This is a genomic window from Archangium sp., from assembly GCF_057119385.1.
Map to the genome: position 1 here is coordinate 1 of NZ_DBNGVP010000067.1, position 57671 is coordinate 57671.

At 68.6% G+C, this 57671-nt stretch carries 43 protein-coding genes (1 of these 43 running past the window's edge); 31 read left to right on the top strand and 12 right to left on the bottom strand.

Going from position 1 to position 57671, the window contains the following annotated elements:
* Together AC16DP_RS15480 and AC16DP_RS15485 are read right to left on the bottom strand one after the other, a co-directional pair.
* On the bottom strand, positions 1 to 575 hold a 575-nt coding region (locus AC16DP_RS15480), incomplete at its 3' end, for a hypothetical protein (protein WP_483956735.1).
* 121 nt (positions 576 to 696) lie between these two features.
* A complete protein-coding gene (locus AC16DP_RS15485; RefSeq protein WP_329734742.1) occupies positions 697 to 2595 on the bottom strand; it encodes a pyridoxal phosphate-dependent decarboxylase family protein in 1899 nt (632 codons plus the stop codon).
* A gap of 304 nt (positions 2596 to 2899) precedes the next feature.
* Between AC16DP_RS15485 and AC16DP_RS15490 the strand changes: the two genes are divergently transcribed.
* The 8 genes from AC16DP_RS15490 to AC16DP_RS15525 are packed head-to-tail and all read left to right on the top strand — an operon-like array spanning position 2900 to position 11753.
* Positions 2900 to 3733, top strand: coding sequence for a cytochrome c (locus AC16DP_RS15490; RefSeq protein ID WP_329734743.1), 834 nt, complete (start codon positions 2900 to 2902; stop codon positions 3731 to 3733).
* A 16-nt stretch (positions 3734 to 3749) separates the two neighbouring features.
* Positions 3750 to 4388 carry a respiratory nitrate reductase subunit gamma gene (locus AC16DP_RS15495; protein ID WP_329734744.1) on the top strand — a complete coding sequence of 213 codons (639 nt, stop codon included), beginning with the start codon at positions 3750 to 3752 and terminating at the stop codon, positions 4386 to 4388.
* A gap of 13 nt (positions 4389 to 4401) precedes the next feature.
* A complete protein-coding gene (locus AC16DP_RS15500; protein WP_329734745.1) occupies positions 4402 to 5028 on the top strand; it encodes a cytochrome c3 family protein in 627 nt (208 codons plus the stop codon).
* 12 nt (positions 5029 to 5040) lie between these two features.
* Positions 5041 to 8019, top strand: coding sequence for a TAT-variant-translocated molybdopterin oxidoreductase (locus AC16DP_RS15505; RefSeq protein ID WP_329734746.1), 2979 nt, complete (start codon positions 5041 to 5043; stop codon positions 8017 to 8019).
* Positions 8016 to 9506 carry an NrfD/PsrC family molybdoenzyme membrane anchor subunit gene (nrfD, locus tag AC16DP_RS15510; protein WP_329734747.1) on the top strand — a complete coding sequence of 497 codons (1491 nt, stop codon included), beginning with the start codon at positions 8016 to 8018 and terminating at the stop codon, positions 9504 to 9506. The genes AC16DP_RS15505 and nrfD overlap by 4 nt, the downstream gene beginning before the upstream one ends.
* On the top strand, positions 9503 to 10021 hold the full coding sequence (locus AC16DP_RS15515; RefSeq protein WP_329734748.1) for a DUF3341 domain-containing protein: 519 nt from the start codon (positions 9503 to 9505) through the stop codon (positions 10019 to 10021). The genes nrfD and AC16DP_RS15515 overlap by 4 nt, the downstream gene beginning before the upstream one ends.
* On the top strand, positions 10018 to 10590 hold the full coding sequence (locus AC16DP_RS15520; RefSeq protein ID WP_329734749.1) for a c-type cytochrome: 573 nt from the start codon (positions 10018 to 10020) through the stop codon (positions 10588 to 10590). Before AC16DP_RS15515 ends, AC16DP_RS15520 begins: the two co-directional genes overlap by 4 nt.
* A complete protein-coding gene (locus AC16DP_RS15525; RefSeq protein WP_329734750.1) occupies positions 10587 to 11753 on the top strand; it encodes a hypothetical protein in 1167 nt (388 codons plus the stop codon). Before AC16DP_RS15520 ends, AC16DP_RS15525 begins: the two co-directional genes overlap by 4 nt.
* Positions 11754 to 11795: 42 nt before the next feature.
* Here the strand turns inward: AC16DP_RS15525 and AC16DP_RS15530 are convergent, their stop codons facing one another.
* Complete coding sequence (locus tag AC16DP_RS15530) at positions 11796 to 12896, bottom strand: sterol desaturase family protein (protein WP_329734751.1); 1101 nt, start codon at positions 12894 to 12896, stop codon at positions 11796 to 11798.
* A gap of 92 nt (positions 12897 to 12988) precedes the next feature.
* Positions 12989 to 13606 carry a TIGR02265 family protein gene (locus AC16DP_RS15535; RefSeq protein ID WP_329734752.1) on the bottom strand — a complete coding sequence of 206 codons (618 nt, stop codon included), beginning with the start codon at positions 13604 to 13606 and terminating at the stop codon, positions 12989 to 12991.
* A 317-nt stretch (positions 13607 to 13923) separates the two neighbouring features.
* Here AC16DP_RS15535 and AC16DP_RS15540 point away from each other — a divergent pair, with 317 nt between their 5' ends.
* Together AC16DP_RS15540 and AC16DP_RS15545 are read left to right on the top strand one after the other, a co-directional pair.
* Positions 13924 to 16587 carry an FG-GAP-like repeat-containing protein gene (locus tag AC16DP_RS15540; RefSeq protein ID WP_329734753.1) on the top strand — a complete coding sequence of 888 codons (2664 nt, stop codon included), beginning with the start codon at positions 13924 to 13926 and terminating at the stop codon, positions 16585 to 16587.
* Positions 16588 to 16755: 168 nt separating this feature from the next.
* Positions 16756 to 19065, top strand: a complete 2310-nt coding sequence (locus tag AC16DP_RS15545; protein ID WP_329734754.1) for a hypothetical protein — start codon at positions 16756 to 16758, stop codon at positions 19063 to 19065.
* 30 nt (positions 19066 to 19095) lie between these two features.
* Here the strand turns inward: AC16DP_RS15545 and AC16DP_RS15550 are convergent, their stop codons facing one another.
* Entirely contained in the window at positions 19096 to 20754 is a 1659-nt protein-coding gene (locus AC16DP_RS15550; RefSeq protein ID WP_329734755.1) for a serine/threonine protein kinase, read from the bottom strand.
* Positions 20755 to 21029: 275 nt separating this feature from the next.
* Here AC16DP_RS15550 and AC16DP_RS15555 point away from each other — a divergent pair, with 275 nt between their 5' ends.
* Positions 21030 to 21512, top strand: a complete 483-nt coding sequence (locus tag AC16DP_RS15555; RefSeq protein ID WP_483956736.1) for a hypothetical protein — start codon at positions 21030 to 21032, stop codon at positions 21510 to 21512.
* Between the two features lie 56 nt (positions 21513 to 21568).
* Here the strand turns inward: AC16DP_RS15555 and AC16DP_RS15560 are convergent, their stop codons facing one another.
* The 4 genes from AC16DP_RS15560 to AC16DP_RS15575 all read right to left on the bottom strand — a co-directional run bounded on the left by AC16DP_RS15560 (position 21569) and on the right by AC16DP_RS15575 (position 26272).
* Positions 21569 to 22045, bottom strand: coding sequence for an SMI1/KNR4 family protein (locus tag AC16DP_RS15560; RefSeq protein WP_329734757.1), 477 nt, complete (start codon positions 22043 to 22045; stop codon positions 21569 to 21571).
* Positions 22046 to 22061: 16 nt separating this feature from the next.
* Positions 22062 to 22718, bottom strand: coding sequence for a hypothetical protein (locus AC16DP_RS15565; RefSeq protein WP_329734758.1), 657 nt, complete (start codon positions 22716 to 22718; stop codon positions 22062 to 22064).
* Between the two features lie 91 nt (positions 22719 to 22809).
* Positions 22810 to 25431 carry a DEAD/DEAH box helicase family protein gene (locus AC16DP_RS15570; protein WP_329734759.1) on the bottom strand — a complete coding sequence of 874 codons (2622 nt, stop codon included), beginning with the start codon at positions 25429 to 25431 and terminating at the stop codon, positions 22810 to 22812.
* Between the two features lie 151 nt (positions 25432 to 25582).
* Positions 25583 to 26272, bottom strand: coding sequence for a sulfite exporter TauE/SafE family protein (locus AC16DP_RS15575; protein WP_329734760.1), 690 nt, complete (start codon positions 26270 to 26272; stop codon positions 25583 to 25585).
* Positions 26273 to 26320: 48 nt separating this feature from the next.
* Between AC16DP_RS15575 and AC16DP_RS15580 the strand changes: the two genes are divergently transcribed.
* The 9 genes from AC16DP_RS15580 to AC16DP_RS15620 all read left to right on the top strand — a co-directional run bounded on the left by AC16DP_RS15580 (position 26321) and on the right by AC16DP_RS15620 (position 39426).
* Entirely contained in the window at positions 26321 to 28735 is a 2415-nt protein-coding gene (locus tag AC16DP_RS15580) for a heavy metal translocating P-type ATPase (RefSeq protein ID WP_329734761.1), read from the top strand.
* Entirely contained in the window at positions 28732 to 28911 is a 180-nt protein-coding gene (locus AC16DP_RS15585; RefSeq protein WP_329734762.1) for a cytochrome oxidase, read from the top strand. The genes AC16DP_RS15580 and AC16DP_RS15585 overlap by 4 nt, the downstream gene beginning before the upstream one ends.
* A gap of 18 nt (positions 28912 to 28929) precedes the next feature.
* Complete coding sequence (gene ccoN, locus AC16DP_RS15590; protein WP_329734763.1) at positions 28930 to 31278, top strand: cytochrome-c oxidase, cbb3-type subunit I; 2349 nt, start codon at positions 28930 to 28932, stop codon at positions 31276 to 31278.
* Positions 31278 to 31490 (top strand): cbb3-type cytochrome c oxidase subunit 3, encoded by a 213-nt coding sequence (locus AC16DP_RS15595; RefSeq protein ID WP_329734764.1) that lies wholly within the window; start codon positions 31278 to 31280, stop codon positions 31488 to 31490. Before ccoN ends, AC16DP_RS15595 begins: the two co-directional genes overlap by 1 nt.
* A complete protein-coding gene (locus tag AC16DP_RS15600) occupies positions 31477 to 32025 on the top strand; it encodes a cbb3-type cytochrome c oxidase N-terminal domain-containing protein (RefSeq protein ID WP_329734765.1) in 549 nt (182 codons plus the stop codon). The genes AC16DP_RS15595 and AC16DP_RS15600 overlap by 14 nt, the downstream gene beginning before the upstream one ends.
* A 14-nt stretch (positions 32026 to 32039) precedes the next feature.
* Complete coding sequence (gene ccoG, locus AC16DP_RS15605) at positions 32040 to 33455, top strand: cytochrome c oxidase accessory protein CcoG (RefSeq protein WP_329734766.1); 1416 nt, start codon at positions 32040 to 32042, stop codon at positions 33453 to 33455.
* Between the two features lie 132 nt (positions 33456 to 33587).
* Positions 33588 to 37508 (top strand): G8 domain-containing protein, encoded by a 3921-nt coding sequence (locus tag AC16DP_RS15610; RefSeq protein WP_329734767.1) that lies wholly within the window; start codon positions 33588 to 33590, stop codon positions 37506 to 37508.
* 152 nt (positions 37509 to 37660) lie between these two features.
* Complete coding sequence (locus tag AC16DP_RS15615) at positions 37661 to 38320, top strand: SRPBCC family protein (protein ID WP_329734768.1); 660 nt, start codon at positions 37661 to 37663, stop codon at positions 38318 to 38320.
* A gap of 50 nt (positions 38321 to 38370) precedes the next feature.
* The gene (locus tag AC16DP_RS15620; RefSeq protein ID WP_329734769.1) at positions 38371 to 39426 is read left to right on the top strand and encodes a hypothetical protein; all 1056 of its coding nucleotides are present in this window, start codon (positions 38371 to 38373) and stop codon (positions 39424 to 39426) included.
* A gap of 41 nt (positions 39427 to 39467) precedes the next feature.
* Here AC16DP_RS15620 and AC16DP_RS15625 read toward each other — a convergent pair whose 3' ends face one another.
* A complete protein-coding gene (locus AC16DP_RS15625; protein ID WP_329734770.1) occupies positions 39468 to 40199 on the bottom strand; it encodes a hypothetical protein in 732 nt (243 codons plus the stop codon).
* Positions 40200 to 40324: 125 nt separating this feature from the next.
* Between AC16DP_RS15625 and AC16DP_RS15630 the strand changes: the two genes are divergently transcribed.
* From AC16DP_RS15630 to AC16DP_RS15680, 11 genes are all read left to right on the top strand, one after another.
* On the top strand, positions 40325 to 40939 hold the full coding sequence (locus tag AC16DP_RS15630; protein ID WP_329734771.1) for a hypothetical protein: 615 nt from the start codon (positions 40325 to 40327) through the stop codon (positions 40937 to 40939).
* A gap of 148 nt (positions 40940 to 41087) precedes the next feature.
* Complete coding sequence (locus AC16DP_RS15635; protein WP_329734772.1) at positions 41088 to 42359, top strand: PQQ-dependent sugar dehydrogenase; 1272 nt, start codon at positions 41088 to 41090, stop codon at positions 42357 to 42359.
* Between the two features lie 277 nt (positions 42360 to 42636).
* Positions 42637 to 43044 (top strand): response regulator, encoded by a 408-nt coding sequence (locus AC16DP_RS15640; protein WP_329734773.1) that lies wholly within the window; start codon positions 42637 to 42639, stop codon positions 43042 to 43044.
* 3 nt (positions 43045 to 43047) lie between these two features.
* Positions 43048 to 44469 (top strand): RAD55 family ATPase, encoded by a 1422-nt coding sequence (locus tag AC16DP_RS15645; RefSeq protein WP_329734774.1) that lies wholly within the window; start codon positions 43048 to 43050, stop codon positions 44467 to 44469.
* Positions 44466 to 46778 (top strand): PAS domain S-box protein, encoded by a 2313-nt coding sequence (locus tag AC16DP_RS15650; protein WP_329734775.1) that lies wholly within the window; start codon positions 44466 to 44468, stop codon positions 46776 to 46778. Before AC16DP_RS15645 ends, AC16DP_RS15650 begins: the two co-directional genes overlap by 4 nt.
* Before the next feature lie 229 nt (positions 46779 to 47007).
* Positions 47008 to 48378: an oxygen-independent coproporphyrinogen III oxidase gene (hemN, locus tag AC16DP_RS15655; RefSeq protein ID WP_329734776.1), complete on the top strand. Its 1371-nt coding sequence runs from the start codon at positions 47008 to 47010 to the stop codon at positions 48376 to 48378.
* 2 nt (positions 48379 to 48380) lie between these two features.
* Positions 48381 to 48560 (top strand): hypothetical protein, encoded by a 180-nt coding sequence (locus AC16DP_RS15660; RefSeq protein ID WP_329734777.1) that lies wholly within the window; start codon positions 48381 to 48383, stop codon positions 48558 to 48560.
* A complete protein-coding gene (locus AC16DP_RS15665; protein ID WP_329734778.1) occupies positions 48557 to 48937 on the top strand; it encodes a response regulator in 381 nt (126 codons plus the stop codon). Before AC16DP_RS15660 ends, AC16DP_RS15665 begins: the two co-directional genes overlap by 4 nt.
* A 126-nt stretch (positions 48938 to 49063) precedes the next feature.
* On the top strand, positions 49064 to 50527 hold the full coding sequence (locus AC16DP_RS15670; protein WP_329734779.1) for a LamG-like jellyroll fold domain-containing protein: 1464 nt from the start codon (positions 49064 to 49066) through the stop codon (positions 50525 to 50527).
* Positions 50528 to 50688: 161 nt separating this feature from the next.
* A complete protein-coding gene (locus tag AC16DP_RS15675) occupies positions 50689 to 53637 on the top strand; it encodes a DEAD/DEAH box helicase (protein ID WP_329734780.1) in 2949 nt (982 codons plus the stop codon).
* 99 nt (positions 53638 to 53736) lie between these two features.
* The gene (locus AC16DP_RS15680; RefSeq protein WP_047856301.1) at positions 53737 to 54189 is read left to right on the top strand and encodes a class I SAM-dependent methyltransferase; all 453 of its coding nucleotides are present in this window, start codon (positions 53737 to 53739) and stop codon (positions 54187 to 54189) included.
* Here the strand turns inward: AC16DP_RS15680 and AC16DP_RS15685 are convergent.
* Both AC16DP_RS15685 and AC16DP_RS15690 read right to left on the bottom strand, forming a co-directional pair.
* Entirely contained in the window at positions 54178 to 55332 is a 1155-nt protein-coding gene (locus AC16DP_RS15685) for an oxygenase MpaB family protein (protein ID WP_329734812.1), read from the bottom strand. The two genes, AC16DP_RS15680 and AC16DP_RS15685, sit on opposite strands and share 12 nt — an antisense overlap.
* Before the next feature lie 10 nt (positions 55333 to 55342).
* Positions 55343 to 57671, bottom strand: the 3' end of a protein-coding gene (locus tag AC16DP_RS15690) for a hypothetical protein (RefSeq protein WP_329734781.1). It continues 2561 nt past the right edge of the window; only the last 2329 of its 4890 coding nucleotides appear in the window; its start codon lies beyond the right edge, outside the window — the gene reads right to left on this strand; the stop codon is at positions 55343 to 55345.

Genomic DNA, 57671 nt, shown 5'->3' on the forward strand with positions numbered 1-57671 from the left:
GACGCGCCTCCTGCCGTTTGGTGGTGGTTGTCTGAACAACACCCCTCTACCACTCGGGAGGTCAGGCGCGTCACCCTTCTTTTCCGGTCACCCTCCAGCCCTTCTGGTGAATAAGGCGGGGTGAGGAAGAGCAGTTCGCAGAGAGTTGATTCCATCCAGGGAACAACTTTTTCGTAGCCTGCGACCCACTGCAGGGAGTTTGCTGTCGACTCCAGTAATTCAAGGCGTTTCGCTCTTCCCCCAACTACGCATGTACCAAGGAGCACTCCCTTGGGGTTGGGGCCAACATCAAGTTGTGGGCCGGGTTTTCTGGGGATTGCGCTAGAGAATGCTTGGGTGAGATTGATATTGCTTGTCAGTCCAGAGAGGCGGTTTCCGCTAGTATGCCCAGCAATGTAGCAGATCCAGGGATTGCTTTTTGCTGACCAGAATTCACTAAGCCAATGCACAAGATCGTCACGGCCATGGTAGCTGCGAAATCCTACTCTGACGTCGAGCGATGCTGCCCAACCCTCAAGGAAGGGGCGGACACTGGTCGAGTCTGCAAGATCGTCCGACCAGATGTTTTCCAACACGAGTACAGCCGGCCTTGTTCTGACGCCTTCGTTGCTTGTCAATTCTATCAAGTCCTTTTTGAGTTTTGCGAATTTAGTGAGTGGCCTCTTTTATCTGATTGTAGAAGCAGTTTCGACAGATTTATTGGCGCCGGGCGGCCTCCAGCTCCGCGCGCATCACCTCTCCGAGCGTCTGGATGAAGCCGCGGATGTAGTCCACCTTGCCGCGGCGCGAGGCCAGGAAGGGGTCCATCACCGTGCAGCGCAGCACGGCCACCCCTCCGGCCCGGTCGTAGTCCGCGTGGGTGAATCCGAGCCGCTCCACCGTGGGCAGGGCCGCGCGTCCGTATTCATGGGCGCGCAGCTCCGTCTTCGTCACGTAGTAGTCCGGCCGCTTCAGCGTGTCCGGGCCCACGCTCAGCGCCCGGTAGATGCGGTCCACGAAGTCATTGGTCCGCTCCAGCGTCTCCAGGGCCGGGTGCCCCACCGCGAAGCAGACGATGTTCAGGTCCGACGGCGGCAGCAGCACCAGCTTGAACGGTGCCCAGTCCCCGCCCGCGATGCGCCGGTGGAGCGCCATGGCCCCCTTCGCCGTCTCGCCCACCAGCCGCCCGTAACCGCTGGCGTTCAGCGGCAGCACCTGGTGGCTCATCCACACGCCGGCCGCCGCCGCGCCGGGCTTCGAGCCCTCGAAGATGGAGCGGCCCAGGTAGGCGCTCTCGTGGCCTCCGGTGTGGAAGAGGTACGGCGCCTCCACCGACACCAGGTCTCGCACCCGCTTGTCCCGGAACGTGATGCTGCCCGCCGGGTACGGCATGTATCCCAGCTTGTGCGGATCAATCGTGACCGAGTCCGTCCGCTCCAGCGCGCACAGGGACCGGTACACGCCCTCCGTGGGCCAGGCCTCCGGCGCGTAGTCCGCGAGCGTCTCCTCGTAGGTGCGGCGCTCGCCATCCGCTCCCCGCGTGATGGAGGCCGCGTAGCCGCCCCAGGCCGCGTCCGCGTGCAGGTGGAACGCCATGCCCAGCTCCCGGCCCAGCCGCTCCCGCATGTCCGCGAGCAGATCCAACCGGTCCACCGCGCTCTCCTCCGTGGAGCCCATGACGGCCACGCAGGCGATGACCGGCTGCCGGCGCACCGCCAGCGTGCGCAGCGTGTCCTCCAGCGCCGAGGGCGACATGCGGAAGTTCGTGTCCACCGGCACGTGGATGAGCTGCCGCGCGCCGATGCCCAGCGCCCGGCACGTCTTGTCCCACGAGTAGTGCGCCGTGGAGGGCACCAGCACCACGCCGGGAGGCAGCGCGTCCTTGAACTCGGAGGCCAGCCGGAGGCCGAACTCCTGGTAGCCCAGCCCCGCCAATGAATGGCGTGTCACCAGCTCCAGCGCACGGCCCGCGTCTCCCATCAGCGCACGGAAGCGCTCCAGCGCGTCCAGCGCGGCCTCGGGCGTCACATTGAGGAGCTGCCACAGGCTCAGCTCGCTCAGGCGCGTCTCCCGGCCGTCCGGCAGCCGCACCTCCAGCTTCTTCACGCCGGCCTCCTCCGCGGCGTGCCGCAGCGCCACCGGGAGGTACTTCACGTTGCGCGCGACCCACAGCGCCTCGAAGTTGGCCACCGTGCCGCCCGAGGTGAGGTGTCCCCAGTACCGCTCCGGCGCGTAGCCCACCATCCGCGCCAGCTGACCGGCCACCTCCAGCTCCAACCGCGTCGTCACTGGCGAGGCCTCCGCCGACACGTTGTTGGGGTTGTAGAGCATCGTGGCGAAGTAGCCGATGAGGCTCGCCATCGTGAGGTCCGAGCACATGTGCCCGATGTAGCGGGGACTGAAGGAGGGCACGCCACCCTTGAGCTGGCCCAGCAGCCCCAGCAGCTCCTGCGAGAGCCTGGAGACGGAGTCCTCGTAGCCCGGTGCGCGCTTCTCCGCTTCTTGAATCAAGAAGCCGTCTTCGGGGTGGAGGTTGCGGCGCCAGAAGACGTGGTCGCGGAAGGCCTCGAGCAACAGGCGCTCGAAGGTATCGGCGTTCTCTCCTTTGGGTCCCAAGAAGAGGGAGCCGAGATCAAGACGTGCGGGGGACGGGTCCGGGCGGTGGTGCGTGCTCATGGAAGTGCTCCGGAGCACTGCAAGCGATACGCCTCGGGCTCGCGGAAGAGACGGCGCCGGGAGCACGCGCGGCAAATGCTGCGCGCGGCAAATGCGCGGACGCAAATGCTGCGCACCTGACACTTCGCGTGGACGCACGTGCCCTCTCGGGGTGAGGCCCGCCCGGCCGCTGGCCTTGCGGTTGCAAAGCGGCGCGATGAGCCGGGCGAGGTGTCCGGACTCTCATGAGGAGGGGCACTCCGCGATGGATACACACGTCCTGAGCCGACGCCGAGGGCGGGCACTGGCCGTCGCCGCCTTGCCGATGCTGGCGCTGCTCGCCGCGCTGCCCGCGGCGGCGCAGGGAGTCCCCGAGGGGGCCCAGCTCTTCAACCAGCGCTGCGCGAGCTGTCACTCGGTGGGGCAGGGAGACCGGGTGGGCCCGGACCTGATGGGCGTGCTGACACGCCGCGAGGAGTCCTGGGTCACCACCTTCCTGAAGAGCCCGGGGGCGATGATCGACGGGGGGGACCCGATCGCCAACGAGCTGCTCAAGAAGTTCAACGGCGTCCGGATGCCGGACCAGCAGCTCACCGACGACGAGCGCAAGGGCCTGTTCGCGTTCTTCCGGGACTGCGCCGAGAAGGGCAGCTGCCAGCCGGGGGACACCGGGCCGAAGCTGGCCTCGGACGCCACGCCCGAGCAGATCGAGCACGGCCGTCAGCTCTTCGAGGGCCGGGCGGCGCTGGCCAACGGGGGCCCGCCGTGCATCGGCTGCCACAACGTGCGTGACATTGGCGTGGTGGGCGGCGGCACGCTGTCGCGCGACCTGACCTTCTCCTTCGCGCGGCTGGGCGAGCGCAAGATGACGCCCGCGCTCAAGGACATGGACTTCCCGTTGATGAAGGAGCTCTACGGGAAGGCACCGCTGACGGACGCGGAGCAGTACGAGGTGAAGGCATACCTGGCGAGCGTCTCGCGCGACGGCACGCCGCCCCGGAAGGACCGGGACTTCTTCTACCTGGGCTTCGTGGGCATGGGCGTCGCGTTGGGATTCATCGGCATCGTCCTGGGCGGCCGTGGCCGCGCGAAGGACTGAGAGAGCGAGGCGATCCGTGAGCAACACGTTCCTCTACGATTCCCTGCCGTACCTGGTGCTGGTGCTCGCCGTGGGCGTTCCCACCTGGCTGCGCCACCGTGAGCGGCTCTCCGCCTGGGTGATGCGCCTGGTGGAGCGCGAGGGCACCGGCTCGGCGGCGGTGTCCCTGGTGGTGGGCGCCACCATCATGCTGCTGTGGCACGCGGCCTGTTTCCTCCTGCCGCAACCGGTGCAGCTCTTCATCCGCTCGCCCATGCGCCTCTTCCTGCTGGAGGTGGTGGGGCTCATCGGCGGGATGATGTTGGCCTGGGGCCTGGTGGCGAGCATCACCCGCAGGCTGTCGAGCCGTGACGCGGGTGCCCGCGCGTGGCTGCCCTTCCAGGTGCTGCTGCTGGCCGAGGTGCTCAATGGCCTCGTCATCGCCGTGGCGTACCGCTGGGCCTCGGCCTGGTACGTGAGCGTGGTGGTGCCGTACCTGCGCTCGCTGGTGACGCTGCAGCCGGACGCGACGCTCATCGCCCAGTTGCCGCTGACGGTGCGGTTGCACCTCTTCGGGGTGCTCGCGCTGCTGCTCGCCTGGCCCCTCACGCGCTGGCTGGCCTCGGAATCCTCCGCGCCCGGCCTCGTGTCCGCCCGGGAGGAGACCGCCGGTTAGGCGGAGACATCCCATGATCGACCCGACCCGAGCCACGCTGCTCTCCGGAGTGCTGGCCGCCCTCGCGATGGGCGGCTGTGACACCACGCCGGTGAACAACAACCAGAACTACATGCCCGAGCAGCCCATCGCGTTCTCCCACGCGGTGCACGCCGGCCATTACGAGATCGACTGCCAGTACTGCCACGTGGGCGCGGAGAAGAGCCGGCACGCCGGCATCCCGCACGCCGGGGTGTGCATGAACTGCCATACCCAGGTGAAGACGGACTCGCCGGAGATCCAGAAGCTCACCCAGGCGGTGAAGCTGAACAAGCCCATCGAGTGGGTGAGGGTGCACCGGCTGCCGGACCACGCGTACTTCAACCACGCCAACCACGTGACCGCCGGGCTGGAGTGCCAGAAGTGCCACGGCCCGGTGCAGGAGATGGTGCGGCTGGAGCAGGCGGAGCCCATGACCATGGGCTGGTGCCTGGACTGCCACCGCCAGACGCAGGAGTCGCAGGCGAAGGCGCCGGTGCCGCCGTTGGCATCCGGTGTGCTTATGGCCTCCGCGTCCGGGGTGCCCACGGTGAAGGCTCCCACCACCCCCGCGTCCCGCACCCTGAATCCTCCCACCGACTGCTCCGGCTGCCACCGCTGAGGAACGCGCACCATGTCCGAGACGACCCCCAAATACTGGCAGAGCCTGGCCGCGCGGGCCGGAGACCCGGCCGTGCTCGAGCGCTCGCGCAACGAGTTCGCCGAGGAGCTGCCCGTGGGCGTGGCGGCCCAGCCTCCGGACGCGAGCTCGCGCCGGGACTTCTTCAAGGTGATGGGCTTGAGCGCCGCGGCGGCCATGGTGGCCTGCCAGCGCGCCCCCGTGCAGAAGGCGGTGCCCTTCCTCACGAAGCCGGACGAGCTCACCCCCGGCCTGTCCCTCTGGTACGCGTCCACGTGCGGCGCGTGCAGCGCCCAGTGCGGCGTGCTGCTGAAGACGCGCGATGGCCGCCCCATCAAGGTGGAGGGCAACGCGGAGCACCCGGTGTCTCGCGGTGGCGTGTGCGCCGTGGGCCAGGCGTCCGTGCTGTCCCTCTATGACGCCAACCGCTCGCGCTGGCCGTCCGTGGGGGGCACGAAGTCCACGTGGGCGAGCCTGGACCAGGCCGTCACGGAGGGGCTGCGCAAGGTGGCGGAGGAGGGGAGGGCCATCCGGCTCGTCCTCCCGTGGGTGATGGGGCCCACCGCCGAGGCCGCCGTGGCGCGTTTCCTCGCCGCGTTCCCCATGGCGCGCACGGTGCGCTACGACGCCACCGGTGAGCTGGAGGCCATCGCCGAGGCGCACCGCCTCACGCACGGTGTGCGCGTGGTGCCGGACTACCGCTTCGATCAGGCGAAGCTCATCGCCAGCTTCGGCGCGGACTTCCTCGGCACCTGGGTGTCGCCGGTGGCCTTCACCCGCCAGTACAGCGCGGCGCGCGACGCGGCTGGCTCGCGGGAGATGTCTCGGCACTGGCAGCTCGAGCCGCTGATGACGCTGACGGGTGCGAGTGCCGACAAGCGCGTGCCAGTGGCCGCGTCGGACCTGGTGCCCGCGCTGGCGGGGCTGGTGAAGCGGTTGGCCCAGAAGGCCGGGCGTGTGGTGGATGGCCTGTCGGGCGTGCCCGCGCCGCGCGTGGACGCCGCCGTGCTGGACACGCTGGCCGACGAGCTGTGGTCCGCGAAGGAGAAGGCCCTGGTGGTGTGCGGCGGTGACGAGCCCGCCGCGCAGGTGCTGGCCAACCAGGCCAACGAGCTGCTCGGCAATGCCGGCACCACGGTCTCCGTCTCCGGCGGCATCACCCTGGACACGGGGGCGATGACCCTGGGCGAGCTGCTCGCGGAGCTGGAGGCGAAGCAGGTGGGCGGCGTCCTCTTCCACGGCGTCAACCCGGCCTATACGCACCCCCGGGGCGAGTCGCTGGTGGCGCTGCTGAAGGACGTGGCGGTGACGGTGGCCACGAGTGACCGGCTCGACGAGACGGCCTCGCTGGTGCGCTTCCACGCGCCGGACCACACGCCGCTGGAGTCCTGGGGCGATGCCGAGCCCCGGCGTGGGGTGCTGAGCCTGCGCCAGCCGGTGGTGTCGCCGCTGCACGAGACGCGCGGCACGGTGGAGTCCCTGCTGAAGTGGGCCGGGGTGGAGCAGTCGCACCACGACTTCCTGCGCGCCCGCTGGGAGGCGGAGATCTTCCCGCGCGCGAACGTGGCCACGGGCTTCCAGGCCTTCTGGGACGAGGCGGTGCGCCAGGGCGTGGCGGTGGTGCTGCCGCAGCCGGCCACCACCGAGAGCCCCGCGTTCCGCCCCGAGAGCGTGGCGGAGGCGCTGGCGGGCACGGCGGCGGCGGACGAGGGGCTCGAACTGGTTCTGTATCAAAAGGTGGGCTTGAGGGACGGCGCGCTGGCCAACAACGGCTGGCTGCAGGAGATGCCGGATCCGATTTCCAAGGCCACCTGGGGCAACTACCTCTGTGTGGCGCCCGCCACGGCCGCGAAGCTGGGCATCAGCGACGGCCAGGTGGTGCGGGTGAGCACGGGAGGGAAGACGCTCGCGGTACCGGCGCTGGTGCAGCCGGGCACGCATCCGCGGGCGCTGGGCCTCGCCATGGGTTACGGCCGGACGAAGGTGGGACGTATCGGGAACGCAGTGGGGGAAAACGCCTTCGTCCTGGCCTCTTTTACGAACGGGAAGGTGCGCCGCGCGGCGCTCGGGGTGAAGTTGGAGGTGACGCCCGAGAAGAAGCCGCTCGCCCTCTCACAGACGCATGCCTCGATGGAGGGGCGCGGGCTGGTGCGCGAGGCGGAGCTGGCGGAGTTCCTCGCCAACCCGCGCGCGGGCAACGAGGAGGAGGGGGGGCACGGCGGTGGCCACCCGCTCTCCATCTGGTCCGGCCACGAGTACAAGGGCCACAAGTGGGCGCTGGCGGTGGACCTGAGCGCGTGCACGGGCTGCTCGGCGTGCGTGGTGTCCTGCCAGGCGGAGAACAACATCCCCATCGTGGGTGAGGACGAGGCGCTCCGGCAGCGCGAGATGCACTGGATGCGCATCGACCGGTACTACGAGGGCGAGCCGGATGCGCCCCGCGTGGTGCACCAGCCGATGATGTGCCAGCACTGCGAGAACGCTCCGTGCGAGACGGTGTGCCCGGTGCTCGCCACGGTGCACTCGACGGAGGGGCTCAACCAGCAGGTCTACAACCGCTGCGTGGGTACCCGCTACTGCGCCAACAACTGCCCCACGAAGGTCCGCCGCTTCAACTGGTTCGACTACAAGCACGACGAGCCGCTGGAGCGCCTGGTGCTCAACCCGGACGTGGTGGTGCGCACGCGTGGCGTGATGGAGAAGTGCTCCATGTGCGTGCAGCGCATCCAGGAGGGCAAGGCCGAGGCGAAGCGCGAGGGCCGCGAGCTGCGGGGCGGAGACATCCGCACCGCGTGCCAGCAGAGCTGCCCGGCGCGGGCCATCCACTTCGGCGACATCAACGACCCGGACAGCGACGTGGCGAAGCTGGCGAAGAGCGGGCGCGCCTACCGGCTGCTGGAGGAGATCAACATCGGGCCGGCCGTGACGTACCTCACGAAGATTCGCAACACCGGAAACGGGAGCGCGGAATGAGCAACCAGCACACTTCCACCCTCCGGGTGCCGCTCGTCAGTGAGGAGCGCACCCTCGGCCAGCTCACCGAGGAGATCTGCGCCCCCATGGAGCGCAAGCCCTCCCGTATGTGGTGGGTGGCCTTCGCCCTGGCGGTGGCCACGCTCGCGGTGGGCGTGGGCATGGTCACCTACGAGGTCTCCACCGGTATCGGTGTGTGGGGCCTGAACAAGACCATCGGCTGGGCCTTCGACATCACCAACTTCGTGTTCTGGGTGGGCATCGGCCACGCGGGCACGCTCATCTCCGCCATCCTCTTCCTCTTCCGGCAGAAGTGGCGCACGAGCATCAACCGCGCCGCCGAGGCCATGACGCTCTTCGCCGTCATGTGCGCGGCCATCTTCCCGGTCATCCACATGGGCCGGCCGTGGAACGCCTTCTGGGTGCTGCCGTACCCCAACAGCCGCGGCTCCCTGTGGGTGAACTTCCGCTCGCCCCTGTTGTGGGACGTGTTCGCCATCAGCACGTACTTCACCATCTCGGCGGTGTTCTGGTACTTCGGCCTCATCCCCGACCTGGCCACGGTGCGAGACAGGGTGAAGGGCGGGCTGAAGAAGGCCGTCTTCAAGGTGCTGTCGTTCGGGTGGAACGGCTCGTCGCGCACGTGGCACCGCTACGAGACGGTGTACCTGCTGCTGGCCGGCCTGGCGACGCCGCTGGTGATCAGCGTGCACACCATCGTGTCGTTCGACTTCGCCACCTCGGTCATCCCCGGCTGGCACACCACCATCTTCCCGCCGTACTTCGTGGCCGGCGCGGTGTTCAGCGGCTTCGCCATGGTGCTGACGCTGATGATCATCACCCGCGTGGTGCTGGGCTTCGAGCACCTCATCACCCTCCGCCACCTGGAGAACATGACGAAGGTCATCATCGTCACGGGTGGCATCGTGTCGCTGGCCTACGGGACGGAGTTCTTCATCGCCTGGTACTCGGGCAACCCGTACGAGAAGTTCACGTTCATGAACCGCGCTTTCGGTCCGTACGCGTGGGCGTACTGGACGATGGTGACGTGCAACGTGGTGTCGCCGCACCTGTTCTGGTTCAAGAAGGTGCGCACGTCGCCCGCGGCCATCTTCGTGCTGTCGCTGGTCATCAACGTGGGCATGTGGTTCGAGCGCTTCGTCATCATCGTGACGTCGCTGCACCGGGACTTCCTGCCCTCGAGCTGGTCCATGTACACGCCCACGGTGGTGGAGGTGGGCACCTTCGTGGGCACGTTCGGCCTCTTCTTCACGCTGTTCCTGCTGTTCACCCAGGTGCTGCCCATCATCTCCATTGGCGAGGTGAAGAGCGTGGCGGCCTTCGCCCGGGGCTCGCACGCCCCGGAGCATGCTTCCCACCCGGCCCACGGCTCCGAGACTCCGCACGAGCACCCGGCCGAGGCGCCGGAGCCCCTGCCCACCCCGGCCCTGGCGGCCGTGGCGGTGCGAAAGGACATGCCGGTATGAGCCCGTCCCAGTCCGTCCTGCTCAGCTACTTCGACAGCGAGGAGCACGTCCTCGAGGCCACCCGGGCCGCCCGCGAGGCCGGGTACGCGGTGCATGATGTCTACACGCCCTACGCCATCCACGGCATGGACGAGGCCATGGGGCTGAAGTCCTCGCGCCTCACCTGGGTGTGCTTCGGGGCGGGGCTGCTGGGCGCCACGTCCGCGCTGTCGCTCCAGTACTACACGTCGGTGGTGAGCTGGCCGCTCAACGTGGGTGGCAAGCCATTCAACTCATTCCCGGCGTTCATCCCCGTGACGTTCGAGCTCACCGTGCTGTTCGCGGGCCTCTTCACCGTGGCGGCCTTCCTGCTGCGCTCGAAGTCCTTCCCCGGCAGCAAGCGGGAGGCGCTGCCCCGGGTGACGGATGACCGCTTCGTGCTGGCCCTGCGCGCGGACGAGTCGGACGCGAAGGTGAAGGCCCTCCTCGAGCGCCACGGAGCGCTGGAGGTGGAGCAGATGGAGGTGGCGTCGTGAAGCGGCTTCTCATTGGTACCGGCGTGCTCGCCGCGGCCCTGCAGGTGGGCTGCGAGCGGGACGTCTCCCAGCCCAACCTCGAGTACGCGCCGGACATGTACAGCTCCGTGCCGTACGACAGCTACGCGCCCAACCCCAACACGCGCGATGGCAAGACGTTGATGGCGCCCGCGCCGGGCAGCATTCCCCGGGGTTTCTCGCCGCTGCACTACGGCCCGGGCCCCCAGGAGGCCACCCGCGCCGCCACGGACCTGAAGAATCCCTTCGAGTCCTCGGAGCCAGTGCTGGCGCGCGGCAAGGTGGCCTTCAACCGTTACTGCTCGCACTGCCACGGCTCGGGCGGGCTCGGGGACGGCCTGGTGGCCGCGCGCTTCCCCCGGCCTCCGTCGCTGCTGGCCGAGCACGCCCGCGGCCTCGCCGACGGGCAGATCTTCCACATCATCACCCAGGGACAGGGGCTGATGCCGGCCCATGGCTCCCAGGTGTCGCCGGAGGATCGCTGGAAGATCGTCCACTACCTGCGCTCGCTGCAGTCTCCGGCGCGGACCGCGCGGAAGGACACGCCATGAGCTCCTCGGGAATCGTCGTCGGCCCCAACGTCCGCAGGGTGTGCATGGGTGTGGCGGCGCTCGGCCTGTCCGCACTGGGCGCGGGCCTGGCCCTCTCGCCCACCCGTGGCTTCTCCAGCCTGTTGATCAACGGCTTCTTCTTCCTCACGCTCGCGCTGGGCGGCGCGGTGTTCCTCGCGCTCAACTCCGTGGCCAACGCGGGCTGGTACACCGTCTTCAAGCGCATCCCCGAGGCCTTCGCCTCCTACGTGCCCGTGGGTGGGGCGAGCCTGCTGGTGGTGCTCGCGGGGCTGCCCTCGCTGTACCTGTGGGCCCGCCCTGGCGTCATGGAGACGGACCACCTGCTGCACCAGAAGGCCGCCTTCCTCAACGCGCCGGGCTTCGCCATCCGCATGGCCGTCATGCTGGCCATCTGGGCCTTCTTCACCTGGCGGCTGCGGCGCAACTCCCTGGCCCAGGACTCCGAGGCCTCACCCAGGCCCACGCGGCGGAACGTGGCCACCTCGGCGGTGTTCCTGGTGGTGTTCGCCATCACCTTCTGCCTGGCCAGCTTCGACTGGCTGATGAGCCTGGAGCCGCACTGGTTCAGCACCATCTACGGGCTCTACAACATCGCCGGCATGCTGGAGTCGAGCGTGGCGGCGATCACCCTGGCCGTGGTGCTGATGAAGAGCTCGGGGCTGATGAAGGAGATCAACACCAGCCACCTGCACGACCTGGGCAAGCTGATGTTCGGCTTCGCCACCCTGTGGGCCTACCTCTGGTTCTCGCAATTCCTGCTCATCTGGTACTCGAACATCCCGGAGGAGACCGTCTACTTCATCCACCGGATGCACGGGGGCTGGGGGCCGCTGTTCTACCTGAACCTGGCGCTCAACTGGGCGCTGCCCTTCGTGCTGCTGTTGCCGAAGCCCGCCAAGCGCAACCCGATACACCTGTGCTTCGTCGCCGGCATCATGCTGGCGGGCCGGTGGTTGGATCTGCACCTGATGATCTCCCCCGCCAACATGCCCGAGTCCGCGGGTGTCGGCGTGTGGGACGCGGCGGGGCTGCTGGGGCTCGGGGCGCTGTTCGTGTTGACGGTGACGCGGACGATGGGCTCGGTGCCGCTCATCGCGCGCCATGATCCGTACCTCGTGGAGAGTCTGCATCATCACACGTAGGCCCTCGTCACTGCTCCTCCAGTGGACTCGGCCGTTGTTTTTTCAGAGCACGGCCACCACGAGCGGTGCCGCCGCGAGCCGCACCGCCTCGACCACCGGGCCCCAGCGCTTGCCCTCCAGCACTCCGCCCAGCCCTCCCAGCGACGCGAGGAACCAGGCCGCGAAGGCGAGCCGCTCCGGCTGGGACAGCGAACGGCTCCGGACGAGGAACAGCACCGTGACGGCCAGCGTCAGCACGCCCACCACGCCCACGTAGATCGCCACCTTGCGTGAGGTGCTCACCTCGAACCGGGGCCGGCCCGCAACGGACTCCGCGGCCGGAGCCTCCACTCCTGGCGGAGTCCACTCGGGCGGCATGAACCACACCTTGAGCTTGTCCAGCGCACGCGGGGCCTTCCTGGCGCGGGCCACGAGCTCACCGAAGGGCTCCAGGGCGGCCACCAGCGGGTTGAACGTGCGGACCGGCTTCACCGTGCCGTAGGTGGTCCGCTCCTCCTCGCGCTCGAAGGTGCCGAACAGCCGGTCCCAGAGGATGAGGATGCCGCCATGGTTCTTGTCCAGGTAGCGGCCGTTGCAGGCATGGTGCACGCGGTGGTGCGAGGGCGTGACGAGCACCCACTCGAGCGGCCCGAGCCTGCCGATCAGCTCCGTGTGCACCCAGAACTGGTAGAGCGTGTTGAGCGCCGCCGCCGTGGCGAACATGGCCGGGGGAAAGCCGATCCACGCGAGCGGCAGATAGAAGAAGCGCGAGACGAGCGGCTGGAATGGCCCCTGCCGCAGCGCCACGGCCAGATTGTAGTCCTCGCTCTGGTGGTGCGGAGCGTGGGCCGCCCAGGCCAGGTTCATCCGGTGCGAGGCGCGGTGGAACCAGTAGTAGGCGAAGTCGACGCCCAACATCAGGACGAACCACGCCAGCGCCGAGGACGCGGAGATGTCGAGGAGCCGGTGCTGGTAGACGGCCAGGTACGCCCCCGCCAGCAGGCCCACCGCCACCGTGGTGAAGACCGTCTGCGCGGACCCCAGCGAGAGGTTCGCGAACACATCCGGCCCCCGGAACACGCGCCGGCCCTGGAGGCGTCCGCACAACCACTCGACGCCCATCAACAGGAAGAAGAGGGGGATGGACAGGGTGATGAGATTCATGGCGAGCGCTCCTCGGGGCGAGTCTCGCACGACTCGCCCGGGAGCGCTCCAGCCGCCACCGTCCGCACTGCTTCAGCGGGTACCGCCGGGACTCAGTCCCAGGTGAAGGTGACCTCGCTGTCGAGCCGCCCCACCTGCCGGCTCCTCACCGCCACCCGCGTCGCGCCTCCGAGCTCGAGCAGCATCTCCACGATGCCCGCGGAGTACGCATGCGGCATCAGCTCGCGCTTGAGGATGACGCGGCCCTGCTTCGGGCCGATCCACTCCACCACCTGCGTCCCGAAGCTCACGGACGCCTTGTGCGCCGAGGGCAGGCTCTCCACCAGCCGCTTCGGCTCCTTCCCCGACAGCGTCAGCAGCATCCGGCCCGCCGTGGTCCCCAGGAAGTCCATGACCGCATCTCGGCCCAGCTTCCGCATCGCCTGCTCGTGGCTCGCGCTCCGGGCGAGCAGCGCGGGCATCGCGATGGACAGGAACTGCAGCTGCAGCGTGGCGGGGTAGTTGAAGACGTCCACGAGCTGCTCGTGCCCGCTGGCCTCCAGGCACTGCTTGGCCACGGCGTCCCCGGCCAGCGCGCGGATGGACTTCAGCATTCCATTGAGGAACAGCCCGCGAGCGGTGTCCTGCGGCGTGCAGTGCGACATCCGCATTCCGCAGTCGTGCTGCCAGTCGATCGGAGCCTGGTTCCACGAGACTTGCGCGCTTTGCATATCTCCCTCCCATGGATGGGTGACAACGGCGCACATTCGGCTTCCCGGTGTGTCCCGGGTCCCCCCACCGTGCCCATCACGTCCTCATTTCTAGGAGGCCTCGGCGCGTGAGGCTGTGAATCGGCTCACAGGTTTCGAGAAATCTTCGGGCCGCCGAGAGCGCGTGTGGGTGTCCAGGCACACAAAGACATCCATGGGATCACGTCTAGTTTTCGGGTTTTGACGTGGAAAGGGACGTGTCTCTTCTTACATGCTTGCGCCCGGCCTTCCTGCGTGTGGAGCGCAGACCCCTGGCCGATCGAGAAAGAGGGACGTACATGAAGATGAGGACCCCCGGCTGGACGTGGAGATCCGCTGGCGCCCGATGCGCGCTGATGGGCTCGGCGGTACTGGCGTTGTCGGCGTGCAGTGGCGTGCTCGACGAGCAACAGTCAGGACAGGCACCCACGGGCCAGCAGCTCGCCCAGGCGGCACCGCCCGAGGCGCTGCCGTCGTCCACCCCCAGCACCACCACCGGCACCGTCACCGGGATTCCCTCGGACGGTGTCACCCCCAGCACCCCCGCCCCGGCCAGCACTCCCAGCGCCGCCAGCCTCGCGGCGGAGCTGCAGTTCGAGTGGAAGGGCAGCACGGTGCTCCCGGCGCACAAGCAGGTGATGATGACGCCCGTGGTGGTGGACGTGAACGGCGACCGCGTCCCGGACATCGTCTTCAGCACCTTCGACGGCGACTACTACAACCGGACCAACGAGAACGGCGGCAACGGCAACAGCAATGGCGTGCTCCGGGCCATCAGTGGCAAGGATGGGCGCGAGCTGTGGACCGCGGTGGATGCCTCCGCCCGCGTGAAGCCCGCCGCCAGCATCGCCGCTGGTGACATCGACGCCGATGGCAAGGTGGAGATCTGCGGCATCCCCGAGAACGGCCGCGGCATCATCTGCTTCGAGAACGACGGTACCTTCAAGTTCCGCTCGGCTCCGGACGCCTACGACTACAACGAGTGGGGTGGCCCCTCGCTCGCGGACCTCGAGGGCGACGGCACCGTGGAGATCCTCGACGGCAACCGCGTCTACAGCCACACGGGCGCGCTGAAGTGGGTGGGCTCGGATGGCATGGGCGGCGCGCTGTACACCGGCCCCGTCTCCTTCGCGGCGGACATCGACCAGGATGGCATCCAGGAGGTCATCAACGGCCGCGCCGTCTACCGCGCCGATGGCCGCCTCAAGTGCGCCAACACGGAGATTCCCCAGGGCTTCGCCGGTGTGGCCAACTTCGACGAGGATCCGGCGGCGGAGATCGCCGTGGCGGGCTACGGCAAGGTGAGCCTGCTCGACGACGACTGCAAGCTGCTGTGGACCCGCTCGGTCCACTACACCGATCCGGGGCAGCCCTTCCCCACGCAGCCCGGCCACGGTGGCCCGCCCAACATCGCGGACTTCGATGGCGACGGGAAGCTGGAGATCGGCCTCGCGGGTGACTGGAACTACACCGTCTACGGGGCCAATGGCGCCGTGAAGTGGACCCACACCATCCAGGAGTACAGCTCCGGCAAGACGACCTCCACCACCTTCGACTTCGAGGCGGATGGCGCGACCGAGGTCATCTACGCCGACGAGCTCTACCTGCGCGTCTTCGACGGTGCCACCGGCGCGCTGCGCTGGCAGACCCGTCACAGCTCCGGCACCACGCACGAGCTGCCCCTCGTGGTGGATGTGGACGCCGACGGCAGCGCGGAGATCATCGTGGTGGAGAACAACCACGCGGCCCCGGGCTTCAACGGCATCCGCGTGTACGGCGACCGTGACAATGCCTGGGTGGGCACGCGCGGCATCTGGAACCAGCACGCCTACTCCGTCACCAACGTCAACGACGACGGCACCATCCCGGCGCGCCCGGTGGCCAACTGGCTCACCCCGGGCCTCAACAACTTCCGCTCCAACGCTCCGGGCGCCGCCGCCGTCTGCCGCGTGACGGGCTCCTGGGAGAAGACCGGCAGTCTGGCGCTGCCTCGCATCCTGCACACCGCCGCGCTCCTCGAGGACGGCCGCGTGCTGGTGGCGGGTGGCTTCAACACCACCTCCGAGCTGTATGACGCCGCCACGGGCACCTGGAAGCGCACCGGCGACACGCTGGCCACGCACCACTACCACACGATGACGCGGCTGCTGGATGGGCGCGTGCTCATCGCCGGAGGTGGGACGTGCCCCGTCACGCTCGCCACCGCCGAGGTGTATTACCCGGCCCTGGGCCGCTGGAAGCCCACCGGCAGCCTGGTCGTCTTCCGCACCCACCACACGGCCACCCTGCTGCCCAATGGCAAGGTGCTGATCGCCGGTGGCGAGGACACCTCCGGCGCCGCGCTGAGCTCGGTGGAGCTGTATGACCCGGCCACGGGCACCTTCTCGCTCGCCGGCAACATGGGCACGGCCCGCCGCGACCACACGGCCACGATGCTCCCCAACGGCAAGGTGCTGATCGCGGGCGGTGGCAACGACTCCTACGAGACCCTGGCCTCGGCGGAGCTGTACGACCCGGCCACCGGCGCCTGGACGTCCGTGGGCGGCATGGGCACGCCGCGCAGCTTCCACTCGGCCTCGCTGCTGCCCAACGGCAAGGTGCTGGTGGCGGGCGGTGGCAGCTGGGACATCGCCAGCAGCTCCTCGGCCGAGCTGTATGACCCGGCCCGGGGCACCTGGTCGGCCACCGGCAGCATGAGCACGCCGCGCCGCTTCCACTCGGCCACGCTGCTCCCCAATGGCAAGGTGCTGGCCATCGCCGGCTACCACCAGGCCACCGGCATCCAGAAGGGCGCCGAGGTGTACAACCCGGCCACCGGGACCTGGTGCCCCGCGGGCAGCCTCGAGGTGGACCGCTACCGCCACACGGCCACGCTGCTCGAGGATGGCCGCGTGCTCGCCACCGCGGGCGTCAGCAACACCGACCAGGCCTCCGTCGAGGTGTTCAGCGTGGGCGGCAAGTAACCGCGCTCCCACGTCGCAAGCGAGGCCCCGGTCCGGTGGAACGTCCACCGCGCCCGGGGCCTCGCCCTTTTCTGGAGGGGAGGCACCCGCGAGCGGGTGAGCGTCACGGGACTCGGGGTCACATGCTAGTGTGCCGCCGTCCGTTGTGACGGGAGCATTCGCCGAGCCATGGATCGGAAGTCCCCCAAGGTGCCGCGGAGCACGGCCACCCTGTCGCGTGGCGGTGTCGCGGCCGAGCCCACCCCGGCCCTCGTGAAGAAGCCCACCGCGGCGAGGAAACGGCCTCCCCCGACGCCTTCCCCGGAGCCGAGCAGCACGGGCAGTCAGCGATTGGCACGGCGGGTGGTGGCGGTGCTCGCCCCCCGCAACCTCGTGGCCAGGGCCGAGCTGTCCTGGCTGTCCACCGCCCTGGCGGAGCTGCTCTCCGCCGAGCTGGCCATGGGGGAACAGCTCCGCCTGCTCCCCGGGGAAGGCGTGGTGCAGATGCGGAGGGATCTCCTCCTGCCGGACGAGGAGGGTTTCGCGGCGGCCACGCTGCAGCGCATCCGCGCGCACTCGGGCGTGGACCTGGTGCTCACCGGGGCGTACCTCGTGCAGGGGAAAGAGGAGTCCGCGCGGCTGCGGCTCAACCTCCGTCTGCAGGAGGCCACCACCGGCGAGACGCTGGCCCACCTGACGGAGGTGGGCGCGGAGGGGGAGCTGCTGGAGCTCGTCTCGCGCGTGGGCACCGCCCTGCGCAAGCGCCTGGGGCTGGCGCCGCTGACCACCGAGCAGGCCCACGGCGTGCGCAGCGCGATGCCCGCGGAGCCCGAGGCGGCCCGGCTCTACGCCGAGGGGCTCGCGGCCCTGCGAAACCATGACGCGGCCACCGCCGTGGAGCGCTTCGAGCGCGTGGTGAAGCACGAGCCGTCTTTCGCCCCCGCCCACTCGGCGCTGGCCGCCGCCCTCCAGTACCTCTACCAGGAGGAGGCCGCGAAGGAGGCCGCGCGCCGGGCCTTCGAGCTGTCCTCGAGCCTCTCGCGCGAGGAGCGCCTCCTGGTCTCGGCCCGCCACCACGAGGCCCAGGCCGAGTGGCCCCAGGCCATCGAGGCCTACCGGACGCTCTTCGAGTTCTTCCCGGACAACGTGGAGTACGGCACCGCGCTGGTGTTCGCGCAGGTGTCCGCGGGGCAGAACCGGGAGGCCCAGTCCACCCTGGAGGCGCTGCGCCGGCTCCCACCTCCCTTGAGCGAGGACGCGCGCATCGAGCTGGCCGCGGCGGTGGCCACGAGCGCGACCGCGGACTTCATCGCCTCCCGGCGGCATGCCGAGGCGGCGGTGTCCCGCTCGCAGCAGTCCAGCCAGGGCCAGCTCGCCGCCTCCGCGCTTATCATGGAGGCCTATGCGGCGCGCAACCTCGGGGAGCCCCTGCGTGCCGTGGAGCTGCTGGAGGAGTCCGAGCGGCTGTTCCTGGCGGGAGGGGACCGGGGCGGCGCGGCGCGCTCGATGCTCGTGCACGCCATGGCGCTCATCGACACGGGCCGGCTGCTGGAGGCCGAGCGCGTGTTCGTCTCCGCCATCGAGGCGGCCCGGGAGATCAAGGGCATCTCGCTGGAGGCCGAGGCCCTCCTGTGCGCGGGGGGACTGAGCTGCCGGTTGGGTCAGCTCTCCGAGGGGTTGAAGCGGGCCAGCCGGGCCGTGGAGCTCTTCCGGCAGCGCGGGCGGCTCTCCGACATGAACACCAGCACCATCCTGAAGGGCATGGTGCGGCGGCTCATGGGCGGGCTGGACGAGGGGAAGCGTCTGCTCGAGGAGGGGAGCCATGCGGCCCAGGTGCTCTTCGAGGACGGCTATGCCGAGGCCTGGGGCCGCTACGAGCTGGGCTGTCTGCTGATGGACCTGGGCGAGCTGGCGCAGTCACGGCAGCAGTTGGAGCGCGCGCTGGCGTTGCGGCGGGCGCGGGGCCTGGGCGCCTTCGTGGCCGAGACCGAGCTGGGCCTGGCGTGTCTGTCCCTGGAGGAGGGGAGGGCACAGGAGGCGCTTGCGGTGGCGGAGTCCGCGCTGTCGGCCTACGCGGCGCTGAAGAGCCTGGATGGGGAAGGCCTCGCGAACACGGTGAAGGCCCGGGCGTTGATGGCCCTGGGGAAATCCTCGGCGGCGCGTGAGGCCCTGGAGCGTGCCCGGACCCTCGCGGGCGGCAGCGAGGATGTGTTCATCGCGGCCGAGGTGCAGCTCACCGGCGCGGCCCTGGTGCGGCGGGACGGCGGGCCCTCGGAACGGGAAGAGACGGCGCGGCAGATGCAGGCGCTCGCGACGCGGGCGGCTCGCGACGGCATGAAGCGTGTGGCGCTCGAGGCGCGAGTCCTCCGGCTGGAACTCCAGCGTGAGACGAAGGCCGCCACGGTGCGCAAGGAATCGCTGTCCCTCCAGAAGGAAGCGAACCGGCTGGGTTATCGCGGCCTGCTCCAGCGGGCCCAGGCCTTGCTCGGAGACAAATAGACCGGGAAGCCGGGACGCCCGGCCTGGAGGTCATTCGTCAGGAGAGGCTCCTCCCAGAAGCCCGGTCTCGAGGAAGACGGGCCTCAGTTGAAGGCCATGGTCCTGGTCGAGAACGAGCTGGTTCTCCCAGGGTTTCCAGTCCGCATCCGTATCGGGCATCCGTCCGACGACCATGCCAGCCAGCGCCTTGTCCTCCACGGTGAGGTTGTCCCTCAGGGAGGTGAGCCTCACCGGGACCTGCGCATGGTAGCCCGGCAACCAGTGGGAGAGGCATTGCCTCGGTTCGAGGACCAGCGTCTCGGACCAATTCCCCGCATCGTCCATGTACTGATACGAGAAGACCATGCCCGTCTTGTTGCAGGTCCTGACGACCCGGGAGACGCGCAGGGTGTTGCTGACGGCGGTGTCCAGCAGGGTCATCTCCAGGAACTTCAATGCCTGCTGCTGGAACTTCTGGAGCTCGTCCTTGAGCTGCTCGTTCTGCTGGAGCTGCTGCAGGGCGCCTTGATTCCTCGCCTGGAGATCCCGTGCTTGCGCCTCGGAGCTCCGGGCCTGGCTCCTCGCGATGTCCAGCTCCTGTTTGAGGCGCCGGGTGTCCTGCTGCTCCGTCTGGTAGCGCGACTGGAGGCGCGCGTTGTCCCCGCGCAGGTCGTGCAGGTTGCGAAGCGTGGAGGCCAGACCCGCGAGCAGTAGGAGCGACAGGCCGCCCAGCACGAGCAGCCCCACCGTGCGCCCCCGGCTGCGAGCGGTTGGCGCCGGGACCGGAGCGGGGGCGGGAGCGGGCGCCACCGTCTCCTGGGGGATTGGCTTGGGCACCGGCTCTTCCAGCGCCTGCTCGAGGGCCGCTCGGAAGGCCGCGCAGTCCTGGAACCTCGCGGACGGATCCACCGCCATGGCCTCGCGGATGCACTGGCAGAGGCGTTCGGGCAGCTCGGGCACCACCTGCTCGGGCGGGGTGAAGTTGCCCTCGGTGATGCGCTTCATCATCTCGAAGTCGCTGCCCGCGTCGAAGGCCACTCGCCCGGTGGCCGCCTCGTAGAGGATGGCGCCCAGGGCGAAGATGTCCGTGCGTGCATCCACGTCGGATGCTCCGCCGATCTGCTCCGGGCTCATGTACGGCCGCGTCCCCAGGAGCACCCCGGTCCGGGTGCGGTACTTCTCGCCCGGCTCGTCCTGCGTCACCTTGGCGATGCCGAAGTCCGTCACCTTGGGATGCATCCGCCCCTGATGCCCCTGCGCCAGCAGGATGTTGCTGGGTGTCAGGTCGCGGTGCACCACCCGGTGGCCATGTGCCTCCTGCATCGCGTCCAGCACCGGCAGGAAGATCTGCCGCAGCGCGGGCAGGCCGAGCCTTCCGCCCGGGCTCTGGCCGAGCAGATCCTCCAGCGTGCCACCCTCCACGTACTCCATCACCAGGCCCGGCACCGGGCTGATGACGATGTCCGTCACCTGGGCGATGTGCGGATGGCGCAGGAGCGCCTGGATGCGGCCCTCGGTGGTGAAGCGGTGGCGCGCGTCGGCGCTGTGGAAGATGCGGGGATCCGGCACCTTGAGCGCATGCAGGCTGTGCAGCCCCAGGTGGCGCACCAGGTAGATGGTGGCCATGCCGCCCGCGGCGAGCTTGCGCACCACCTCGTACCGGTTGTCCAGGAGCCCCCCGGGCTCGAGCAGGCTGTTGTCTTCGCCCATGTGCGGGACCCTCAGGGCCGCCGAGTCTACATGAAGGGCGCGGTCCTCCACCCGGCCGCTCGTCATGTGCCCGACAAGGCGTCAGCTCGCCTGCCCGGGGTACGGGTGGGCACGAGCGCCAGCCCCCGGGGCTGTTCCGGCCGCGCGAGGGGGCTCACCTTGGTCGAGGGAGGACGTCCTCGATGAAGAGTGAGCGGCTGCCGTGGACTCTCGGATGGGTGAGCCTGGGAATCGGACTGACGGAGCTGACATTCCCGAAGGGCCTCTGTCGCCTCATGGGTGTCTCGAAGCGCCACGCCGGGCTGATGCGGGTGTTCGGACTCCGGAAGATCGCCAGCGGATTGGGATTGCTGCTCCAGCCGCATCGGCGGGAATGGGTCTGGGCCCGCATCGCGGGTGATGCCCTCGACCTCTCGCTCCTGGGCGTGGCCTTCCGGCTCCCGCTCTCGAACAAGGGCTGGCTGGGCGCCATCACCGCCGCGGTCACCGGGGTGACGCTCGTGGACGTGTTCGCCGCCGTGGAGACGTTGCGCTCGCCCCGGCTCCATGCGGGGCACGTGACGCCGCCGCTCGGGATGGACATCGGGAGCAGCGCCCCCGCCGAGAGCTGGCGCGGGAGCGGTCTGGCCGAGGACGTGGGCGCCAACCCGCACCGGAGCGAGGACAGCCTCCCGGAAGCGGAGCGGCAGCGCATGATGAAGGAGGCCGCGCGGGAGCTCGGACTGCCGGATCGGGACGAGCACGGCACTCCGCGCTAGCCTCCACGGCTGGCCGTGGAGGACCGCACTGCCCCGGCCGAGGAGGGCCGGGGTGCTCACTTCGTGTACTGCTTCAACCAGAACTGGCGTCCCGTGCTTCGCAATGCACCCGCCAGGAACTCGGAGAAGGAACTGGCGATCTGCTTGCAGTAGTCTGGATTTGGGAACATCTCGTGGTAGCCATCTACGATGGGATAACGGCCGTTTTCCTGGTGGCTCACGTCCACCAGGACATAGTTGCTGTCCTGCACATCGCAGATGGCATACATTGAGGCGGGGCCGTGTTCGTCATCATCGTTGCGCTTGCCGAGAATTGCCACCCGCGCCCGGACAATCTGGGACAGCGGCAGGAGCAGGTAGGGGGCTTCCGGTAGGCGCTCGAACAACTCCGCTCCATTGCAATGCAGATAGAAGGCTCGCAGTTCCGGATCCAGTCGCCAGCCTACTCGCTGTTCGAACTCATCGATTTCCTCCGGCCTGGCAGGTGGATAGGGGAAGTGGTCACGTGAGACCTCTTCGAGCAGGTGGCTCATGAGCATGGCCATATCTTCAGTTGTCCGTGTAGGGCAGGTTTGGACCCACCGTATTCCAGGGCGCTTTGCCGTCGTAACAGGCTGGGTACTGCTCATTGAGTACATCGTGAACGTTGGGCTCTGCGGGAATGATGTTGTTGGGGTCCACCGGGTCTCCCCCGTGGGCGAGATCACGAATGTGGTGGCCCGGCCAGAACCTGCCGCCAGTGGTAGGCCACAGTCCGAACTTCTCGCTCCATTCCCGGCGAAACGCGCTCCTCACGCTGTCCCACTGCTCACGTAGGACGGCGGTTCCTGCTGGATTCAACTGGGCGTAGTTGCAGCAGCAGTGCCAGATGCCGTAGCGGCTACCCGCTTTGACGGGGAGGGGCAGGACGACGAGACTTCCCTCCCAGTCCAATTTGATGTCCGTCAGCCACATGCAGCCCATGAGCAGGTAACTCCCACTGGCGCACTCTTTCTGGCAGATTGACCAGAACTCCTGCCTGCATTGCCAGGGACCATAGAAGAGAGTTGTCCTCATCCGCCCGCCCGGCACGTTCAGCCAGGGGAGTTCCTTTTTCGTCGCGGGCGTGAGCGCTGGCGAGGGCGAAGGACCAGAGCCGCCTGTACCGTGGGGCGTCACGCATCCAACGAAGAGCATCAACAGCACCGAGGTCGCGGTCTGCTTCATGGAGATTCTATTGGCGGGACCGCGCATGGGTTGGACTGGGCCGAGGCTCGATTGCTCTTGGTAGTGGCAGTGCTCGTACCTTCAGCCAATATTAGGGCGCCTTGGATTTGGAGAGCGGCTTGGTGTAATGCAGCGCGAATTGTTTTGTCGTGAGCTTGTATTCTTCAAGCAGTTTGCTGATCGGCTCGGGTTTCCAAAAAAGAGGTGGTTGTTTCACCAAAGCACCTAGGAATTGTTCAATATTCTTTAGAAGCTTCTCCAGTCCATCTGGTGTTAACACCCTGGTGCCCTCAGGAAAGAAGGCATCATGCCTCGGGGTGGTTGAGCGTGCCACTACAACAGGGATTCCCTCCCTCTCGGGATCTCTGTGCCTGAACCACTCCATTGCAGCAAGGAGTTGCTCACCATCACTCTTTGGCAAATCCTTTGCCCGTTCGTTCTTGGCCTCAATGACCCACGAGAACTCTGGCCACTCCCACAGGTTGTCCGGACCGCGCAGGAACTGCTTTTCCGGACGTAGCCCTATAGCCCCAAAGGTTACAGCAATATCCATTAGGCCCTGTTCTAGAATCTCTGGTTTAGCGTCAAAAGATAGCTTTGTTTTGAGTGTCGCCAATTCAGCAAGCGCGCCGTTCGGATTGGAAAAGCCGGCGTACCAGGACAGCACCACTGTTGCTGCGGCTGCCGTTGGCTTCGAGTACCGGGATACGATGCTGTTGGGCGGTGTGCACATGTAACTATTCTTCTCGTGTGCAGCCTTTTGTGTCTGAAGACCCGCTGGTTCATCGACCTCGTATATATAATTGGCCTTACGCTGTAGCAGCCAGCCGATTTGCTCCTCTGAGGGTGGCGCGATTGCTTCCTTTTCTCGTGAAGAGGCTGTACCCTTAGCGGGCTTTGCTTTTGCTTGTGCTGATTTTTCTTTTGCCTGCTTGGTTGGCTGTTCTTTTTGTGGCTTTACTTTGTGAAGCACGTCTTGAATGATATCAGCCGCTTTCTGAGGATTGTGTGCGAATGCGGCACGCTGAGCCTGGTGTTCAGCCTCGGTTAAGAGAATTTGAAGTTCTTCAGGCTTGTCTGTCAGCCCTTTTAGTTTTTTCTTTACCCTACTGTCGTAGAAGGACTTCCATCCGGCATCGCGCGTTAGGCACTTGTTTGCCATGTCCTCTACGGCATTCGTTAGTGCGCCGCCTTGGTTCAATGCAATCTTTGTTAGGTCTTCCGAAAGCTGGAGTTGTGCCCGCGTTGTTGCTCCCATCAATTCCACCACATCCCGTTTGGCTAGGAAATTCACCAAATCTGGCCCGGTCAATACTACAACAGCGTAATCTGCTTGTGACCGAACCGCGCGTCCCATCCCTTGCTCGACGCGATAGATCCATCTCCGATACGCGCCACCAGGGCGACCCGGGACTTTTCGATCATAGTCATCACCAAGCCCTTGGCCAACAGGCATGCCATCGATCACAAGAACGCGACAAGAATCGTCTGGCAAGTCCACACCGTCATATCGCTGAGCGAAGGCGACAAACGAGAGTGTTCCCTTCTTTAGTCCTTCGACTGTCTCTTTCACTCTGTCGCCGACTTCCACAGTGGCCCCCACTGCCTCCCATTGTCTTGCTGCCTTTTCGCTTGGTGTTAGGACAACTACCCGGAATCGCTTGGACAATTTGCGACACCATTTCATTACCCAATCGCGATCTAGTGTTGGATCGATCAGCGAAGGAGCAAGCACCATGCGCTCTCCAACTCCTCCGTCAGAAGGTGGGACAATGGGATTTCGCGCGGCATCAGGCTCGCAGCCGAGTTCACGGACAAGGGCCGAGTCGTCGGACAATGTGGCCGACATAAAAAGCCTGTGCTTGGCTTCATTGTAAGGGCGCGCCAACTGCACGGCTGGGATATCAGGAAAAATCTCAATGACTTTTCCTGACACTATGCATCGGCACCATCTGAGATTGTTTTTGAGGTAGCCCCATACGAACAGAAGACCTTTGCCTTCGGCATAAACATCTAGTGTCGAGCGCAATTGATCGATAAGTGGAGCCCAAATCCAGAAAGGGACTTCGAAAGCGGCTGCGTCATCTCCGCGCTCGACTCCCATCCAAACACCAGGGTTGTAGTCTTTGCATGGAGCGCGTAGAAGCTCAAGTAATCCTTCGAAGAGTGGTTCGATTTCGCCTTTCTCAATACGAATGGTGAAGCTATCCCTTATTTCTTGGATACCTGAGTGCGCATCATCCAGAACAATTGCGTGCGGTATGAGATCGACATCATCACGGTCGAAAGTGGAACGTGCATTGAAAAGTTTGTCATAAGTGCAAACGATGATCGCTTGCCCTGCAATTGCTGTGGCTGGGGGGTGTTTTTCGCCATGTCGATAATAAACGGCACTTATGCCAAGATTTTCGGCTTCCTGTAAAACCTGCTCAACAAGTTGTGTAGTAGGGCAGAGGTACACCACAGGGCGGCGCGTCTCCGCCATGTAGGAATAGAGATGCACTAGGGCTACGGTGGTTTTGCCGAAGCCTGTGCTCATTTTGAGCACTAGGTCACGCGTTCCCCGCTTGGCTGCAAGTGACACCAGCGCTTCTTTCTGCGGCGCTCGCAGCCCGACGTGCGAGGTCTTTCTGTCAAGGGAATCAAAAAGTGCAAGCGGATCGGAGACGTCAATAGGCGTCTCGTCGTCGGTGTACTTAGAGAAATCAACCATCGTTGAACCTCCCAACAGTTCGCGGAGAAGTTGCGAGCATACGCTGTGCCAGCAAAATCGCCAATGCCTCTGCTTTCCGGATTCGACTTGTGCGGTGTGTGTCTCCGACGGGACTCGAATCCGTCGGACATTGGATGATGGGGCAATGCACTCAGTGACAGCTCGGCTGACCTGTGCTGACACCCACCGCGCGGTAGATGAGCACCGCCGCGGCCAGCAACGGCACCGCTCGTTTGAGCACGAAGGTCGCCATGCGCGGTTGCCGCGCCCATAAGCCCGTTTGCACCTGTGCCCCCAGCAGCGCCGGGAGCCCGCCCAGGGCGAAGGCCCCCATCAGCAGCGCTCCACCCCCCAAGGAGCTGCTCGCCAGCGCCGCCGCGTACACCCCGTAGAGCAGGCCGCAGGGCAGCAGCGGCGTCACCGCACCCATTGCGCCCGCTTTGCTCAAAAGCGAAAACTTTGCGCCCACCCGGGTGACGGCCACCGCCACGTGGCTCAGCCCTGGCAATGGCCTCAGCCGCTTTCCCAACTCCAGCGCCGAGGCCACCAGCGCCGCCGCCATCACCCACGGCAGCCAGGGCCGCGCCGAGACCGCCAGCGCCCGCGACACCCCTCCGCCCAGCGCCCCCAGCAGCCCTCCCACGAGTGCGTACGAGCCCACGCGCGCGCTCTGATACGCGAGCACCGCGCGCCATCGCTCCGGGCCCTTCACCCCCGGCAGTCCCGCGCACGCCAGCGGCCCGCACATCAGGAGGCAGTGCACGCTTCCGGTGACGCCCACCATCAACGCCCCCAACGCGCCCACCCAGAGGTTCTCGAGAACGGGAAATGCCGTGGTCATGCCCCCGTCCATCGCAATGGGCATGCCGTTCGCAAGGGGCCCGCTTCGATGCCGGTCTCCCAGCCAATCGAGCATGCCTCGGCCTCGTGCCTCCACTGTGGCAGCCCCGTTCCCCAGGGCTCGCCACTCCGGGGCTTCTGCTGCGCCGGCTGCGAGGCCGTCCACCACCTCCTCGTGGACCAGGGCCTCACCCGCTACTACGCGCTGGCCGACGGCAAGACGGCCCCCGCCCCCGAGCCCCGGCAGGACCGTGGCTTCGCCTGGCTGGAGCCGCTCGTGGCCCGCGCCGAGTCCTCCACCAGCTCCGTGTGTACGCTCGAGCTGGATGTGCAGGGCATCCACTGCGCCGCATGCGTCTGGCTGATGAACGAGCTGTTCCGCCGCCAGTCCGGCGGGGCCTCGCTCACCGTCAATCCCGCGCTCGGCAAGGTGCGGCTCGCCTGGAGCAAGGGCGCCTTCGACGTGGCCGCCTTCCTCCGCTCCGTCGAGGGCTTCGGCTACCTCTTCGGCCCCAGCCGCAAGCGTCCCGAGTCCGCCTCGCTCGATCTGCCCATCCGGCTCGGCATCTGCGCCGCCATCACGATGAACGTGATGCTCTTCTCGGTGAGCTTCTACGTGGGGCTCACCCCGGCCGATGGCGACGTCTTCTCCCTCTTCAGCCAGCTCAGCGTGTGGCTCTCCACCGGCGTGGTGCTGGTGGGCGGCTGGCCCTTCTTCCGCTCGGCGTGGCGCGGCCTGCGCAGCGGCGTCCTCCACCTGGACCTGCCCATCGCCCTGGGCATCCTCCTCGTCTTCTCCACCTCGCTGCTCGAGGCGCGCGACGGCCGGGGAGACCTGGCCTACTTCGACACGCTCAACACCTTCGTCACCCTGATGCTGGTGGGCCGCTGGTTGCAGCAGCGCGTCCTCGAGCGCAACCGGCGCTTCCTCCTGGAGGATGATGGCGCGGACGGCCTCTTCGCCCGGCGTCAGGAGGGAGACCGGCTCGTCACCGTGCGTGCCGCCGAGCTGCGCGCGGGCGACGTGCTCGTCATCGCCCCGGGGGAGCTGGTGCCCGTGGATGCCGAGCTGCTCGACGCGAGCGCCAGCTTCTCCACCGACTGGGTGACGGGCGAGCCGGACGTGCGCGCGGTGGAGCAGGGCGGAGAGGTGCCCGCCGGGGCCTTCAACGCCGCCCGCGCCGCCGCCCACCTGCGCGCCCGGACGGACTTCCAGGACTCGCCGCTGGTGGCCCTGCTGCGCCAGACGCCCTCCGCGCCCGGCCGCGTGCCCGCCCACGCGCGCTTCTGGAACGCCGTGTCCCGCCGCTGGGTCGTCTCCGTGCTGCTCGTCTCCGGACTGGGGCTCGCCCTCTGGCTGCCCCAGGGCCAGGACAAGGCGCTGCAGGTGGCCGTGGCCCTGCTCGTGGTGACGTGCCCCTGCGCCATCGGCATCGCCGTGCCGCTCGCCTACGAGCTCACCCAGACGCGCCTGCGCCGGCTCGGCCTCTTCGTTCGCAGCCAGGACCTGCTGGATCGGCTGCCCCGCGTGCGCAAGGTGCTCTTCGACAAGACGGGCACGCTGACGCTCGGCCGTCTGGAATTGGTGGACCGCGAGGCCGTGGACGCGCTCGCGCCCGAGTTGCGCGATGTGGCCTTCGACCTGGCCGCGCGCAGCAACCACCCGGTGAGCCGATGCCTCGCCGCGGCACTTTCTCGCGCTGGCGCACGCTTCACCGCTGGCGCACGAGTCACGGAGCACCCCGGGCTGGGCCTGGAATTGCTCCGAGAGGACGGGATGTGGCGGCTGGGTGCCCTGGAATGGGCGGCACCTGGCGCCACGGGACCGGGAGGGACCGTCCTCGCCCGCAACGGCCAGCCCCTGGCCACCTTCGCCCTGCGCGAGTCCGTGCGTGCCGATGCGCGCCGGGAAATCCAGGCGCTGCGCGAGGCCGGCCACGAGGTGTGGCTCATCTCCGGCGACGCGCCCGCGCGGGTGCGTGCCATGGCCGAGGCCCTGGACGTACCCGTGGCGCATGCGCTCGGCGGCCAGCGGCCCGAGGACAAGGCCGAGGCGGTGGCGCGCATCGACCAGGCGGACACGCTCTTCCTGGGCGACGGCGTCAATGACAGCCTCGCCTTCGAGCGCGCCTTCTGCGCGGGTACGCCCGCCATCGATCGGCCGGTGCTGCCGGGCAAGTCCGACTTCTTCCTCATGGGCGAGGGCCTCTCGGCCATCCGCGAGGCCCTGGAGCTCTCCGGCCGCCTGCGCCGGGTGGTGCGCCAGGTGATTGGCATCTCGCTCGCCTACAACATGGTGACGGTGGCGGTGAGCCTCGCCGGGCTGATGACGCCGCTGCGCGCGGCCGTGGTCATGCCGCTCAGCTCCCTGTCCCTCATCCTCTTCACCCTCGTGAGCCTCTCCGCGCGCCGCACGCCCGCGGCGGGAGCGCCGGCACGGGCCTTGAAAGAGGTGCCCGCATGAACGTCATCGTCCTCCAGGTCTTCGTCAGCCTGATGCTCGTGGTGGGCTCGGTGCTGCTCTACGCCTTCAGCGTGCGGCACCGCGACTACGAGCACGCCGACCGCCTGTCCCTCATTCCGCTCGAGGACGACACCGCCAGGCCGGCCCCGTCCTCCGAAACCAGGCCGCAGCAATGACTCTCCCGAGGTGATCTCGTGCAACAGCAACGCATCGTCTACGACGACGCCATCACACGGCGGTTCATCTTCGCCTCAGTGCTGTTCGGCGTGGTGGGCCTGTTGGTGGGCTGCATCGTCGCCGCCCAGCTCGCCTGGTGGCAGCTCAACTTCGGCGTGCCCTATCTGACCTTCTCCCGCCTGCGCCCGCTGCACACCAACGCGGTCATCTTCGCGTTCGTGGGCAACATGATGTTCGCGGGCGTCTACTACTCCACCCAGCGTCTGCTGAAGACGCGCATGGCGTCCGACCTGCTCTCCAAAATCCATTTCTGGGGATGGCAGGCCATCATCGTCTCGGCGGCCGTGACGCTGCCGCTCGGCATCTCCACCGCCAAGGAGTACGCCGAGCTCGAGTGGCCCATCGACATCGCCATCGCGCTCGTCTGGGTGGTCTTCGCCATCAACTTCTTCTGGACGCTGGCGAAGCGCCACGAGAAGAACCTCTACGTCGCCATCTGGTTCTACATCGCCACCATCATCACCGTGGCGGTGCTGCACATCGTCAACAGCCTGGCATTGCCGCTCGGCCCGCTGAAGAGCTACTCCGTCTTCTCCGGCGTACAGGACGCGCTGGTGCAGTGGTGGTACGGCCACAACGCCGTCGCCTTCTTCCTCACCACGCCCATCCTGGGCATCATGTATTACTTCCTGCCCAAGGCGGCCGAGCGCCCGGTCTATTCCTACCGGCTCTCCATCATCCACTTCTGGGCCCTGGTGTTCATGTACATCTGGGCCGGTCCGCACCACCTGCTCTACACCGCGCTGCCGGACTGGGCGCAGTCGCTCGGCATGGTGTTCAGCGTGGCGCTGTGGGCCCCGTCCTGGGGCGGCATGCTCAATGGCCTGCTCACCCTGCGCGGCGCCTGGCACAAGCTGCGCGAGGACCCGGTCATCAAGTTCCTCATCGCCGGTGTCACCTTCTACGGCATGGCTACCTTCGAGGGCCCGCTGCTCTCCATCAAGTCGGTGAGCGCGCTCGGGCACTACACGGACTGGATCATCGGCCACGTGCATGGGGGCGCCCTGGGCTGGAACGGCCTCATGGCGGCCGGCATGTTCTACTGGCTGGTGCCCAGGCTGTACGGCACGAAGCTGCACTCGGTGAAGGCGGCGGACCTGCACTTCTGGACGAGCACGGTGGGCATCCTGCTCTACATGCTCGCGATGTGGGCCTCGGGCATCAACCAGGGCCTCATGTGGCGCGCCACCAACCCGGACGGGACGCTGCTCTACCCGAACTTCGTGGAGACGCTCATCGCCATCCGGCCCATGTACATCGTCCGTCTGATCGGCGGCTCGTTGTACCTCATGGGCTTCCTGTTGATGGTGTGGAACCTCTGGAAGACGGCCCGCTCCGGCCAGGCGGTGGATGGAGAGACCACCGTGGTGGTGGAGGAGAAGGCTCCCGAGTCCGTGGGGGTGGGCAGGCCCGCGTGGGTGGCCATCGTCACCGGTTGGCCGCTCCTGTTCGCGCTGGCCATCATCGGCCTCAGCTTCTTCCTGGGCTGGTCCAGCCCCGTGCGCGCCATCGCCATCATGGGCGCCATGCTGGCCCTGGGTGAGTTCGCGTGGATCGTCGCCCGGCGCAACCGCGAGACCGGTGGGCCCTCCTGGTTCGCCATCATCGAGGGCCGCCCGCTGGCCTTCACCGTGCTCACGCTGCTCGCCATCCTCATTGGCGGCGTGGCGGAGTTGCTGCCCACCATCCTCATCAAGCAGGCGGTGCCGCACCACGGCGAGGCCCAGCAGCCGTACTCCCCGCTGGAATTGCAGGGCCGCGACCTGTACGTGCGCGAGGGCTGCTATGTCTGCCATTCGCAGATGATCCGTCCCTTCCTCGCGGAGACGCAGCGCTACGGCGACGTGTCCCGGGCCGAGGAGTTCATCTACGATCACCCGTTCCAGTGGGGCAGCAAGCGCACCGGTCCGGACCTGCACCGCGTGGGCGGCAAGTACCCGAACCTCTGGCACTACACGCACATGATGGATCCGCGCGCCACCAGCCCCGGCTCCAACATGCCGCCGTACCCGTGGCTCGCGGACAACAAGATCGACGTCAAGCTGGCGCCCAAGAAGCTGTCGCTGATGCAGAAGCTCGGCGTGCCCTACACCAACGCCGACGTGGACGGTGCCGAGGCGCGCCAGAAGGCCCAGGCCCAGACCATCACCGCGGACCTGGCCAGCCAGGGCGTCCAGGTGGCGTGGGACTCGGAGATGGTGGCCCTCATCTCCTATCTGCAGCGGCTCGGGCGCGGGCCCCAGGACGTGGTTCCGGCCGTGCCGGGCGGAATCCAGACGGCCTCGACGACGGGAGGGACTCCCTGATGTGGCGCCAATTCTACGCGGGCATGGACCTGGTCCATCTGCCGCTCTTCACGCTGATTCTCTTCATCGTGGTCTTCACCGGTGTCACCGCGTGGGTGTTCCTCGCGCGGCGCGGCCAGGACTACGACGCGATCTCCCGGCTGCCGCTGGCCGAGACGGGCGCGGTGACTTCCGATTCCCGCGGCGCGAGGGCCCACCATGAGCGCGAATGACAAGCCGGGCATTCTCCACGTCTATGACGGCATCGAGGAGATGGACAACCACCTGCCCAACTGGTGGCTGTTCCTCCTCTGGAGCACCGTCCTCTTCGGTTTTGGTTATTGGTTCTACTATCAGGTGAGTGGTGTCGGCCCCGGCTCCATGGCGGTGTACAAGGCCGAGGCCGCCGAGGCCGCGCGCAACGCCGCCTCCAACCAGCCCGTGTCCGACGAGACGCTGCTCGCGCTGATGCTGGACTCGCAGTCGGTGGAGCAGGGCAAGGCGCAGTTCACGCAGCAGTGCGCCGCCTGCCATGGCCAGAAGGGCGAGGGACTCATCGGTCCGAACCTCACGGACAAGTTCTGGCTGCACGGCGGCACGCCCATGGCCATCCACAAGACGGTGTCCGAGGGCGTGGTAGCCAAGGGCATGCCCGCCTGGGAGCGGACGCTGGGCGCCGAGCGCGTGCGCTCCATCGCCGCCTACGTGTTGACGCTCAAGAACACGAACGTGCCCGGCAAGGCCCCCCAGGGCGAGCTGGCGGAGTAGGGGAGGGTATTCAGATGGCACAGCCTCGAGCATCCGGACCGGGCACCGGGCACCTCTCCTCCATCCGTCCGGATGGCTCCCGGCTGGGCATCCATCCCTCGGACGTGCACGGCCGCTTCATCACCTGGCGGCGCATCGTCTTCGCGGTGCTGATCGCCATCTACGCCGTGACTCCATTCATCCGGATGGGCGGCCACCCCGCCATCCACCTGGACGTGGCGGCTCGCCGCTTCTACCTCTTCGGCAGCACCTTCAACGCGCAGGACTTCTGGATCGTCCTCTTCCTGCTCACCACCACGGGCTTCTCGCTGCTCTTCGCCACCGCGTGGCTCGGACGCGTGTGGTGTGGCTGGGCCTGCCCGCAGACGGTGTTCCTCGAGGGCGTCTACCGGCGCATCGAACGGTGGATCGACGGCCCCCGCGAGCGCCGGCTGAAGCTGGCCGCCGGCCCCTGGACGCCGGAGCGCGTGCTGCGCGCGGTGACGAAGCACGGGGCGTTCCTCGCCGTGTCGTGGTTGCTGGCCCACGTGGCCCTGGCCTTCTTCGTCTCCGTGAAGGGCCTGGGCACCATGGTGCTGGACGGGCCGGGCGGGCATGCCGTGCCCTTCGCCTGGGCCATGGCCGTCACCGGCGCGCTGTATTTCAACTTCGCCTGGTTCCGCGAGCAGCTGTGCGTGGTGCTCTGCCCCTATGGGCGTCTCCAGTCGGCCATGCAGGACCGGGACTCGCTCCTCATCGGTTATGACATCGCCCGGGGCGAGCCGCGCGGCCGTCTGGTGAAGGCGAAGCTGGCGCTCGCGGAGGCTCCCCGTCAGGGCGACTGCGTGGATTGCCGCAAGTGTGTCACCGCCTGTCCCACGGGCATCGACATCCGCAATGGCTTGCAGATGGACTGCATCGCCTGCGCGCAGTGTGTGGATGCCTGTGACGAGGTGATGGACAAGGTGGGGCGCCCCAGGGGCCTCATCCGTTACGACTCGCTCAACGGGCTGGAGGGCCAGCCCCGCCGCGTGGTCCGGCCGCGCCTGCTCCTCTACGGGGGCTTCTTGCTCGTCTCCGCCCTCGCGCTCACGGTGAGCCTGGTGGGCCGCACGCCCTTCGAGGCCAACCTGCTGCGCTTCCAGGGCCTGCCCTACTTCCTGGAGGGCACCACGGTGCGCAACCAGTTCGAGCTGCACCTGGTGAACAAGAACCCGGTGGAGTCCACCTTCACCGTGCGGGTGGACAGCCCGGTGCCCGCCAACGTGGTGGTGCCGCAGCAGCAGGTGACGCTGGGCTCGCTGGAGAGCTTCCGGCTGCCCCTCTTCGTCACCGTGGAGCGGGGCCCTCGCGTGCCCTTCGTCTTCAAGGTCGAGGTCACCGACCAGGTCTCCGGTCAGGTGAGACGGTTGGAGGCCCGCTTCCTGGGCCCCCCGGGGGCGAGCCGGTAGGAGGAGCCAGCAGCGAGCCCTCCAGGCGGATAGAGGGGTTGTACGACCGCACCCCTTCCTTCGTGCTGGGTGGCCCGGCCGGAAGATGCAATCCAGTTGACGATTCCCAGGGTGAGCGTCATAAACCCGTTTATGACGCGTTTCCAGAGTAGATGGGCCTTCCTGCTTTCCCTGACCGCCGTGTCGTTCGCGGACGGCGCGGCCGCCGCCAGCCTGAGCTCCGCGTCCTCCACCGCCTTCACCGTTCCCAACGGGACGTTCGAGACGCCCGCCCTCCCGGCGTCACCCGGGTACGAGTACGCCCCCGCGGGAAGTGGATGGACGCTCGTCAACGGCGCGGGCTTCACCCGGAACGCCACCGCGTTCACCTCGGCCAACCCGAGCGCTCCCGAAGGAGCCCAGGTGCTCTTCCTCCAGGGCGGGGGCGCCTCGGCTTCGAGGACCCTGAACTTCCCGGCGGGCTACTACGTCTTCAGCTTCTTCGCCGCGCAGCGCGGCAACCCCGTCAACACCCAGCGCGTCGAGCTGCGGATCGACGGGGCCGCCGTCCAGGGCTTCACGCCCGCCGGAACCACCTACCAGGCCTTCAGCTCGGGCGCGGTGCTGCTGTCCTCCGGCCCCCACTCCATCGAGCTGCGCGGGCTCAACCCCCAGGGCGGCGACAACACCGCGTTCGTGGATGACCTCCGGGCCACGCGCATCCGGGACATCGGCCTCAGCGGCTTCGAGTCTCCGGTGCTGCCCACCTCTCCCGGCTATGCCTACGCTCCGGCGGGCGGGCCGTGGACCTTCAACGGGCTCAGTGGCCTCAGCCGCAACGCCAGCGGGTTCACCGCCTCCAACCCCGCCGCGCCCGAGGGCGGCCAGGTGCTCTTCCTCCAGGGCGCCTCCTCCGCCTCCACTTCCATCAGCATTCCGCGCGGGGGCTATTACCGGTTCCGCCTCAGGGCCGCCCTCCGCGCCAACAACCCGGTCCAGCCGCCGGCCAAGAACATCCGCATCACCCTCGGCGGCACCCAGGTGGGCGAGTTCCGTCTCGCCAGCACCCAGTACGCCGAGCACATCTCCGCCGCGCTCTACCTGGACGCGGGCGTCAACACGGTGAGCCTGATCGGCGTGGACACGGCGGCCGGAGACCACACCGGGCTGGTGGATGACCTCCGGATGGAGATGCTCCACGACTGGCAGGATCCGTACGTCTGGGGCGGCGCGGTGCCCGGTGCCAGCGACGACGCCACCGTGAGCGCCGGCAGCGCCGTCTGTCTGCAGGGCACCCTCGCCCCGAGGACCCTCACCGTGAGCGGCGAGCTGGTCGGTGCCCAGAACCGCAACGTGGCCGTCACCACGAAGTACGTGATGGTGATGGGCAGCGGCTCCCTGCTCGAGCTGGGACAGGAGCTGACGCCCTATCCGGGCTCGGCCACCTTCACCCTCAACGCCACGCCCGCGGATCCCGAGGTCATGGGCATGGGCAACAAGTTCATCGGCGCCATGGGCTCCGCCACCCTCCGCCTCCACGGCCTGAACCGCGTGAGCTGGTCGCAGCTCGGCGCGAACGTGAACGCGGGGAGCTCCACCGTGGTCCTCAAGGAGGCCGTGGACTGGCGGCCGGGTGACAAGATCGTCATCGTCTCCAGCCATCGCGACTGGAACGAGGCCGAGCAGCGCACCGTCACGTCCGTCTTCTCGGGGAACACGGCCCTCACGCTCGACAGCCCCCTCGCGTACTCCCACACCGGCGTGGTGAAGAGCTACTCCAACGGCTCGCGCACCTGGACCGCGGACCTGCGCGCCCAGGTGGGTCTGCTCACGCACAACATCCTGGTGCAGGGTGATGCGGCGTCCGCGTCCTCCGGTGGCTTCGGCGGACACGTGATGATCATGGACAACTCGGCGGCGTACGTCAGCGGCGTCGAGCTCTACAACATGGGCCAGAAGGCGCGCCTCGGGCGCTACCCCTTCCACTGGCACATGCTGGGCAGCGTGGGCTCGGGCCAGTACTTCAAGAACTCCAGCGTCCACCACTCCTACAACCGGGCCATCACCATCCACGGCACCGAGAGCACGCTCGTCGAGAACAACTTCTTCTATGACCACATCGGCCATGGCGTGTTCCTCGAGGACGGCAGCGAGCGCTTCAACGTCATCAAGAAGAACGTGACCCTGCTCACGCGGCGCCCCGCGCCCGGCGAGCAGCTCACGCCCTCCGACAACCAGTTCAACGAGGTCCAGAACCGCAGCCCGGCCAGCTATTGGATCACCAATCCCCAGAACACCTTCGAGGACAACGTCGCCGCGGGCACCGAGGGCACCGGCTTCTGGTTCGCGCTTCCTTCCCGTCCCATGGGCCTGTCCGCGAACGACTCGCGCTTCTCGTCGATGCGCCCCAACGCGCTCCCGATGATCTCCTTCAAGGGCAACAGCGCCCACAGCACCATGAGCGGGTTCGACATCTTCGACGGGCTGGATGCCAACCACTCCATCCTCCCGAACGCCGGCTGGTCCGACACCGCCCCCCACCTCATCGAGAACAGCACGTGGTACGCGAACGACCTGGCCATCTACACGGGCATCGGCGTCGGCGGTCCGTCCGAGAACCTCATCTTCCGCAACAACGTCCTGGTGGAGAACGCGGTCGGCACCATGCTGGCCAGCTACAGCTTCGTCGACCAGAGCCTCTTCGTGGCCAACTCCGGTGAGAACCTCCTCTCCGGCCAACGCTACGCCTACCGCGTGTACGACGGCGCGGGCCAGGTCCGGGACTCGCACTTCATCGGGTGGGATGCCGCCAACGCCAACTTCCTGATGAACACGGGCGCGGCCATCAAGCACCCCAATCACCAGTTCACCGGCAACACGATGTCTCCCGCCAGCCCGCCGCGCACCGTGCTGGAGGACTTCGACATCCGCCCCGTGTCGGGCGCCCACGCCAACCACCCCGGGCACCCGCGCTACTGGTCCATCGTGTTGCGTGACGTCAACGGCGGCATCAGCGGCAAGGCCAATACGTCCATCATCTCCAACCACCCGTTCATGCGGGTGGGTGACGAGTACCGCCCGCCGAACTGGGAGCGCGCGTACCGGAGCGATCACCGCTTCGCCCTGTCGCGGCTCTCCTACAACGTGCCGTTCGAGCAGACGCCCAACATCACCTGCACGCGCGAGAAGGCGGGCACGGCCCCCGCCAGCGTCTTCTACATCGACGACAACGGCTACCACGAGTGGCACCAGCTCCCGTTCATCGTCAACGAGGGCTTCGAATACACCTATGCCTACCAGTCCCTCCCCGCCGTGAAGGTGGTGTCGATGAACATGGAGGACGCCACCGCGGGTGACAACTACATCGCCCACTTCAAGGACTTCGGGAAGCTGGGCGGCGTCTCGCTCTCCTCGAGCCAGGGCAGCTTCACCGCCCACTCCTCGCTCGCCAGCCTGCGCGGCTCCACCACCTCGGGCTACTACCTGCAGCCGGGCGGGGACCTCTCCATCAAGGCCGTCGCCACCGGTAGGAACCAGTCCTTCACCATCGCCTGGAGCACGGACTTCGCGGTGGCGCCGCTCGACACGGATGGAGACCAGGTGACGGACTCCGCGGAGATCAACGCGTCACGGCATCCCTTCGACGCCGCCGACCTCGGTGCCGAGTTCCTCACGGCCGGAGGCTTCGAGGGCTGGACGGGGTTCGGCAACATCACCGGGCAGGCGGTGTCCGGCGGCGTGCTGACCGGCATCTCCTCCGACAACGGTGACGCGCAGATCGTGAACAGCGCCTACCAGTTCAGCGCCAGCCGCGTGGCGCTGCTCCAGGTCCGCATGCGCGCCACCCAGAACACCGGCGTGCAGATGTTCTTCGCCACCAGCACCCAGCCGGGTTTCTCGGGCACGCGCGTGGCCAGCGCGACCTATTCTGGCAACGGCGCCTGGCAGACGCTCACCTTCGACATGGCGGGCCAGTTCGATTGGACGGGGACGATCACCGATCTCCGGCTCGATCCGGTGTCGGGCGTGGGCATCCAGTTCGACATCGACTGGATCCGCGGACCGGGGCTGTAGACGTCACATTCCAGCAACTCCTCCGCCCGGGCCTGTGCAGCACAGTCCACGCTCGGGCGGAGGGTCCCTCCCCTTCGTGCCCCGACCAGTGCTAAGAATCGATCCTTCTGGCGATCCGGGCCCCCCATCCGGCGAGAGCGAAGGAGTCGAACATGCGGAGCGTGACGGGTGTGGCGGTACTGCTGTGTGCGGTGGTGGCGGGTGGCGCCGGGGCCGAGGACTGGGAGAAGGTGTCCGACGGTGACATCTCCATCAAGGCCCGGCCCTACACGGCCGTGACGGGAGGCCGGGAGGTGTGGGCCGAGGGGGTGCTGCCGGTGAGCCTCCAGGACGTGCAGACGGCCCTCATGGACCACGACAACTTCCGGAACTTCATGCCGTACGTGACGGAGTCGCGGCTGCTGGCGCGAGGCGCGGACGGCGCCCGCCTGACGTATACGCGGCTGGACTTCCCCCTCATCTCGGATCGCGACTACGTGCTCCGGGTGCTGGACGAGCCGGTGCTGGACGCGGAAGGCAGACAGGTGGCGTTCCACCAGAAGTGGATGCCGGACAACAGCATGCTGCCGGAGCGCGCGGGCGTGGTGCGGCTGCGTCACAACCAGGGCAGCTGGTACTTCACCCCGCGCTCCGAGGGCGGGGTGCACTTCGTCTACCGCTTCATCGTGGAGCCGGGCGGTTCCATCCCGGGCTTCCTGGCCGGCGTGGGCCAGAAGGACGCCGTGGTGGCCACGGTGCGCGGGGTGGAGAAGCGCGCGCTCAAGCTGGCCGCGGCTCGGGCGCAGGCGAAGGAGACCCGCGCCATCCCCTGAGGGAGCCCGCTATGCTCCCGCCCGCCGTGCAACCACGAGAGGAGCGGGACATGCGGGGAGACAACAGGCGGGTGGGTTGGAGGGTCCGAGCCCTCCTGCTGCCGCTGGTGCTGGCCGGGTGTGCTTCGAAGCAGGCTCCGGCGGCGAACGTGCCCCTGGCGTTACAGGGGACCGCGCCGGAGCAGGCCGTCACCCTCCTGCCGCTCGGTGGTCCTCTTCAGAGCGAGAACGCCGAGCTCTCCGGCCTCGCCTGGTACGGGGAGCACCTCGTCATGCTGCCGCAGTATCCCGGCTGGCGGAACGACGGCACTTCCTGTCTCTACACCGTCTCGAAGGCAGACGTCCTCGCGCGGCTCGACAACACGGCGTCCGGGCCTCTCGAGCCCCGCTGCATTCCGTTCGACAGCGGTGGCCTTGAGAAGCGCATCCCCGGCTTCGAAGGCTATGAGGCCATCGGGTTCGTGGGGGAACAAGCATATCTGTCCGTGGAGGCCCGCCAGAGCACGGGGAAGGGCTTCCTGGTGACCGGCCGCATCGCGCCCGACTTGAGCGTGCTGAAGCTCGAGGCTGCACCCCAGGCCGTCCTTTCCCTGCCCGCCCAGGTGGCCAACGCGGGCTTCGAGACCCTGGTGGTGGGAGGGGATCGCTTGCTGGCCCTGTACGAGGCCAACGGGGTTCGCGTGAACCCGGCCCCCGCCGCCGAGAGCTTCGATCGATCGCTCACCTCCGCCGGCAGGCTCTCGCTCCCGTCGATCGAATACCGCGTCACCGATGCCACCTCCCTGGACCCGGAGGGCCGGTTCTGGGTGATGAACTACAGCTTTCCAGGGACCTCTCGGGCCTATGATCCGGCGCCGGATCCGCTCATGGCCCGGTACGGCACCGGACCGGCCCATGCGAAGAAGCCCCAGGTGGAGCGGCTCATCGAGCTCCAGGTGCGGCCCACTGGCATCGTGCTCACGGATCGGCCTCCTCTCCAGCTGCGGCTCTCCGATGAGGCACCCCGCAACTGGGAGGGAGTGGTGCGGCTGGACGGGCGGGGCTTCCTGCTCGTGACCGACAAGTTTCCCGGGACCCTGCTCGGCTTCGTTCCGAGCCCGCCCTGAGCCAGGGTGGGGTTCGCGTGCTACCCGTGGGGCGGAAAGGCTCAGTCTCCGCCGATGGCGAAGTCCCAGTCCCCGTTGGAATGGATGCCGAGGCGGAAGCCGACGTAGCCACCGCCCGTGACGCTGCGCATCTGGGCGAGCTGCTCGGGCGTGTACACCGACTCGAGAGCCTTCCAGTCCTTGGGTTTCGGGTGTTCGCCGTACGCGGACGGCCAGACGTAGAGGCCGCCGCTCTTCGCATGAGGGAGGTTGAGCAGTTTCACGATTCGCGCGAGCACCGGGTCTCCGTCGCGCGTCTCGCTCTTGCGCCAGTATTCGGCCACGTTCACCCGGTCATCGCCGAAGCTGGCGGTGAATCCCTGCCCCGTCTCGTGGGTGAGGGCCTCCAACCTCTCGTAGTCACAGGCCACGGCCGCGGCGATGATGCGGCGGCGCATCGACTCCACCGCGGGGGGGAGGGGCGGCTGGGCCGGCTTCGGCTCGGGGCTGAGGGTGCTCGCCGAGCAGCGCGCGCCGGCCGCTCCAGTGCTTCCCGCATCCGCCTGCGCGGTCGTGGCGGCTCCCGCGTCTGGAGCGATGGCTCCCGCGTCCGGCGAGGTCTCGGGCGCACCGGCATCCACCGGCGCCGGGGCGGAGGCGCCCGTGTCACGGGCAGCGTCCCCGGTCTGGGGTGCGGTGGCGGGCGCGCCGGCATTCACCGGGGACTCGGGAGCCGGGATGGGCTTCGTACAGGACAGCAGCAGCGAGCAGAAGATCGAGGCGAACCTGTTCATGGTGAACGCCCTGGACGCAGCGAGCGCCCCGAAAATTCATCCACTTCCCCCCGCTGGCGCCGGGTGCCCTGAATACAGTGGGTGGGGATTCGTCCAGAGCGGCCAGCCCCGACAAGGACGCCCCCATGCGATTCATCCAGACGCTTCCCGCCGCCCTCCTCTCCCTGGCTCTCACCCTGGCACTCCCCGCGGATGCGGGCGACGCCCCGGCTTGTCCCGAGGTCTGCCAGCACCTCGGCGACGTCTGTCCCCTCGCCGCCACGGGCTGCGGGTTCATCTGTTCGGGCGTCTCTCCCGCGGAGCGGGCTTGTCTGGCCAGGGCGAAGAACTGCGATGACGCCGACCGCTGCAGCGCAGTCGATGGCCCGGCACCGGCTCCCACCGCGAAGCAACGCGGCCAGGGGAAGACGTCCACGGCGGCCCCGGACCTCACCGGCACCTGGCGCCGCAACGCTGGCAACGCGAAGGTGGACGCCGCACTGGAGCTCTCCGGCGCGGGGCGTTGCAGGTCCCGGGCAACCGACCGCGCCACGGGCAAGCCGATCGGCTCACTCGAACAGGAGTGCACCTACAGCCAATCGGGCAACCAGTTCGAAATCGAGTACAAGTCCGGGCTCTGCCAGGGCATCCGCGGCAGGTATGAGGTCAGCCGGAGCGCGAACGAGCTGCGCTTCAAGGCCCTCGAGGACGACTGTCACGGACGGCGGATGGAACTGACCGGCGGAGCGTGGAAGCGCTGACCTCCAACGTGTCCAAAGGTTCCTGAAAACACCGACCCGTGAACAAGGCGATAGAGTCATCCGGCGTAGGTGGCGCACCTCGCCGGGCCTGGTTATTCGACCTCCAAGGAAGTAGCCCTTCCCGCCCCTGTCTCCTGGAGAGAGTTCCATGCGCACCTTGTCGATGACCCTGCTCCTCGCGGCCCTCCTGTCGGGCTGCAGCGGCAAGACCCCCAACCCCCCGGGCGGCACGCCGCAAACCCCCGGGGAAACGGAGCCGCCTCCCGAGGAGCCCCTTCCCAGCGGCCCTCCCGTCCCGACGGGCCCTCCCAACGTGCCCGAGTTCCAACCGGCCTTCCCCGGTCAGACGCGCGCTCCGGCCATCCAGACGAAGACGGCCTTGCAGGTCACCGAGATCGCCTCGGGCTTCAGGAATCCCTGGGCCATCGCCTTCCTCCCCGACCAGCGCATGCTGGTGACGGAGAAGCCCACCGGCTCGCTCTACATCGTCACGCCCCAGGGCGCGAAGTCTCCCGCTGTCGCGGGTCTGCCGCGCGTGGACGGCCGGGGACAGGGCGGGCTGCTCGACGTGGAGGTGGGCCCCGACTACGCCCAGAGCGGCCTCATCTACTGGACCTATTACGAGCCGCGCTCGGGCGGCAATGGTCTGGCGGTGGCACGCGCGAAGCTCGTCGACGGTGCGCAGCCGCGCGTGGAGGGAGTACAGGTCATCTTCCGCATGATGCCCACGCTCGAGTCGACCCTGCACGCGGGAGGCCGGCTGGTGTTCACTCCCGATGGCAAGCTGTTCGTCACGCTCGGCGAGCGCTCCATCCTCGAGGGCCGGGTGCAGGCGCGTGATGTGCGGAGCCACTTCGGCAAGGTGGTCCGCATCCACCCCGACGGCTCGGTGCCCCTGGACAACCCCTTCGTGAACACCGAGGGCGCCAGACCGGAGATCTGGTCGGTGGGGCACCGCAACATCCTGTCGGCGGCGCTCGACCGCCAGCAGCGGCTGTGGACGGTGGAGATGGGGCCGCGCGGGGGAGACGAGCTCAACCGTCCCGAGGCGGGCAAGGACTACGGCTGGCCCACCATCGGCTATGGCGAGGAGTACTCGGGCTCGCCCATCCACGCGAGCCCGCAGGGCCCCGGCATGGAGCAGCCCGTGTACTACTGGGATCCGGTGATCTCCCCCTCGGGGATGACCTTCTACACCGGGGAGCTGTTCCCCGAGTGGCGCGACAACGTCTTCATCGGAGGCCTGTCCAGCCAGGCGCTGGTGCGGCTGATGGTGAGGAATGACCGGGTGGTGGGCGAGGAGCGGCTGCTCACGGACCTGCGCGCGCGCATCCGCGAGGTGGTGCAGGGCCCCGAGGGCGCGCTCTACCTGCTCACCGACGACAGCAACGGCAAGCTGCTCAAGCTCACCCCGCGCTGAGCCGGCCCCTTTCGTGGATTCGCGAGGAGCGACGGGTTGCCCGTGGAGGTGAGAACCTTCGAATGGGCAGGCTGAAGAAGCGGCCCGGGACACAGGGCAGTTCTTCCGTGGAGGGCGTGCAGGCCTTCTTCCGCATGATGCCCACGCTGCTGGGCCTCCTGGACGAGGGGGGAGGGCCCCGCACGTGCTGGGATGGCGCCCCAGGAGCGAGCAACTACATTCGATACAGGGCCGCGAGGACTGGGCCGGCGGCCTGGCAGGAGAGGTGGCGGGAGCGATGAAAGACCCGGCGGACGTGGACAAGGGGAGCGTGCTCATCCTCGTCATGGAGTCGGACCCGTATATCCGGGCACTCCAGCAGGCGCTCCTCGGCGAGCGCTACACCGTCCACTTCGTCCAGGATGGAGCGGCCGCGCTCGAAGCCGCACGGCGGTTGCACCCGAAAATGCTGATCGCCGACATCCTCGTTCCGAAGATCGACGGCCTGCGCGTCTGCAAGCTGCTCAAGCAGGAGCCGGCGACGAGCCACATCCAGGTACTCATCTTCAGCGAGCTCCTGGCCGAGCGGCGTGCGCGCGAAGCGGGCGCCGAGGCCTTCCTGCACAAGCCCATCGACGAGCGGCGGTTCCTCGGCGAGGTCCAGCGCCTGCTGGAGCAAGCGCCCGGCCGCGAGGGACAGGGGTGAAACATGGAACGGATCACCACTGGGATTGGCGGGCTCGACATCATCCTCGGCGGAGGCCTGCCCCTGAATTCGTTGAACGTCATCGCGGGCACGCCGGGCACGGGCAAGACGATTCTCGCGCAGCAGTTCATCTTCGCCAACGCGCGCCTCGACGCACCGGCGCTCTACCTGACGACGCTCTCGGAGCCCGTCACCAAGGTGCTGCGCTACCTGCAGCAGTTCTCGTTCTTCGACGAAGACAAGCTGCTCGGTGACCGTCCTTCCATCTTCTATCGCGACATCGCGGAAGTGATTCGCGCCAAGGGGCTGTTGACACTGCCGGACACCATCATGGCGTTGATGAACGAGCATCGGCCGTCGTACCTGGTGATCGACTCGTTCAAGGCGCTGCGGGAGCTCGAGTCCACCGGCCCCGACATCCGCCGCGTCATGTTCGATATCGCGGGCAACCTGGCCGCGCGCGCCTGCACCACGCTGCTCGTCGGCGAGTACCGGGACGAGGAGGTGGAGCAGCTGGCCGAGTTCGCCATCGCCGACGGCATCCTCCAGCTCGTTACCAGGGCGTACGGCACCCGGGAGGAGCGGTACCTGCGGGTGCGCAAGCTGCGCGGCAGCAGCTACCGCGCGGGCGAGCACGCGTTCCGCATCACCGAGCGGGGGCTCGTGCCCTTTCCGCGCCTGGTCACGCCGGAGCGGCCCATCGGCTACTGCGCTTCGCCGGAGCATGTCTCCACCGGCGTGGCCGGCCTGGACCGGATGTTCGATGGCGGCCTCCGGCGAGGCTCTTCGACGCTGGTGGTCGGCGCCGCGGGCAGCGGAAAGACGCTGCTCGGGATGCACTTCCTGTTCGCGGGGGCCGCCGCGGGCGAGCACGGACTGCTGGTCAGCTTCCAGGAGAACCCCACGCTCTTGCGCCACCTCATCTCGGGCTTCGGCTGGAACGTCGAGGAGCTCGGCGAGCGCGGCCACCTGACCTCCCTCTACGTCTCTCCCGTGGAGATGAACATCGACGACATCGTGCAGCAGATGACGGCCGTCCTGGATTCCAGGCCGATCCGCCGCGTGGTCATCGACAGCATGGGAGACCTGGAAGCGGCCTCGTCGGACCCGCAGCGGTTCCGCGGCTACATCTATTCGTTGATGCAGCTCTTCGCGGTGCGCGGCGTGACGGCCTACGCCACCTACGAAGCGCTCGTGGACCCGGACTTCGCGTCCTTCACGCGCATGGGCGCTTCCTACATCAGCGACAACGTCGTCGCGCTGCGCTACTGCGTCGATGGCGACGTGCACCCCGGCGGGCGTATCAGCCGTGTGCTGGCGGTGGTGAAGTGCCGGGGCAGCGCGCACGACGACCACCTCCGGCAGATGACCATCGGAAGGCACGGCGTGGAGGTCGCCGGTGCACCGCCGGGGGCCGGTGGATGATTTCTCCAGCGGACACGGCCCGCAATTATCGCGAGCTCCTCGACATCAACCGGCTGATCACCTCGTCCCTCGAGAGCGGCGTCGTCCTCGCCACCGTGACCCGGTACGCGGCCACGCTGCTGCGCGCGGAAGCGGCCGCGCTGCTCCTGCGGGAAGAGGAGACGCTGAGGGGAGCGGCGACCCACCACGTGCCGGGCGACGCGCGGGAGCTCGAGGTGCCATTGGGGCCCGGCGTGATGGAGCGCATCCGCGACATCGGGCGGGCCGCCGGGCTGGAGGGGTGCGTCGGCGTGCCGCTGGTGCTGCGCGCGGAGACGATCGGCATCCTCGCCGTCTTCCGCCGCGATACCGGGACGGGGACGGCCGAGGACGAGGAGCTGTTGTCGGTGCTGGCGGACCAGGCGGCGGTGGCGCTGGAGAACGCGCGCATCTACCGGCAGCTCCAGACCCAGACGCAGGCGCTGCAGGAGAGCGAAACACGCTTCCGGCTGGCGTTCGACGAGGCGCCGATCGGCGTCGCGCTCGTGGGGCTCGACGGCCGGTTCCTGCGCGTCAACAACGTGCTGTGCGAAATGGTCGGCTACTCGCGCGAGGAGCTCACCGGCCTGACGTTCCCGGCCATCACCCATCCCGACGACGTGGATACCGACGTCGCGCTCGCGCGCAAGCTCGCACGCGGAGAGATTCCCCGCTATCAGCTCGGCAAGCGCTACCTGCGAAAGGACGGCGCCGTCGTCGACACCCTGCTGAGCGTCGCGCTCGTGCGCGCCCCCGATGGGGCTCCGCTCTACTACGTCAGTCAGATTGAAGACGTCACGGAGCGCAAGCGGATGGAAGAGGAGCTGCGCCGCTCCGAGGCACAGTTCCGCGGACTCATGGAAGGGCTGCCCGACGGTGTCTTCATCCATCGCGGTGAGCGCGTCGCCTACGCCAACCGGGCGCTGTCGTCGTTGCTGGGATACGGCGATCCGGCGGCGCTCACCGGCAGAGCCATCTCGGAGCTGTACCCTCCGGACGACCTGGCGGCCGTCCTGGAGCGGGCCGGTGCGCTGCGCAGCGGGCTCGCGTCGCCGCCGCGGGAGCTGCGCATGCTCCACCGTGACGGCTCGGTCCGCGACGTCGAGACGACGGCGCTCCAGGTCCACTTCGAGGAGCAACTGGGAATCATCGTCATCGTGAGGGACCTCGCCGAGCGCAAGGTCGCCGAGCGCGAGCGCGAAGAGGCCTACCGGCGGCTGCGGGTCATCATCGATCTGTCGCCCGTGGGAATCGTGCTCGCCGCCGATGAGCGGCACTGGGACGGAAACGTCCGGGCGCGGCAACTGTTGGGGCACCCTGCCGGCCTCTCCGTCGACGTCTCGCGATATGCCGGCGAGTGGTTGGACGCCGAGGAGAAGCCGCTGGCCTTCGAGGAGCTCCCCGTCGTGCGGGCGCTGCGCGGGGATCAGCTCGAAGGCGTGGAGATGCGCCTGCGGCGGCCCGACGGCCGCCTGGTGCCGCTGCTGGTGAGCTCGGCGCTCATCCCGGGCGCCGGGGGGACACCGCCGGGCGCCGTCGTCATCTTCGAGGACATCTCGGCGATCAAGGACCTGGAACGGCTTCGAATCGAGTGGAGCGCGGTGGTCGCGCATGACCTGCGCCAGCCCCTGAGCAGCATCGAGATGTACGCACGGCTCATCGCCCGCCAGGTCGCCGCGGAGCCAGCGCTGCGGCACAGGGCCCAGCAGATCAGCGGCCTGGTGCGCCGGCTCAACCGGATGGTCCAGGACCTGGTCGATTTCACGCGGCTGGAGGCGCGGCAGCTCTCGCTCAACCGCCAGCCCGTGGAGCTCGTGCAGCTGATTGAACAGGCGATGGAGCGGATGGAGTTGGAGGTGCCCGAACGGCCGCTCCAGCTGCGGGTGCACGGCGCGCCCGCCCGGGTGGACGCCGACGCCGACCGCATCGCGCAGGTGATGGAGAACCTGCTGACCAACGCCATCAAGTACGGCGACCCGGGGACGCCCATCCGCGTCGCGGTCGAGGTGGGCGCCGGCCAGGTCAGTGTGTCGGTGACGAATCAGGGACCGGGCATCCCCCCGGAACAAATGCCGTACCTGTTCGGGCGGTTCCAGCGCGCCCGGGACGTGGAGCGCCGGGGCGCGAAGGGGCTCGGGCTCGGGCTCTACATCACGCGGGCGCTGATCGAGGCCCACCACGGGCGGATTGTCGCGGAGCGCGTCCCCGAGGGAGCGATGACGTTCCGCTTCACCCTGCCGTTGGCACGGCCCGCCGAGCAGCTCGCCGGGCCCGAGCAGCAGTCCCACTGAACGTTTCTCCGGCCCCCGAAGCAGGAGGGCGGTGTCTGCCCGGTGCCCGGGCAGGCGGGCTGGCTGTGGGCGCTCTTCCTGGGACCGCCGGGACAGGGGGCGCGGCCCCGGGGGGGTTCGGAGCGCAACCCTTGCGCCTGGACGCAGCCCTTGCACCCGGAAGCCCTGTCGGGACGGGGGGTCCGAGGGCGCGGCGTTGGCACGGTGCTTGGAATGGGGGAGGGGACCGATGGTCTCGTCCCCGCACATCCCCACTCCGTCCGAAGAGCTGATGCGGCGCTATGACGTCGCCGGCCCCCGCTACACCAGCTACCCCACCGTGCCCGAGTGGAAGCAGGACTTCGGCACGGAGCGCTACGCCGAGCGGCTCGACGTGGCGGGCAGCTCGGGCGCCGGCGAGCCCCTCTCCCTGTACGTCCACCTGCCGTTCTGCCGCAGCCTCTGCTGGTACTGCGGGTGCAACGTCGTCGTCTCCCAGGATCGCCGCGCGGCGGACGTCTACATCGACCATGTCCTCCTGGAGCTGGAGCGGGTGGTGGAGCGGCTGGGCCGCCGCCGCACGCTCTCCCAGGTGCACTGGGGCGGGGGTACTCCCACCTTCCTCAACGAGCGCCAGCTGGAGCGTCTGTGGAGTGGCATCACCCGCCACCTCTCGCCGCTGCCGGACGCCGAGGTGGCCGTCGAGGTCCACCCCGCCATCACCTCGCCGGGACAGCTCTCCCTGCTGCGGGAGCTCGGCTTCAACCGCGTCTCCATGGGGCTGCAGGACTTCGATCCGAAGGTGCAGGAGGTCACCCACCGCCACCAGCCCTTCTCGCGGACGCGGTCCCTGCTGGACCACGCGCGCGGCCTCGGCTTCTCCGGCGTGAACTTCGATCTCATCTACGGGCTGCCGTACCAGAACCCGGAGAGCTGGGCGCGCACGCTCCATCAGATCCTCGAGCTGCGGCCGGACAGGCTCGCCGTGTACTCGTTCGCCTTCATCCCGGACGTGCTCAAGCACCAGAAGCGCATGCCGGCCGAGGCCCTGCCCGACGCGCACACCAAGCAGGGGCTGTTCCGCGCCGCCTGGGCCGCCTTCGTGGACGCGGGCTACCTGCCCATCGGCATGGACCACTTCGCCGTCCCCGAGGACGAGCTGGCCCTGGCCCAGCAGCGGCGCGCCCTCGGGCGCAACTTCCAGGGCTACACGGTGAAGGCCGCGCGGGACGTGGTGGCGCTCGGCTCCACCGGCATCAGTGACGTGGGCGGGGCCTACGCGCAGAACGTCCGCGCCCTGCCGTACTACTACGAGCGCGTGCGCGAGGGCCGCTTCGCCACCGAGCGCGGCATCCAGCTCACCGAGGACGATCGGCGCCGCCGCGCCATCATCACCCAGCTCATGTGCAACTTCTGGGTGGACCTGGGCGAGCACGGCACGAGCGGCTTCGCGCTGGAATTGGAGCGGCTGCGGCCGCTGGAAGACGATGGGCTGGTCAGGCGGGAGGGGAGCCAGCTCGAGGTAACCCCCCTGGGGCGGCTGTTCGTGCGCAACGTGGCGATGGTGTTCGACGCCTACCTGCGCCGGGCCGAGCGGCCCCGCTTCTCCCGGACGGTCTGAGCATGGACGCCATCGATATCCTCGTGAATGAACACCGCCACATCGAGCGCGTCATGGACGTGCTCGAGCGCGCCGCGCACTTCCTCGTCACCTTCGTGGACGGCAGCCACGACGCCAAGGAGGACGAGGTCTTCCAGGCCATCACCTCGCGGGGGTGGCCCCAACCGTGGGTCGGGCGATGAGCGCCGCGAGCGCCGTGAGGCGCATCCTGGTGGTGGAGGGCGAGCCCGTGGCCATGGGCGCGCTGTGTGATCTCCTGTCCATGGACGGCTACGCCACGGTGGGCCTGTGCGAGCCGGACGAGGCCGTCCGGCGTCTGCGCAGCGAGCCCTTCGATGCCGTCATCACGGACGTGGTGCTGCCCGGAGGGCACGGGCTGGACGTGGTGCGCACGGCCCGGGAGCTCCGGCCGGGCTCGCCGGTGCTGGTGGTGACGGGGCAGGTGAACTCGCTGGCCACCGAGGCCGCCCGCTCCCTGGGCGTCCGGCGCGTGCTCGGCAAACCCCTGCGCTACGAGACGCTCATCTCCGCGCTGCGCGACTCCATCCAGAGCCGCTGAGGGCCAGGGCCCGGGGAATCTCATCAAGTCCGGCTGAGCCGATATTCCTTGATTCTCAAATTCACAAAGAGGAGGATTCAGTAATATTGCAGTGGGACTGGACGTCCGAGCCTGGAGGAATGCCCGATGCGACGAGCCCTGATTCGCACGCCCCTGTGCGCCCTGCTTTCCGGGCTGATGCTGCTCGCCTGTGGTGTTCCCGAGAGCGAGGAGGCTCCGCCCGAGGAGCTGGAAGTGGGCACCCGGCAGTCCGCGATGTGCTCCGGGGCGAGCGTCTCCAGCCTCACCTTTTCGGCCCTCTCCTCGTACCAGGGAGAGGTGATTGGCATGGGGAACTGGAAGGTGGTGTACCCCGCCAACGCGGTGTTCCTGGAGTACTACCTCGATGGCGTCCGGTACGCCTATGCGGATCGTACGCCCGAGGAGCCCGTCGACAACCGGGAGGGCAGTTGGCACTTCAGTCAGCAGGGGATTCCTTGCGGCTCGCACACCCTCGAGGTGAGGGCCTGGCCCGTGGTCCTCAGCAGCACGGGCCGTGACGTGTGCGGCCCCACGCCCAGCAAGACGATCTCCCAGAGCTACACCGAGGCGTGTCAGCTCTCCGGCGATCTCGGCTCGGCGCTGGGGGCGAAGGTCGTCTCGGCGAGCACGTGCGGAGCGGCCAACACCCGGAGTCCGGGTTGCGTGAGCAACTCCTCCGCTCCGGAGCGCATCTACGCGTGGACGGCGCCGTACTCCGGCACCTTCACGTTCAGCACGGTGGGCGCCTCGTATGACACGGTGCTGCAGATCTCCAACGCGGCGACGGGCGCGACGCTCGGCTGCAACGACGACTCCAATGGCACGCTGCAATCCTCGGTGACGGTGACCGTCAGCGCCGGCCAGAGGCTGGAGTTGTCAGTGGATGGCTATGGCGCGGCGTGCGGCACCTTCCAGGTCAACGTGTTCCCCATTTCCGCCACGGGACTCAAGCTCTGGCTGAGCGGGTCCGCGGGGGTGACGTCCAGTGGGGGGCGTGTGTCCGCCTGGACGGACCACAGCGGCAACCGGCGCGACGCCACCATGTCGGACGCGGCGCGCCAGCCCTACCTCATCAACCCGGCCCTCAACGGCAAGCCCGTGCTCCGTTTCGCCGGGGCCCAGTCGCTCGTCTTCAGCAGCCTGATGCAGTTGAGCCGCCCCACGGTGTTCGTGGTGGCCAGGAACAACAAGAGCACTGAATCCTTCCACATGATTCTGGGGCCGGCCGGCAGCTCGGCCAACCATCAACTGCGCTTCGAGAATGGCAGCCAGGTGCTGCTGGTCACCCCCGGCGTCTACACCTCCACGGTGGGCAGCAACCGCGTCTACCACACGCTCGCGGTGCGCTATGACGGCTCGGCCTGGAAGGTCTTCCGCGATGGCGTGCTGAAGTCCACCCATGCCTCCACGAGCTCGGCGACGTGGGACCTCAACCAGGTGGGGGCCTGGTTCGGGCAGTACTTCCTGGAGGGAGATATCGCGGAGATCATCGCGTATGACCGGGCCTTGTCGGACAGCGAGCTCGGCGCGGTGAGCAGCTACCTTCGTGGCAGGTACGCACTGCCGTGAGGTCTCGTGCCCGCGCACGCTCCAGCAGTCGCTGGCGTCCGAGGCCGCGCCGCGCGACTCCCTCCAGGGCCGCTGAGGGCGTGCTCTTGTTTCCCAGGTACCTCGCCGGGCACATCGGCGTTGCGCGGCGCCGCCTCGGAGCGTAGGGAGTCCCATCTCCCATGTCCGCGACCGCCCAACTGCTCGAAGCCGTTCGAAAGGAAGCCCGCCCCGGTATCTGGACCACCGGGGTGACCCTCTCCCGTAACGGGGCCGTCTCGCTCCAGTCCCAGAAGCCCACCGAGCTGGAGCTGAGGGTCAAGGCGCCGGGCCGCCCGGTCGCCCTCACGGTCACCCTCTATCCGAATGACGCCGTCTGGGAGTGTGACTGCCCCGGCCGCGTGGACCCGTGCGAGCACGTGGTGGCGGCGGCCATCTTCGTCCAGCAGGCGGAGAAGCAGGACACCCCGCTGGAGACGGTCGCGAAGAAGTGGACCCGCGTCGTCTACCACTTCACCCGGGTCTCCGGCGGGCTGGAGCTCCACCGCACGCTCGCGCACCCGGAGGGGAAGGAGGAGCCCCTCGAGGACAGCCTCGCCTCCCTGATGGCCAGGCCCGCGAAGGCCGCCACCCTCCAGGTGGAGCAGTCGGATCTCCTCGCGGATCGGCTCCTGGAGAAACGCATCCGCGGCGCGCTCCCTCCCGAGCGGCTGGACGCGCTGCTCCAGGTGCTCCAGTCCGCGCGCAACGTGCTGCTCGACGGGCGGCCCGTGGCCGTCTCGGAGGAGGTCGTCCTTCCGCGGGCCGTGGTCGAGGACCGGGGCGGGCAGTTGGTGGTGACGGTGGCGAAGGATCCCCGTGTCGTCGACGTGGTGAGCCCGGGCGTCGCGCTGCTCGGAGACGCCCTGGCACGCATGGGTGAGACGGCGATGACGGGACCGTGGCTCCAGAACCTCCCGGTGGTCCGCACCTTCGCGCCCGAGCAGATGGGGGAGATCACCTCCAAGGTGCTCCCGGAGCTGGGCCGCCGCATGCCGGTCGAGGTCCGCAGCAAGCGCCTGCCCTCCATCGACCGTGACCTGAAGCCGCGCATCCTGCTGGAGCTCAATCAGCTCGAGTCCGGGCTGTCCGTGCTGCCCACGCTCGTCTACGGGGCGCCGCCGTCGGTGCGGATCGACAACGGCCGCATGGTGTACCTGCGCGGCGCCGTACCCCTGCGCGACGAGGCGGTCGAGCAGCGGCTCCTCCATTCGCTCCGGGACGAGCTGAACCTGGTGCCCGGCCGGCGGCTGACGGTGCAGGGCCAGGAGATGGTGCGCTTCGCGGACAAGATCCGCCGCTGGCGCGGAGACCTCTCCGGCGACGCGGCGGGCATCGTGAGCCCGAACGTCCGGCTCCGCCCGAAGCTCGAGGTGCGGTCCGGCGCCACCGCGGCCGGGATTCCCGACGTGCGCTTCACGCTCGAGTTCCAGGTGGAAGGGGACAAGGGCCCGACGCACACCGTGGACGCGGCGGCGGTCATCCGCGCGTGGAACGAGGGCCTGGGGCTCGTGCCCCTGGAGGGCGGTGGCTGGGCGCCGCTGCCCCGCGCCTGGTTGGACAAGAATGGGCAGCGCGTCGCGGACCTCCTGGCCGCGCGTCAGGCGGATGGCAAGGTCTCCAACCACGCCCTGCCCGAGCTGAGCGCGCTGTGCGAGACGCTCGAGCAGCCGCCTCCGCCGGGGCTCGACAGGCTGGCGCCGCTGGTCGAGGGCTTCGAGAAGCTCCCCGCGCCCACGCTGCCGGAGGACCTCACCGCCACGCTGCGCCACTACCAGCAGCAGGGCGTGAGCTGGCTCGGCTTCCTCAAGAGCGCCGGGCTCGGCGGCATCCTCGCCGACGACATGGGCCTCGGAAAGACGCTCCAGACCATCTGCGTGCTGGGGCCTCGCACGCTCGTCGTGTGCCCCACCAGCGTGCTGCCCAACTGGGCCGCGGAGCTGAAGCGTTTCCGTCCGTCGCTCAAGGTGTGCGTGTACCACGGCCCCGGCCGCGCCCTGGACGAGGCCGCCGATGTCACCCTCACCACGTACGCCATCCTCCGCCTGGACGCGGCGGTGCTCGGCGGGCGCACCTGGGACGCCGTCGTGCTGGACGAGGCGCAGGCCATCAAGAACCCGGAGAGCCAGGTGGCGCGTGCGGCCTTCGGGCTCCAGGCCCAGTTCCGGCTGGCGCTCAGCGGTACGCCGCTGGAGAACCGGCTGGAGGAGCTGTGGAGCCTGATGCACTTCACCAACCCGGGCCTGCTCGGGGGGCGCCGGCAGTTCGAGGACAAGGTGGCCCGGCCCATCTCGGATGGGAGCGCCGAGGCGGCGCAGTCGCTGCGCAAGCGCATCCGGCCCTTCGTGCTGCGCAGGCTCAAGCGGGACGTGGCGCCCGAGCTGCCGCCGCGCACCGAGTCCGTGATGCACGTGTCGTTGGATGAGAAGGAGCGCTCCGTCTACGACGCGGTGATGGCGGCCACGCGCGCGGAGGTGGTCGCCCTGCTCAACGAGGGCGGCAGCGTGCTGAAGGCCCTGGAGGCCCTGCTCCGGCTGCGTCAGGCGGCCTGTCATCCGGCGCTCGTCCCGGGCCAGCAGGCCAGCTCGTCCTCGAAGGTGCAGACGCTCGTGGAGGCGCTCGGCACCGCGGTGTCGGATGGGCACAAGGCGCTCGTGTTCTCGCAGTGGACCTCGCTGTTGGATCTCATCGAGCCGCACCTCGAGTCGGCGGGGATCGGCTTCGATCGCCTGGACGGCACGACGACGAACCGCGGGGACATCACCGCGCGCTTCCAGACGCCCGAGGGCGCGCCGGTGCTGCTCATGTCGCTCAAGGCCGGTGGTACGGGCTTGAACCTCACCGCGGCGGACCACGTGTTCCTCATGGACCCGTGGTGGAACCCGGCGGCCGAGGCGCAGGCGGCGGACCGGGCCCACCGCATCGGCCAGGAGCGTCCGGTGATGGTGTACCGGCTGGTGTCGCAGGGCACGGTGGAGGAGCGCATCCTGGGGCTCCAGGAGAAGAAGCGCGCCCTCTTCGAGGCGGCCCTGAGCGAGGCCGCGGGCGCCACGGCCATCACCCGCGAGGACCTGCTCGAGCTGTTCTCCTGAGCGGGCCGGGCCCGGTTGCACGCTGCCCGAGTGGCCTCCACCCGGGGGGAGGCCCTCCTGCGGGAATCAAGGACGCCGAACCTGGTGTAGAGAGGGGTCATGGCCGACAAGCGTCGCTTCGACCTCTTCGCCCAGTTCCTCACCGAGCGCTTCCCCGCTCCGCGCATCTATGACATCGCGGGCGGGCAGGGCCGGCTCAACGAGGCCCTGTCCAGATTGGGCCGCACGGTCACCACCTTCGACCTGCGCCACAAGCACCTGCCCGTCCGCTACGAGCAGCGCATGTTCACCCTGGAGGAGCCCTGCGAGTGCGACCTGCTCGTGGGCATGCACCCGGACGGCGCCACGCGCATCATCATCGAGTACGCGGCGAAGCACCGGCTGCCCTTCGCCGTGGTGCCGTGCTGCTCGGACAACAGCATGCCGTACAACCCGTGGCGGCGGTACCTGGCGGACCTGGCGCGCGAGCTCGGCTTCCCCCACGTGGAGGAGCAGGAGCTCCCCATGGAGGGCCGCTCCCGCGTCGTCCTCGGGGACTTCTCACCCCGGTAGGTGCTCGGGCATGTCGTAGGTGGCGTCGGTCCCGGCCAGCCCCATGGACACGGCGTTGCGCCAGTAGGCCATCCCGGCGTTCAGCGCCAGCATGTCCACCCCCGGCACCCGCCGCAGCACCGAGTGGGTGTTCGACACCACCACCCGCAGCAGCGGCACCACCAGGCCCCAGGCATTTCGCGGGTAGCCGAGCGCGTCCGCGTACGTGTCTCCGATGAGGCGGCGTGAGATGGCGTAGCCGATCTCCACGGCCCGCTCCGCTCGCGAGCGCTCCTCCGGGGTGTGCGCTTGCAGCAGGGGGCTCTGCAGGAGCGCGTCGGCCAGGGCCCTCGCGTCCTCGTCCGGGAGCTCCTGCGTGCGGGTGATCAACCCCCAGAGCGTACGGGCCTCGGCCTCAGTGGCGGGGAGCAGCTCCTCGCGCACGCCGAGCACGTAGCCGGTGTAGCGCCACAGGTGCAGCAGCTCCTCCACCTCGTCTGGCGTCAGCTCCACCCCGAGGCGCCGCAGCCCATCCACCACCTCGAGGCTGAAGAGCATCACCGTGCCCGCCATGTCGAGCTGGTTGATGGGCGTGCCCCAGGCCCGCGCGTTCCACCGGGGCGAGCCCTCGAGCAGGCGCCGCACCTGGGCGTGCATCAGCCGCACCCGCACCGCCGCCGCGAAGCCCTGCGCGCCCGGCCGCATTCCTCCTGGCAGGCACACCGCCTCCACGAAGTGGCTCGTCTCGGAGAGCCGGCGCGGGGCCGCCGTCTTGAGCCGGCCCGAGAAGGCGAGCGGCTTGTTGCCCGCGGGCGAGCAGTAGCCCATCACGAGCGAGCGGAACGCGAGCACGAAGCCGCCGAAGATGCCCGTGCGCAGGAAGGCCGTGCCGCCCCGGTCACAGCGCGCCTCGTCCACCCAGAAGGGGACATGGTGGATGTGCTCGGAGAGACGGAGCAGCGGCTCCGGTGCGGAAGAGGGAAGGACCCCCGCCGTCAGCTGGCGCAGCATCTCCTGGCGCCGAGGGGGCGGGAGCGTGGAGAGGACCGCGGCGGCCTCGTCGGCCAGGGGATCTCCCTCGCCGAGCATGGCGCCGAGGCGCTCCACGCGGTTTCCGAACTGACGGCGGGCCTGCTCCAGGTGGACGTAGCGCTCGGGAAACATCCGCTTCACCTTAGTCCCAACCCCGGAGCGCGACGCGCATTCCCCGGAGCCACCGGTCGAGTTCCTGACGGCGCAGCGTGGCGAAGACCCGGCCGCCCACGATGGAGAGGCCGGTGAGCGTCATCACCACGAAGCCGATGCGATGGTCCCTCAACCCGGCGTGCACCAGCGTGGCCGCCACGTCCAGCGTGAGGAACAGCGTCCCCAGGGCCAGGTAGGCGCGGATGTGCAGCGCCATGCCGGCCGCCACGCCCAGCAGGCAGGCCGCGCCGAACACGAAGGCATAGGTGCCGTCCGCCGCCTGGCCGATCTGCAGCGCCACCTTCGCCGCCGCGGGCACGTACAGCAGCATGCCGCCCAGGATGCGCACCGCGTTCCTCGCCGCGCGCGGCAGGCTGCCCGTGAAGAGCTGGCCCAGCATCAACAGCAGCAGGCCGAGCGGCGCCAGGTAGATTTCGATGCCCTCCATGTCCAGGGAGAGCGCGGCGATGAGCAGCGCCGCGTTGCAGGCCGTGGCCGCCAGCGAGCCGAACAGCCGGCTGCGCTCCACCGCTCCCAGCGCCGCGTACAGGAGGCCCGAGCCACCCGCCAGCAGCGCGGCCTCCCGCGTGGCCTCGCTGGGGAGCACCAGCGCCATGCCCACCGGCAGCAGCGCCGCGAACCGGCGGGTCGCCCGCTCCACCGGTGCCACCCCCGCCCGCCGCGCCAGCACCGTCACCCCCACCAGCACGAAGCCCAGCGCCAGGGCGAAGAGCGCATCGTGCTCGGGGCGCAGGTCCCGGGCATGGAGCGCCCTCACGAGCGCGTACACGCCCACCACCGCCACCTGCACGAAGTACACGTGCCGGCCCGTCCGCTCGCGCCACGCGGCGTGCAGCGACACCCCCACCGCCAGCGCGATGGCCGAGCCCGCCAGCGGGAGCACCCGCTCGTCCGGTGTGCTCCCCTGCGCTGCCACCAGCGCGAGCAGCCCACCCATGGCGATGAGCCACAGGTCCCGGCCCCAGGCGAGCCCCCGGGCCAGGTCCTCGCGTCCTTCACGCAGCCGCCGGTTGGCCATGTGCGCGAGCGCCGCCACCGCCGCCACGCAGAGCGCCAGGGCCGGAAGGTGCGGCGCGAGGCTGCGTGTGTCGAGCGCCACCGAGAGGCCCGTCAGCGCGGCGAGCCCCGCCAGCGCCGTGGCCCAGCCCGCGCCCAGCCGCGCCAGCGCGCCCTTCCACTGGGCCGCGCCGATGTACAGCGTGGTGGCCAGGATCGCCAGGGTGAGGGGGAGGGACACGGACCGCATCCAGTCTCCACCCAGGCCGTACACGTCCGAGAGCAGGAGCCGGGGAACGGCCATCAGCGGATCCGTCCTGCCTCCACTGGCCAGCGCGTACACCGTCGCGTTGAGCGCATAGAAGAGGGCACCCAGTTGGGCCCGCGCACGCGCCTGGCCCTCGTCACGCCCCAGCCTTCGGGCCACCCACGGGCTCAGCGCCACCACGCCCAGCCCCACCAGGGCGAGCACGGGGCCCGGCCATGCGCCCACGGTGGGCTCGAGATGCGCCACGGCGTGGATGACCAGGAGCAGGCCCAGCCCTGGCACCAGCCGTCCCTGGGGCCGCGCCCGGCTCGCGAGCAGCAGCAGCCCGGCGCCGAGGATGAGCACGGCCGCCTCCAGCCCGGGCTGGAAGAACGCCGCCGCGAAGACGAGCCCCGCGGCGGTGCCCGACCAGCCGTGCAGCGCCCGCATGAGCCGAGGGCCGAAGGAGTCGGAGCCGGACTCCCCGAACAGGAGGTGCTGCACGAGGCGGACGCGGACTCCCAACAGGGTGAGCGCCAGCCCCGCGCCGGCATACGCGAGCCCCGCGGCGGCGAGGCCCAGGAAGGCCCGGTACCAGAGCTGCTCCACCGTCTCGCCGGAGGCCAGCCATGCCTCGGATGCGAGCCAGTGCGTGCTCCGGGCGGCCTCCAGGTACTCGGCGCGAACCCACTGACTCCCCGGAGGCAACGTGGCCACCAGTTCATGTCCGAGCACGGCGCGATGGACGGCCCACAGCGCGGCCCCCGGCAGTGCCAGGAGCAGTCCCAGGTTGGCGAGCGCCGGAGCCCGGAAGGAGAAGGCGAGCAGCATCGCCAGGAGTCCGGCGCCCAGCGGCATGAGCGGAGGCACCACCGTCAACGCGCGGGAGAGCAGGGGCCCACCGGCGCTCCACGCACCCACCGAGAGCACCACGGCCAGCGCGGCCACTCCGGCGTGCGGGACGAGGTGGTAGACGCGGCCGTGGCGCTCGTTCTCCAGGAGGCGCCCGAGCCACGGCCCGAAACGCCGCGTGGCGAGCGCCAGCAGCCAGAGG

What these genes read in the sequence shown, in the direction of transcription:
- AC16DP_RS15535 (WP_329734752.1), bottom strand. Translation starts at nt 13,606, where the DNA reads ATGCAAAGCGCGCAAGTCTCGTGGAACCAGGCTCCGATCGACTGGCAG.
- AC16DP_RS15615 (WP_329734768.1), top strand. Translation starts at nt 37,661, where the DNA reads ATGCGGAGCGTGACGGGTGTGGCGGTACTGCTGTGTGCGGTGGTGGCG.
- AC16DP_RS15610 (WP_329734767.1), top strand. Translation starts at nt 33,588, where the DNA reads ATGACGCGTTTCCAGAGTAGATGGGCCTTCCTGCTTTCCCTGACCGCC.
- AC16DP_RS15565 (WP_329734758.1), bottom strand. Translation starts at nt 22,718, where the DNA reads ATGAAGCAGACCGCGACCTCGGTGCTGTTGATGCTCTTCGTTGGATGC.
- AC16DP_RS15560 (WP_329734757.1), bottom strand. Translation starts at nt 22,045, where the DNA reads ATGAGCCACCTGCTCGAAGAGGTCTCACGTGACCACTTCCCCTATCCA.
- AC16DP_RS15645 (WP_329734774.1), top strand. Translation starts at nt 43,048, where the DNA reads ATGGAACGGATCACCACTGGGATTGGCGGGCTCGACATCATCCTCGGC.
- AC16DP_RS15630 (WP_329734771.1), top strand. Translation starts at nt 40,325, where the DNA reads ATGCGATTCATCCAGACGCTTCCCGCCGCCCTCCTCTCCCTGGCTCTC.
- AC16DP_RS15665 (WP_329734778.1), top strand. Translation starts at nt 48,557, where the DNA reads ATGAGCGCCGCGAGCGCCGTGAGGCGCATCCTGGTGGTGGAGGGCGAG.
- AC16DP_RS15575 (WP_329734760.1), bottom strand. Translation starts at nt 26,272, where the DNA reads ATGACCACGGCATTTCCCGTTCTCGAGAACCTCTGGGTGGGCGCGTTG.
- AC16DP_RS15595 (WP_329734764.1), top strand. Translation starts at nt 31,278, where the DNA reads ATGTGGCGCCAATTCTACGCGGGCATGGACCTGGTCCATCTGCCGCTC.
- AC16DP_RS15505 (WP_329734746.1), top strand. Translation starts at nt 5,041, where the DNA reads ATGTCCGAGACGACCCCCAAATACTGGCAGAGCCTGGCCGCGCGGGCC.
- AC16DP_RS15490 (WP_329734743.1), top strand. Translation starts at nt 2,900, where the DNA reads ATGGATACACACGTCCTGAGCCGACGCCGAGGGCGGGCACTGGCCGTC.
- AC16DP_RS15600 (WP_329734765.1), top strand. Translation starts at nt 31,477, where the DNA reads ATGAGCGCGAATGACAAGCCGGGCATTCTCCACGTCTATGACGGCATC.
- AC16DP_RS15650 (WP_329734775.1), top strand. Translation starts at nt 44,466, where the DNA reads ATGATTTCTCCAGCGGACACGGCCCGCAATTATCGCGAGCTCCTCGAC.
- AC16DP_RS15620 (WP_329734769.1), top strand. Translation starts at nt 38,371, where the DNA reads ATGCGGGGAGACAACAGGCGGGTGGGTTGGAGGGTCCGAGCCCTCCTG.
- AC16DP_RS15580 (WP_329734761.1), top strand. Translation starts at nt 26,321, where the DNA reads ATGCCGGTCTCCCAGCCAATCGAGCATGCCTCGGCCTCGTGCCTCCAC.
- AC16DP_RS15585 (WP_329734762.1), top strand. Translation starts at nt 28,732, where the DNA reads ATGAACGTCATCGTCCTCCAGGTCTTCGTCAGCCTGATGCTCGTGGTG.
- AC16DP_RS15660 (WP_329734777.1), top strand. Translation starts at nt 48,381, where the DNA reads ATGGACGCCATCGATATCCTCGTGAATGAACACCGCCACATCGAGCGC.
- hemN (WP_329734776.1), top strand. Translation starts at nt 47,008, where the DNA reads ATGGTCTCGTCCCCGCACATCCCCACTCCGTCCGAAGAGCTGATGCGG.
- AC16DP_RS15670 (WP_329734779.1), top strand. Translation starts at nt 49,064, where the DNA reads ATGCGACGAGCCCTGATTCGCACGCCCCTGTGCGCCCTGCTTTCCGGG.
- AC16DP_RS15540 (WP_329734753.1), top strand. Translation starts at nt 13,924, where the DNA reads ATGAAGATGAGGACCCCCGGCTGGACGTGGAGATCCGCTGGCGCCCGA.
- AC16DP_RS15675 (WP_329734780.1), top strand. Translation starts at nt 50,689, where the DNA reads ATGTCCGCGACCGCCCAACTGCTCGAAGCCGTTCGAAAGGAAGCCCGC.
- AC16DP_RS15515 (WP_329734748.1), top strand. Translation starts at nt 9,503, where the DNA reads ATGAGCCCGTCCCAGTCCGTCCTGCTCAGCTACTTCGACAGCGAGGAG.
- AC16DP_RS15635 (WP_329734772.1), top strand. Translation starts at nt 41,088, where the DNA reads ATGCGCACCTTGTCGATGACCCTGCTCCTCGCGGCCCTCCTGTCGGGC.
- AC16DP_RS15640 (WP_329734773.1), top strand. Translation starts at nt 42,637, where the DNA reads ATGAAAGACCCGGCGGACGTGGACAAGGGGAGCGTGCTCATCCTCGTC.
- AC16DP_RS15685 (WP_329734812.1), bottom strand. Translation starts at nt 55,332, where the DNA reads ATGTTTCCCGAGCGCTACGTCCACCTGGAGCAGGCCCGCCGTCAGTTC.
- AC16DP_RS15550 (WP_329734755.1), bottom strand. Translation starts at nt 20,754, where the DNA reads ATGGGCGAAGACAACAGCCTGCTCGAGCCCGGGGGGCTCCTGGACAAC.
- nrfD (WP_329734747.1), top strand. Translation starts at nt 8,016, where the DNA reads ATGAGCAACCAGCACACTTCCACCCTCCGGGTGCCGCTCGTCAGTGAG.
- AC16DP_RS15680 (WP_047856301.1), top strand. Translation starts at nt 53,737, where the DNA reads ATGGCCGACAAGCGTCGCTTCGACCTCTTCGCCCAGTTCCTCACCGAG.
- ccoG (WP_329734766.1), top strand. Translation starts at nt 32,040, where the DNA reads ATGGCACAGCCTCGAGCATCCGGACCGGGCACCGGGCACCTCTCCTCC.
- AC16DP_RS15500 (WP_329734745.1), top strand. Translation starts at nt 4,402, where the DNA reads ATGATCGACCCGACCCGAGCCACGCTGCTCTCCGGAGTGCTGGCCGCC.
- AC16DP_RS15555 (WP_483956736.1), top strand. Translation starts at nt 21,030, where the DNA reads ATGGGTGTCTCGAAGCGCCACGCCGGGCTGATGCGGGTGTTCGGACTC.
- AC16DP_RS15530 (WP_329734751.1), bottom strand. Translation starts at nt 12,896, where the DNA reads ATGAATCTCATCACCCTGTCCATCCCCCTCTTCTTCCTGTTGATGGGC.
- AC16DP_RS15545 (WP_329734754.1), top strand. Translation starts at nt 16,756, where the DNA reads ATGGATCGGAAGTCCCCCAAGGTGCCGCGGAGCACGGCCACCCTGTCG.
- AC16DP_RS15525 (WP_329734750.1), top strand. Translation starts at nt 10,587, where the DNA reads ATGAGCTCCTCGGGAATCGTCGTCGGCCCCAACGTCCGCAGGGTGTGC.
- AC16DP_RS15570 (WP_329734759.1), bottom strand. Translation starts at nt 25,431, where the DNA reads ATGGTTGATTTCTCTAAGTACACCGACGACGAGACGCCTATTGACGTC.
- AC16DP_RS15625 (WP_329734770.1), bottom strand. Translation starts at nt 40,199, where the DNA reads ATGAACAGGTTCGCCTCGATCTTCTGCTCGCTGCTGCTGTCCTGTACG.